This window comes from Pseudomonas sp. P42 (genome assembly GCF_017973755.1).
GTDB classification, from domain to species: domain Bacteria; phylum Pseudomonadota; class Gammaproteobacteria; order Pseudomonadales; family Pseudomonadaceae; genus Aquipseudomonas; species Aquipseudomonas iridis.
Window position 1 is genome coordinate 285,200 of sequence record NZ_JACOPU010000003.1, and the last position, 57,108, is coordinate 342,307.

Annotated in this window: 52 protein-coding genes (2 of these 52 only partly in view); 11 read left to right on the plus strand and 41 right to left on the minus strand. The window is 59.2% G+C overall.

Annotated elements, in window-relative coordinates; genetic code table 11:
* From H8B20_RS10680 to H8B20_RS10705, 6 genes are all read right to left on the minus strand, one after another.
* A protein-coding gene (locus H8B20_RS10680) for a TIGR03364 family FAD-dependent oxidoreductase (RefSeq protein WP_210623113.1) crosses the window boundary here: on the minus strand, nt 1-110 show its 5' portion. 1,024 nt of this gene lie to the left of the window's left edge; only the first 110 of its 1,134 coding nucleotides appear in the window; the start codon lies at nt 108-110; its stop codon lies beyond the left edge, outside the window.
* 214 nt (nt 111-324) lie between these two features.
* On the minus strand, nt 325-1,350 hold the full coding sequence (locus tag H8B20_RS10685) for a putative 2-aminoethylphosphonate ABC transporter substrate-binding protein (protein WP_042561586.1): 1,026 nt from the start codon (nt 1,348-1,350) through the stop codon (nt 325-327).
* A gap of 34 nt (nt 1,351-1,384) precedes the next feature.
* A complete protein-coding gene (locus H8B20_RS10690) occupies nt 1,385-3,109 on the minus strand; it encodes a putative 2-aminoethylphosphonate ABC transporter permease subunit (RefSeq protein ID WP_047304003.1) in 1,725 nt (574 codons plus the stop codon).
* The gene (locus H8B20_RS10695; protein ID WP_042561588.1) at nt 3,109-4,185 is read right to left on the minus strand and encodes a putative 2-aminoethylphosphonate ABC transporter ATP-binding protein; all 1,077 of its coding nucleotides are present in this window, start codon (nt 4,183-4,185) and stop codon (nt 3,109-3,111) included. The genes H8B20_RS10690 and H8B20_RS10695 overlap by 1 nt, the downstream gene beginning before the upstream one ends.
* A gap of 256 nt (nt 4,186-4,441) precedes the next feature.
* Nucleotides 4,442-5,305, minus strand: a complete 864-nt coding sequence (locus H8B20_RS10700; RefSeq protein WP_042562237.1) for a LysR family transcriptional regulator — start codon at nt 5,303-5,305, stop codon at nt 4,442-4,444.
* 16 nt (nt 5,306-5,321) lie between these two features.
* Complete coding sequence (locus H8B20_RS10705) at nt 5,322-7,577, minus strand: heavy metal translocating P-type ATPase (protein ID WP_210623114.1); 2,256 nt, start codon at nt 7,575-7,577, stop codon at nt 5,322-5,324.
* 85 nt (nt 7,578-7,662) lie between these two features.
* On the opposite strand from H8B20_RS10705, the gene cadR reads away from it, so the two are divergent.
* Nucleotides 7,663-8,112, plus strand: a complete 450-nt coding sequence (gene cadR / locus H8B20_RS10710; protein ID WP_016983204.1) for a Cd(II)/Pb(II)-responsive transcriptional regulator — start codon at nt 7,663-7,665, stop codon at nt 8,110-8,112.
* 122 nt (nt 8,113-8,234) lie between these two features.
* Here cadR and H8B20_RS10715 read toward each other — a convergent pair whose 3' ends face one another.
* From H8B20_RS10715 to H8B20_RS10725, 3 genes are all read right to left on the minus strand, one after another.
* A complete protein-coding gene (locus H8B20_RS10715; RefSeq protein ID WP_034153704.1) occupies nt 8,235-9,206 on the minus strand; it encodes a thymidylate synthase in 972 nt (323 codons plus the stop codon).
* Between the two features lie 50 nt (nt 9,207-9,256).
* Complete coding sequence (gene lgt / locus H8B20_RS10720; RefSeq protein WP_042561612.1) at nt 9,257-10,072, minus strand: prolipoprotein diacylglyceryl transferase; 816 nt, start codon at nt 10,070-10,072, stop codon at nt 9,257-9,259.
* A 79-nt stretch (nt 10,073-10,151) separates the two neighbouring features.
* Nucleotides 10,152-10,934, minus strand: a complete 783-nt coding sequence (locus tag H8B20_RS10725; RefSeq protein WP_047304010.1) for a sulfite exporter TauE/SafE family protein — start codon at nt 10,932-10,934, stop codon at nt 10,152-10,154.
* Between the two features lie 130 nt (nt 10,935-11,064).
* Between H8B20_RS10725 and H8B20_RS10730 the strand changes: the two genes are divergently transcribed.
* Nucleotides 11,065-11,811, plus strand: a complete 747-nt coding sequence (locus H8B20_RS10730) for an NRDE family protein (RefSeq protein WP_115147088.1) — start codon at nt 11,065-11,067, stop codon at nt 11,809-11,811.
* A gap of 126 nt (nt 11,812-11,937) precedes the next feature.
* Here H8B20_RS10730 and ptsP read toward each other — a convergent pair whose 3' ends face one another.
* Both ptsP and H8B20_RS10740 read right to left on the minus strand, forming a co-directional pair.
* The gene (gene ptsP, locus H8B20_RS10735) at nt 11,938-14,217 is read right to left on the minus strand and encodes a phosphoenolpyruvate--protein phosphotransferase (RefSeq protein WP_210623115.1); all 2,280 of its coding nucleotides are present in this window, start codon (nt 14,215-14,217) and stop codon (nt 11,938-11,940) included.
* Nucleotides 14,218-14,239: 22 nt separating this feature from the next.
* A complete protein-coding gene (locus H8B20_RS10740; RefSeq protein ID WP_003229203.1) occupies nt 14,240-14,719 on the minus strand; it encodes an RNA pyrophosphohydrolase in 480 nt (159 codons plus the stop codon).
* Nucleotides 14,720-14,862: 143 nt separating this feature from the next.
* On the opposite strand from H8B20_RS10740, the gene H8B20_RS10745 reads away from it, so the two are divergent.
* Nucleotides 14,863-15,519: a histidinol-phosphatase gene (locus tag H8B20_RS10745; RefSeq protein WP_210623116.1), complete on the plus strand. Its 657-nt coding sequence runs from the start codon at nt 14,863-14,865 to the stop codon at nt 15,517-15,519.
* Nucleotides 15,520-15,623: 104 nt separating this feature from the next.
* Here H8B20_RS10745 and H8B20_RS10750 read toward each other — a convergent pair whose 3' ends face one another.
* Nucleotides 15,624-16,037, minus strand: coding sequence for a DUF2269 family protein (locus H8B20_RS10750; protein ID WP_042561617.1), 414 nt, complete (start codon nt 16,035-16,037; stop codon nt 15,624-15,626).
* 40 nt (nt 16,038-16,077) lie between these two features.
* A complete protein-coding gene (gene ilvA, locus H8B20_RS10755; protein ID WP_210623117.1) occupies nt 16,078-17,592 on the minus strand; it encodes a threonine ammonia-lyase, biosynthetic in 1,515 nt (504 codons plus the stop codon).
* 147 nt (nt 17,593-17,739) lie between these two features.
* Here ilvA and rpiA point away from each other — a divergent pair, with 147 nt between their 5' ends.
* Nucleotides 17,740-18,414 (plus strand): ribose-5-phosphate isomerase RpiA, encoded by a 675-nt coding sequence (gene rpiA, locus H8B20_RS10760; RefSeq protein WP_210623118.1) that lies wholly within the window; start codon nt 17,740-17,742, stop codon nt 18,412-18,414.
* Between the two features lie 146 nt (nt 18,415-18,560).
* On the opposite strand, the gene H8B20_RS10765 is transcribed toward rpiA, so the two are convergent.
* From H8B20_RS10765 to H8B20_RS10780, 4 genes are all read right to left on the minus strand, one after another.
* Nucleotides 18,561-19,478: an SdiA-regulated domain-containing protein gene (locus tag H8B20_RS10765; RefSeq protein WP_210623119.1), complete on the minus strand. Its 918-nt coding sequence runs from the start codon at nt 19,476-19,478 to the stop codon at nt 18,561-18,563.
* Nucleotides 19,479-19,667: 189 nt separating this feature from the next.
* Nucleotides 19,668-20,591, minus strand: coding sequence for an SdiA-regulated domain-containing protein (locus H8B20_RS10770; protein ID WP_210623120.1), 924 nt, complete (start codon nt 20,589-20,591; stop codon nt 19,668-19,670).
* Nucleotides 20,592-20,849: 258 nt separating this feature from the next.
* The gene (locus H8B20_RS10775; protein ID WP_042561622.1) at nt 20,850-21,515 is read right to left on the minus strand and encodes a fumarylacetoacetate hydrolase family protein; all 666 of its coding nucleotides are present in this window, start codon (nt 21,513-21,515) and stop codon (nt 20,850-20,852) included.
* Between the two features lie 41 nt (nt 21,516-21,556).
* Entirely contained in the window at nt 21,557-22,951 is a 1,395-nt protein-coding gene (locus H8B20_RS10780) for an FAD-binding oxidoreductase (protein ID WP_210623121.1), read from the minus strand.
* Between the two features lie 204 nt (nt 22,952-23,155).
* Here H8B20_RS10780 and serA point away from each other — a divergent pair, with 204 nt between their 5' ends.
* Complete coding sequence (gene serA, locus H8B20_RS10785; RefSeq protein WP_042561624.1) at nt 23,156-24,385, plus strand: phosphoglycerate dehydrogenase; 1,230 nt, start codon at nt 23,156-23,158, stop codon at nt 24,383-24,385.
* A gap of 119 nt (nt 24,386-24,504) precedes the next feature.
* On the opposite strand, the gene H8B20_RS10790 is transcribed toward serA, so the two are convergent.
* Nucleotides 24,505-24,930, minus strand: a complete 426-nt coding sequence (locus tag H8B20_RS10790; RefSeq protein WP_210623122.1) for a DUF4399 domain-containing protein — start codon at nt 24,928-24,930, stop codon at nt 24,505-24,507.
* A gap of 135 nt (nt 24,931-25,065) precedes the next feature.
* Between H8B20_RS10790 and H8B20_RS10795 the strand changes: the two genes are divergently transcribed.
* Nucleotides 25,066-25,635, plus strand: coding sequence for a transporter substrate-binding domain-containing protein (locus H8B20_RS10795; protein ID WP_210623123.1), 570 nt, complete (start codon nt 25,066-25,068; stop codon nt 25,633-25,635).
* Nucleotides 25,636-25,667: 32 nt separating this feature from the next.
* On the opposite strand, the gene H8B20_RS10800 is transcribed toward H8B20_RS10795, so the two are convergent.
* Together H8B20_RS10800 and H8B20_RS10805 are read right to left on the minus strand one after the other, a co-directional pair.
* Entirely contained in the window at nt 25,668-26,153 is a 486-nt protein-coding gene (locus tag H8B20_RS10800; protein WP_210623124.1) for a 2-thiouracil desulfurase family protein, read from the minus strand.
* 1 nt (nt 26,154) lies between these two features.
* Nucleotides 26,155-26,787, minus strand: coding sequence for a 2OG-Fe(II) oxygenase (locus tag H8B20_RS10805; RefSeq protein ID WP_042561628.1), 633 nt, complete (start codon nt 26,785-26,787; stop codon nt 26,155-26,157).
* 108 nt (nt 26,788-26,895) lie between these two features.
* Here H8B20_RS10805 and H8B20_RS10810 point away from each other — a divergent pair, with 108 nt between their 5' ends.
* The gene (locus tag H8B20_RS10810) at nt 26,896-27,633 is read left to right on the plus strand and encodes a DUF2059 domain-containing protein (RefSeq protein WP_210623125.1); all 738 of its coding nucleotides are present in this window, start codon (nt 26,896-26,898) and stop codon (nt 27,631-27,633) included.
* 110 nt (nt 27,634-27,743) lie between these two features.
* Here the strand turns inward: H8B20_RS10810 and H8B20_RS10815 are convergent, their stop codons facing one another.
* Both H8B20_RS10815 and bipL read right to left on the minus strand, forming a co-directional pair.
* On the minus strand, nt 27,744-28,604 hold the full coding sequence (locus tag H8B20_RS10815; RefSeq protein WP_210623126.1) for a phosphatidylinositol-specific phospholipase C domain-containing protein: 861 nt from the start codon (nt 28,602-28,604) through the stop codon (nt 27,744-27,746).
* A 284-nt stretch (nt 28,605-28,888) separates the two neighbouring features.
* On the minus strand, nt 28,889-29,836 hold the full coding sequence (gene bipL / locus H8B20_RS10820) for a phospholipase BipL (RefSeq protein ID WP_210623127.1): 948 nt from the start codon (nt 29,834-29,836) through the stop codon (nt 28,889-28,891).
* A 99-nt stretch (nt 29,837-29,935) separates the two neighbouring features.
* Between bipL and H8B20_RS10825 the strand changes: the two genes are divergently transcribed.
* Together H8B20_RS10825 and H8B20_RS10830 are read left to right on the plus strand one after the other, a co-directional pair.
* Nucleotides 29,936-30,514, plus strand: coding sequence for a DUF6436 domain-containing protein (locus H8B20_RS10825; RefSeq protein ID WP_210623128.1), 579 nt, complete (start codon nt 29,936-29,938; stop codon nt 30,512-30,514).
* Nucleotides 30,515-30,616: 102 nt separating this feature from the next.
* Complete coding sequence (locus H8B20_RS10830) at nt 30,617-33,028, plus strand: penicillin acylase family protein (RefSeq protein ID WP_210623129.1); 2,412 nt, start codon at nt 30,617-30,619, stop codon at nt 33,026-33,028.
* 379 nt (nt 33,029-33,407) lie between these two features.
* On the opposite strand, the gene H8B20_RS10835 is transcribed toward H8B20_RS10830, so the two are convergent.
* The 8 genes from H8B20_RS10835 to H8B20_RS10870 form a co-directional block, all read right to left on the minus strand.
* Entirely contained in the window at nt 33,408-34,298 is an 891-nt protein-coding gene (locus H8B20_RS10835) for an ABC transporter permease subunit (RefSeq protein ID WP_210623130.1), read from the minus strand.
* A complete protein-coding gene (locus H8B20_RS10840; protein ID WP_181818471.1) occupies nt 34,295-35,176 on the minus strand; it encodes an ABC transporter permease subunit in 882 nt (293 codons plus the stop codon). The genes H8B20_RS10835 and H8B20_RS10840 overlap by 4 nt, the downstream gene beginning before the upstream one ends.
* 35 nt (nt 35,177-35,211) lie before the next feature.
* Nucleotides 35,212-36,354, minus strand: a complete 1,143-nt coding sequence (locus H8B20_RS10845) for an ABC transporter ATP-binding protein (protein ID WP_115146591.1) — start codon at nt 36,352-36,354, stop codon at nt 35,212-35,214.
* A gap of 67 nt (nt 36,355-36,421) precedes the next feature.
* Nucleotides 36,422-37,519: a polyamine ABC transporter substrate-binding protein gene (locus tag H8B20_RS10850; RefSeq protein ID WP_042561636.1), complete on the minus strand. Its 1,098-nt coding sequence runs from the start codon at nt 37,517-37,519 to the stop codon at nt 36,422-36,424.
* A gap of 188 nt (nt 37,520-37,707) precedes the next feature.
* Nucleotides 37,708-38,820 carry a polyamine ABC transporter substrate-binding protein gene (locus H8B20_RS10855; protein ID WP_042561637.1) on the minus strand — a complete coding sequence of 371 codons (1,113 nt, stop codon included), beginning with the start codon at nt 38,818-38,820 and terminating at the stop codon, nt 37,708-37,710.
* Nucleotides 38,821-38,991: 171 nt separating this feature from the next.
* Nucleotides 38,992-40,356 carry an aspartate aminotransferase family protein gene (locus tag H8B20_RS10860; protein WP_210623131.1) on the minus strand — a complete coding sequence of 455 codons (1,365 nt, stop codon included), beginning with the start codon at nt 40,354-40,356 and terminating at the stop codon, nt 38,992-38,994.
* Nucleotides 40,357-40,413: 57 nt separating this feature from the next.
* Nucleotides 40,414-41,772, minus strand: coding sequence for a glutamine synthetase family protein (locus tag H8B20_RS10865; protein ID WP_210623132.1), 1,359 nt, complete (start codon nt 41,770-41,772; stop codon nt 40,414-40,416).
* Between the two features lie 95 nt (nt 41,773-41,867).
* Nucleotides 41,868-42,227: a glutamine amidotransferase gene (locus H8B20_RS10870; RefSeq protein ID WP_210623133.1), complete on the minus strand. Its 360-nt coding sequence runs from the start codon at nt 42,225-42,227 to the stop codon at nt 41,868-41,870.
* A gap of 278 nt (nt 42,228-42,505) precedes the next feature.
* Here H8B20_RS10870 and H8B20_RS10875 point away from each other — a divergent pair, with 278 nt between their 5' ends.
* Together H8B20_RS10875 and H8B20_RS10880 are read left to right on the plus strand one after the other, a co-directional pair.
* Nucleotides 42,506-43,882, plus strand: a complete 1,377-nt coding sequence (locus H8B20_RS10875; protein WP_042561640.1) for a glutamine synthetase family protein — start codon at nt 42,506-42,508, stop codon at nt 43,880-43,882.
* A 258-nt stretch (nt 43,883-44,140) separates the two neighbouring features.
* A complete protein-coding gene (locus H8B20_RS10880; protein ID WP_210623134.1) occupies nt 44,141-44,767 on the plus strand; it encodes a TetR/AcrR family transcriptional regulator in 627 nt (208 codons plus the stop codon).
* 140 nt (nt 44,768-44,907) lie between these two features.
* On the opposite strand, the gene H8B20_RS10885 is transcribed toward H8B20_RS10880, so the two are convergent.
* The 11 genes from H8B20_RS10885 to argE form a co-directional block, all read right to left on the minus strand.
* Nucleotides 44,908-45,123 carry a TOBE domain-containing protein gene (locus tag H8B20_RS10885; protein WP_003229256.1) on the minus strand — a complete coding sequence of 72 codons (216 nt, stop codon included), beginning with the start codon at nt 45,121-45,123 and terminating at the stop codon, nt 44,908-44,910.
* A 162-nt stretch (nt 45,124-45,285) separates the two neighbouring features.
* Entirely contained in the window at nt 45,286-46,092 is an 807-nt protein-coding gene (ssuB, locus tag H8B20_RS10890) for an aliphatic sulfonates ABC transporter ATP-binding protein (protein ID WP_042561642.1), read from the minus strand.
* Complete coding sequence (gene ssuC, locus H8B20_RS10895; protein ID WP_003229260.1) at nt 46,089-46,871, minus strand: aliphatic sulfonate ABC transporter permease SsuC; 783 nt, start codon at nt 46,869-46,871, stop codon at nt 46,089-46,091. Before ssuC ends, ssuB begins: the two co-directional genes overlap by 4 nt.
* An 8-nt stretch (nt 46,872-46,879) precedes the next feature.
* Entirely contained in the window at nt 46,880-48,028 is a 1,149-nt protein-coding gene (gene ssuD, locus H8B20_RS10900; RefSeq protein WP_210623135.1) for an FMNH2-dependent alkanesulfonate monooxygenase, read from the minus strand.
* Between the two features lie 25 nt (nt 48,029-48,053).
* The gene (locus H8B20_RS10905) at nt 48,054-49,019 is read right to left on the minus strand and encodes a sulfonate ABC transporter substrate-binding protein (protein ID WP_210623136.1); all 966 of its coding nucleotides are present in this window, start codon (nt 49,017-49,019) and stop codon (nt 48,054-48,056) included.
* 89 nt (nt 49,020-49,108) lie between these two features.
* Complete coding sequence (ssuE, locus tag H8B20_RS10910; protein WP_042561645.1) at nt 49,109-49,702, minus strand: NADPH-dependent FMN reductase; 594 nt, start codon at nt 49,700-49,702, stop codon at nt 49,109-49,111.
* A 284-nt stretch (nt 49,703-49,986) separates the two neighbouring features.
* A complete protein-coding gene (locus tag H8B20_RS10915) occupies nt 49,987-50,625 on the minus strand; it encodes a peroxiredoxin (protein ID WP_042561646.1) in 639 nt (212 codons plus the stop codon).
* Nucleotides 50,626-50,921: 296 nt separating this feature from the next.
* On the minus strand, nt 50,922-52,265 hold the full coding sequence (locus H8B20_RS10920; RefSeq protein ID WP_200612520.1) for an OprD family porin: 1,344 nt from the start codon (nt 52,263-52,265) through the stop codon (nt 50,922-50,924).
* A gap of 432 nt (nt 52,266-52,697) precedes the next feature.
* Complete coding sequence (locus H8B20_RS10925) at nt 52,698-54,026, minus strand: OprD family porin (protein WP_210623137.1); 1,329 nt, start codon at nt 54,024-54,026, stop codon at nt 52,698-52,700.
* Nucleotides 54,027-54,596: 570 nt separating this feature from the next.
* Complete coding sequence (gene argA, locus H8B20_RS10930; RefSeq protein ID WP_042561649.1) at nt 54,597-55,898, minus strand: amino-acid N-acetyltransferase; 1,302 nt, start codon at nt 55,896-55,898, stop codon at nt 54,597-54,599.
* 267 nt (nt 55,899-56,165) lie between these two features.
* Nucleotides 56,166-57,108: the 3' portion of an acetylornithine deacetylase gene (gene argE, locus H8B20_RS10935; protein WP_210623138.1), read on the minus strand. It continues 212 nt past the right edge of the window; 943 of the gene's 1,155 nt are visible here — the last part of the coding sequence; its start codon lies beyond the right edge, outside the window — the gene reads right to left on this strand; it ends in the stop codon at nt 56,166-56,168.

Sequence of the window (57,108 nt, forward strand, 5' to 3'; positions counted from 1 at the left end):
GCGGTGCGTTCGAATACGGCGACCTTGAGACCGCGTTTGGCGGCGGCGTAAGCGTGTGAGAGACCGAGGATGCCGGCGCCGACGACCAGCAGGTCTTTGTGTTGTGTCATGGGGATGATGTCCTGAATGCAATACCGCTATCGCTGGCAAGCCAGCTCCCACAGGGAATTGGGGTGTTCACAAAAGTGTGTTCACTGGAGATCCAATGTGGGAATGAGCCTGCCAGCTCCCACAGGGATTTGTGGTGAACACCGATTACGAGAACACCTTGAAACCTGTGGGAGCTGGCTTGCCAGCGATGGGGCCCTGTCAGTTTACGAAGATTTACTTGGCGGCGACTTTCTCGGACTTGCCGTCGTAGCGCTTGCGCCACTCGGTCAGGATTTCGTCGCGATTTTTCGAGGCCCAGGCGAAGTCGTTCTTGATCAGACGCTGCTCGTAGTCGGCCGGCAATTCGGTCTGCGGCTTGGCGATGCCCGGCTGCGCGAGGACGGCGAAGTTCTCTTTGTACAAGTCCATCGCTTCGGCGCTGGCGGAGAAGTCGGCGAGTTTCCTGGCCGCGTCTTCATGCGGGGTGCCTTTGATCACGGCGGTCGCTTCGATCTCCCAGCCCAGACCTTCCTTCGGCAGGATGATGTCCAGTGGCGCACCCTGACGCTTCAACTGAACCGCCGGGTATTCAAAGGAAATGCCGATCGGGAATTCGCCGGCCGCTGCCAGTTTGCATGGCTTGGAACCGGAGTGAACGTACTGGCCGATGTTCTGGTGCAGTCCGTCCATGTAGGCCCAGCCCTGTTTCTCGCCGAAGGTTTGCAGCCAGGCGCTGACGTCGAGGAAACCCGTGCCGGACGAGGCCGGGTTAGGCATGACGATCTTGCCTTTGTACTCAGGCTTGGTCAGATCCTGCCAGCTCACTGGCTTGGTCAGACCCTGCTTTTCGGCCTCAATCGTGTTGAAGCAAATGGTCGCGGCCCAGACGTCCATACCGACCCAGGCTGGCGGGTTGGCGGCATCGCGATAGTTCGCGCCGATCTTGCCCAGATCCTTTGGCGCGTAGCTTTGCAGCATGCCTTGCTGATCAAGGATCGCCAGGCTCGACGCCGCCAGCCCCCACACGGCGTCAGCCTGCGGACGGGCCTTTTCGGCCAGCAGTTTGGCGGTGATGATCCCGGTGGAATCGCGCACCCACTTGATCTCCACGTCCGGGTTGGCTTTTTCGAAGGCTTCTTTGTAGGTCTTCAACTGTTCGGCTTCGAGGGCGGTGTACACCGTCAACTCGGTTTTTGCCGCGAAGGCATTCAGGCTGAAAGTAGCGAGCACAGCAGCGGCCAGGGCCATAGGCTTGAACATGATCGATTTCCTGTAGGTGAGTTGAACGTGTGAGTCAGTGACCGGGCGCGGTTTGCCGCCAGGCCTGGGAGCGGCGCAACAAGCCGCGCGAAGCCCACGCCAGCAGCAAGGACACGCCCGCCGAGGTGAACAGAATCAGGGTCGACATCGCCGCCGCACCGCCCACGTTGCCGGCGTCGTCCATGTTCAGCACCGCCACCGCCGCGAGGATGGTGTCGGGGCTGTAGAGGAAGATCGCTGCGGAAACCGTGGTCATCGCCGAGACGAACAGGTAGCGCACGATGTCCAGCAGCGCCGGCAGGCAGATCGGCACGGTCACGCGCAGGTAATGCCGGTACAGCGGCGCCTTGAGCGACAGCGCAGCGGCTTCGAACTCGGCGTCGAGTTGGCGCAGCGCGGTGGTCGCGGTCATTTGTGCAGTGGTCAGATAGTGCGCAATGGTGCAGACGATCAGCAGCGTCATCGTCCCGTACAGCACGTGCAGCGGATTGCCGGTGAGGTTGAAGAAAAAGACGTAACCCAGACCCAGCACCAGCCCCGGCACCGCCATCGGGATGAAACTCAGCATGCGCAACGCCAGGTTGAGGCCGCGCTGAGTGCGGGTCTTCTCCATCAGATAAGCGCCGGTGAAGATCAGCACGCTGCCGATCAGCGCCGTGCCCAACGCCATCTTCAAGCTGTTGCTGTAGGCCAGCCAGCCACCGCCGGCCGTCTCGTTGAACTGGTAGTGATTGAGCGACAGCGACAGGTTGTACGGCCAGAACTTCACCAAGGAGGAGAACACCGCCATGCCGAACACCAGGAGCAACGCGGCGCTGATCAACAGGACAATCGCCAGATAGCAGCTGTCGCGCAGTTTCGACGGTGCCGGTTTGAACACCTGAGCGCGACCACTCATGGAGTCGCCGTGACGGCGGCGCAGCCAGGCATCAACCCCGAAGCTGAACAGCGCCGGCACCAACAGCACCATGCCGATCAATGCGCCGCGACCGAATTGTTGCTGGCCGACCACCGCTTTGTAAGCTTCCAGCGCCAGCACCTGGTAGTCGCCACCCACCACCACCGGCACACCGAAATCGGTGATGGTCAGAGTGAACACCAGACAGAACGCGGCGAACACAGCCTGACGCGTCGCCGGCCAGGTGATGCTGCGAAAGGCCTTGGCGGGACTGGCACCCATGCTCGACGCAGCATCGAACAGACGCGCATCGGCCAGCGACAAAGCCGAGAGCAAAATCATCAGCGCATGGGGAAAGGTGTAAATCACCTCACCCAGCACAATCCCCCAGAACCCGTAAATGTTGTCCGAGAGCAGTCCGCGCAACATGCCCTGGTTGCCGAACAGATAGACCAGCGCAATGCCCGGCAGCATCGACGGCGCCATCAGCGGTAGCAGGGAAATCCCGCGCCAGATGCCCTTCGCCGGTATCAATGTGCGTTGCAGTGCGTAGGCAAACAGATAAGCCAGCGGTACGACGATGGCCGCAACACTGAGGGAAACTTTCAGGCTGTTGCCGAGCAGCCAGTGGAAATTCTCGCTGGTCACCAATTCCTTCGCCGCGACCCAGCCACCGCCCTGCCCGGCCTCGCTGCTGAAACCACGCCAGAAGATCGCCAGCAACGGCAGCAACACCGCAACGCCGAGCAATACCAGCAACAGCAGTTTGCCGCCGACGACAAAGATACGGTCGCCGATCTCGGCACGGGAGGTCTGCCGCACCTGCTTGTGCGGTAGCGGCAGCGCGAGATTGCTGTTCATCAGGCAAACACCTGCAGGCTGCGCGGCGGCAAGGCGACCATGATCTGCTGGGCGCCGAGGCGCGGCATGGCTTCCGGCGCCAGTTCGGCGAGCAGTGCGTGGCCTGGCAGTTGATCGAGTTCGAAGCTCATGCGGCAGCGGTTGCCGAGGAAGGTGATCTCACGGACTTTCGCCGGAAAGAGGTTCTCCTCATGCACCAGCGGATTGACGTTGATCGCTTCCGGGCGGCAGAACAAACGGCCCGACGCACGCTGGACGCTGCCATCACTCAGGCGCAGGTTCATCCCGCCGACCTGGGCGTGGCTTTCGCTGCTGCGCTGGAACGGCAGCCAGTTGCCCTGACCGACAAACTCGGCCACAAACGGCGTGGCTGGGCGGTTGTAGATTTCCTGCGGGGTGGCGTATTGCTCGACACGGCCGTTGTTCATCACCGCGATGCGATCCGCCATTAGCATGGCTTCGTCCTGATTGTGGGTCACCATCAGGGTGGTGATGCCGAGGTTGCGTTGCAGTTGGCGCAGTTCGGTGCACAGATGCTCGCGCACCCGGGCATCGAGGGCCGACATCGGTTCATCGAGCAGCAGCAACGACGGCGCCGGAGCCAAGGCGCGAGCGAGCGCGACGCGCTGTTGCTGACCGCCGGACAATTGGCCGGGGTACTTTTTCTCACTGCCGATGAGGCCGACCAGTTCCAGCATCTGAGCGACGCGACGGCGTACTTCCTCGCGACCACTGCCGGCGAGGCCGTAGGCAATGTTCGCCTCGACAGTCAGATTGGGGAACAGCGCGTAGGACTGGAACAGAATCCCGTAGTCGCGAGCTTGCGGGGCGAGGTGCGAGACGTCGCGGTCACCGAGATAGAGTTCGCCGCTGTCCTGCTTCTCCAGACCGGCGATGCAGCGCAGCAACGTGGTCTTGCCGCAGCCCGAGGGGCCGAGCAGACACACCAGTTCACCGGCGGCGACGTCGAGGGAGACGTTATCCAGTGCGGTGAAAGCGCCGAAGCGCTTCTGCACGCTGCGCACTTTCATCGGCGCACCGGGGTTGGTCAGGGCAGTTGCAATGGCAGGATTCATGGACAGACCTCATCAAGCAGATGAGGCCAATCCTAGGGTTGTAATGCGTCCGTCATGTGGCAGTGAGGCAAAAACGGCCGATAGTGGTATTCGGGGATTTTGGTTCAGCGTCTGGATCTGTGTTGTCTGACCTGGCGCCATCGCTGGCAAGCCAGCTCCCACAGGTGTTTCTGTGGTTCACAAAATCTGATTCCACTGAAAATCCCTGTGGGAGCTGGCTTGCCAGCGATGAGGCCGGCCCTGCCCACGCAAGGTTTCAGGCCGGGGACATCTCTTGCGCCAACCCGAGAAACGCCGCCGGCAACCGCGCGCCCTTCCTCTCCTTCAGGCAATACAGGTACTCAGGAATCTGCGGCGCGTTCTCGATGGTCAGCACGCGCAACTGCGGATCGTGAGGTACTTCCTGCCGGGCAATGATGCTGATGCCGATATTGCGCAGCACCGCCTCGCGAATCGACTCACGGCTGCCTATCTCTAGCAATGGCCCGAAACTCACCCCGGCACCGGCCAGCAGCTCTTCGGTCAGCCGCCGTGTGGTCGAGCCCGACTCACGCATCAACAGCGTATGCCCGGCCAGCGCACTCAACGCCACATGCTCTTGCGCCGCCAACGGATGATTGCGATGCACTGCCAAGACCAGCGGATCAGTGCCCAGCACCCGGCGAATCAGCCGCGCGTCATCGAGCAACTGCGAGGACGCCGCGATATCCACGCGGTAATCCTCCAGCGCTTCGAGCACTTGCTGTGAGTTGCCGATTTCCACCGACACTTCCACCTGCGGCAGGCGCTCGCGAAAAGTCTTCACCAGATCGAGGATGTAATACGGCGCGGTCGCCGCGATGCGCAGTGTGCCCTGCACCTGGCCGCTGTTGCGCAGGAAGAACTCGATGTCCGCCTCTTGCTGCAACAGCGTTTTGACCATCGGCAGCAACCGCGCGCCTTCGTCACTGACGCTCAAACGCCGACCGCCACGGTAGAACAGCTCCACCGAATACTGGCTTTCCAGATTGCGGATCTGCGTGGTCACGGTCGGCTGGCTGAGGCCGAGTTTTTTCGCCGCCAGCGTGATGCTGCCCAAGCGGGCCACCATGTAAAACGCCTTCAGCTCGGCACTCAGCACAACCATCCCTCATCGTTTATTTGCGCAGCAGGCGCAAACCATTGAACACCACCAACAGACTCACGCCCATGTCGGCAAACACTGCCATCCACATGGTGGCGAGCCCGGCGAAGGTTACCCCAAGAAAGATAGCCTTGATCACCAGGGCCAACGCAATGTTCTGTTTCAGGATGCTGGCGGTATCGCGCGACAGGCTGATGAAGGCCGGAATCTTGCGCAGATCATCGTCCATCAGGGCGACATCGGCCGTTTCGATCGCCGTGTCGGTGCCCGCAGCGGCCATGGCAAAACCGATCTCGGCGCGAGCCAGCGCCGGGGCGTCGTTGATACCGTCGCCAACCATGCCGACGCGATGACCCTGCTTGTACAGGTCTTCGATGGCTTGCAGTTTGTCGGTGGGCAGCAAATCACCGCGCGCTTCATCGATGCCAACCTGCGCCGCAATCGCCTGCGCGGTGTGGACGTTGTCGCCAGTCAGCATCAGGGTTTTCACGCCCAGTGCATGCAACTGACGGATCGCCTCACGGCTGGTCTCTTTAACGGTATCGGCCACGGCAAACAGCGCCAACGGGCCAGACGTGTCGAGCAGCAGCACCACGGACTTGCCCTGTTTCTCCAGCGCGAACAGCTTTTCTTCCAATTGCGGCGAGCACAGGCCCAGCTCTTCGACCAGACGATGGTTGCCCAAGTGATAGGTCTGGCCGTTGATATCGCCCTTTACGCCCCGCCCGCCGAGCGCTTCGAAGTTATCCACATTCAGCACGGCGAAATTTTTATCCACAGCGGCATTGGCGATGGCCAGCGACACCGGATGATCGGAACGCCCGGCCAATGCGGCGGCAATCGCCGGTGCCGTGGCATCGGCCGTCGGATCAAGGGACAGGTAATCCGTCTGCACCGGTTTACCGTGGGTGATCGTCCCGGTTTTATCCAGCGCCAGATAGTCGAGCTTGAAACCGCCCTCCAGGTACACGCCACCCTTGACCAGAATGCCTTTGCGCGCCGCTGCCGCGAGGCCGCTGACGATGGTCACCGGGGTGGAAATTACCAATGCACATGGGCACGCCACCACCAACAACACCAGCGCGCGGTAGATCCAGTCGAACCACACGGCGCCCATGAACAGCGGCGGAATGATCGCGACCGCCAGCGCAAAGACGAACACCACCGGGGTGTAGATTTTCGAGAATTGATCGACGAAGCGCTGAGTCGGTGCACGTGCACCTTGGGCTTGCTCGACGGCGTGAATGATCCGCGCCAGGGTCGAGTTGTTTGCCGCAGCGGTCACTGCGTATTCCAGCGATCCTGCCTGGTTGATGGTGCCGGCAAAGACTTTGTCGCCGACGGTTTTTTCTACCGGCAGACTTTCGCCAGTGATCGGCGCCTGATCGATGGTCGAATTGCCGCTGACGACTTCACCGTCCAGCGCAATACGCTCACCGGGTTTAACCCGCACGCGGGCGCCGAGTTCGACGCTTTTCACTTCCTGTTCGAGCCAGGTGCCGTCAGCCTGCTGCACGGTCGCCTGTTCCGGGGTCATCTGCATCAGGCCGCTGATCGCGTTACGCGCACGATCCAGCGAGCGGGCCTCAATCAACTCGGCCACGGTGAACAGGAACATCACCATCGCCGCTTCCGGCCACTGACCGATAAGAATCGCACCGGTGACGGCAATGCTCATCAGCGCATTGATGTTGAGGTTGAAGTTTTTCAGGGCGATCCAGCCCTTTTTGTAGGTGGTCAGGCCACCGCTGAGGATCGAAATCAACGCGATGATCGCCACCACCCAATTGGGTGCGGCGTTGGTGAAGTGGATAACTTCAGCCGCCAATGCGCCAACGCCCGAGAGAGCCAGCGGCCACCAGTGTTTTTTCACCGGAGCCGGCGCCGGCGCTTCGACGCCCGCCTCCAGCGGCTCGGCGTGCATGCCGATGGATTTGATCGCATCGATGATCGGCGCGGTGTCCGGCAGATTGTGGGTCACGCCGAGCACGCGGTTGATCAGGTTGAATTCCAGTTGCTCAACGCCAGCGAGTTTGCCGAGCTTGTTCTGGATCAGCGTCTGCTCGGTCGGGCAGTCCATCGCCTCGATGCGGAAACTGCTCAGCCGGGCATCGGCACTGGTCTTTTCGCTGAGCTGCACCAACGCAGGCGCAGCCGTTTTCGAGCCGCAGCAGGAATCGCCGCCATGGGCATGTTTATGCACAGGCTGCAGCTTGTGACTGTGATCGTGCCCGTCGCCGGGCTTGTGGGTGTGCTGGGAATCGCTCATCGGGTCGCGTCCATGAAGGTGCCTGTTGCCAAGTAAAGACCCTGTAGCCACTATAGGGTCAAGCACCCTTTTGGAGATTGCCGTCATGAAGATCGGAGAACTGGCCAAACTGACCGACTGCGCCGTGGAAACCATCCGCTACTACGAGCGTGAAAACTTGCTGCCGGAGCCGGCCCGCAGCGACGGCAACTACCGCGTCTACACCCAGGCCCACGCCGAACGCCTGACCTTCATCCGCAACTGCCGCACCCTCGACATGACCCTCGAAGAGATCCGCAGCCTGCTGGCCATGCGTGACAGCCCGCAGGATCAATGCGAAAGCGTCAATACGCTGATCGACGAGCACATCCAGCACGTGAAGGCGCGGATTGATGGATTGCTGGCATTACAGACGCAACTGCTCGACCTGCGCCAACGTTGTGGCGAAGGGCCGATGGCGGATCAGTGCGGGATTTTGCAGCGACTGGAAGTGAGTGGCGGGGTTGTGGCGACGGAAGTTGAGCACTCCCACGTGGGCCGTAGTCACGGCCATTGAAAACACCGAATATCCCTGTGGGAGCTGGCTTGCCAGCGATAGCGATCTGTCAGCCACATTAATGTTAAATGTGCCGCCGCAATCGCTGGCAAGCCAGCTCCCACAGGTTCAATGGCAGACCTTCAGACCGCCATCGGCGCAGTCATTGGCGCGTGGTGCTCGTAACCTTCCAGCGAGAAATCGCTCGGCTCCACCAGCTCCAGCCATTCCGGCTGGTACACGCCCGTCTTGGCAAACTCCGGCACGCGATCCGAGATCTTCAGTTTCGGCATGGCAAACGGCTCGCGCTTGAGCTGTTCGTTGAGCATGTCCAGGTGGTTTTCGTAGACGTGGGCGTCACCGATGAAATAGGTGAACCAGCGTGGCGTGTAACCGGTCAGGCGACCGATCAGGCTCAGCAGCGCGGCGCCTTCGGTGAGGTTGAACGGCGTGCCCAGGCCCAGGTCGTTGGAGCGGATGTAGAGGGTCAGAGAAATCTCTTTGGTCTCGACATTCGGGTGGAACTGGTACAGCAGATGGCACGGCGGCAAGGCCATTTCATCAAGCTGAGCAACGTTCCAGCCGTGGAACAGAATGCGGCGACTGCCCGGATCATTGATGATCGTGTCGACGCACTGGCGCACCTGATCGATGGCTTTGTACAGGACCACATAGGCCTGACCGTCTTCTTCGCCCTGAGCGATTTGCTTGTAGCCGTTGCTCAAGGTTTGCTCGATGGCGGCGGTGTTGCTCAGCGGAATCTGCTTGTACGCGGGCCATTTGCGCCATTGCACACCGTAGATTTCGCCGAGGTCGTCGTCGCCCTGACGGAACGGGTTGGCCAGCCACTGCGCGTTTTCGTTGGCGTTCTGATCCCAGACCTTGCAGCCCAGCGCACGGAATTCAGCGGCGTTGTTCACGCCACGCAGAAAGCCGCACATCTCGCCGATGGCCGATTTGAAGGCCATCTTGCGGGTGGTGATCGCCGGGAAACCTTCCTGCAGATCGAAACGCAGCATCGCCCCCGGAAAACTGATGGTGTTGATGCCGGTGCGGTTGGCCTGTTTGGTGCCGTTCTGGATGACGTGCGAGACCAGTTCGAGATATTGCTTCATGAGTTACCTGTGTCCTTTGAGCCCCGGCGTCGCGCGCCGGGGTTCGTAGTTTAAGCCGTCGGCGCGAGTGGTGCTGCCGGCGCGCGACGATAGGCCAGCCAGATCAGGAACAACCCGCCGACGATCATCGGTACGCACAGCACCTGGCCCATGGTCAGCCAGTTCCAGGCCAGATAGCCCAACTGGGCGTCCGGTACGCGGACGAACTCGACGATGAACCGGAAGATCCCGTAGAACAGCGCGAACATACCCGATACGGCCATGGTCGGACGCGGTTTACGCGAGAACAGCCACAGGATCAGGAACAGCGCCACGCCTTCGAGCGCAAACTGATACAGCTGCGACGGGTGACGCGGCAGCTGTGCCGGGTCGCTGAACGGCGGGAAGACCATGGCCCACGGCACGTCAGTCGCCTTGCCCCACAGTTCGGCGTTGATGAAGTTACCGATACGCCCGGCGCCAAGACCGATCGGCACCATCGGCGCGACGAAGTCCATCAGCTGGAAGAACGACTTGCCATTGCGCTTGCCGAACCACAAGGCCGCAAGCATTACGCCGATGAAACCGCCGTGGAACGACATGCCGCCCTTCCACACTTCGAAAATCAGCATCGGGTTGGCGAGGTACGCGCTCAGGTCGTAGAACAGCACATAGCCCAGACGTCCGCCAACAATGACGCCCATCGACAGCCAGAAGATCAGATCGGAAAGCTTCTCTTTGGACCAGGTCGGGTCGAAGCGGTTGAGCCGGCGCGACGCCAGCAGCCACGCACCGCCAATGCCGATCAGGTACATCAGACCGTACCAGTGGATTTTCAGCGGACCGATGGCCAGGGCCACCGGGTCGATCTGCGGGTAAGGCAGCATTGCGACTCCTCGTTAGAGTTGAAAGCAGAATTCCCGGGCGACGCTGCCACCTCAGGATTAAGCCAGGATTGCCACGCGGTCAAAGCAGAAAGCTTAATCCCACGCAGAACAGCAAAGCGGCGAACAGTCTTTTCAGCAACTTCGCCGACAACCGATGGGCCAGCCGCGCGCCAAAACGCGCGAAGACCATGCTGGTCAGGGCAATGCCCAGCAGCGCCGGCAAATAGATAAAACCGAGACTATGGGCCGGCAACCGCGCATCGTGCCACCCCAAAATCATGAAACTTAAAGCACTGACCAGCGCAATCGGCAGCCCGCAGGCCGACGACGTGGCGACCGCTTGTTGCATCGGTACGCTGCGCCAGGTCAAAAACGGCACGGTCAGCGAGCCACCACCGACGCCGAAAATCGCCGAGGCCCAACCTATCACGCTGCCGGCCGCCGCCAGCGCAGCCTTGCCAGGCACCGTGCGGCTGGCCTTGGGTTTGACGTCCAGCGCGAGTTGCAACGCAATCGCCAAGGCAAACACGCCAATGATTTTCTGCAGGTTCGGACCGGAAATGGCTTCGGCAGTCAGGGCGCCCAAACCAGCACCGATCAGGATCCCGACCGCCATCCAGACAAAAATCGGCCACTGCACCGCGCCTCGTCGATGATGCTCACGCACGGCATTGACCGAGGTGAAGATGATCGTCGCCAGCGAAGTACCGACCGCCAGATGCGTGAGGATCGACGGATCAAAGCCCTGCAAGGTGAAACTGAACACCAGCACCGGGACAATGATGATCCCGCCGCCAACCCCGAACAGCCCGGCCAACACGCCCGCACAGGCGCCCAGCGCCAGATAAAGCAGAAATTCCATGACCGTCTCCCTGACGCATCCGCAAAACCGGAGCGGCATGGTAACGGATGCACACCCTTCGGCTCCACTTGCGATGGATGCGCGGACGCCGGATGCGTAGAGTGAGCAAAAAACACACAAGGACCACCTTATGTGCCTGATCGTTTTCGCCTGGCGCCCGGACCATGCTCAACCGTTGATCGTCGCAGCCAACCGTGACGAGTTCTACGCCCGCCCGAGCCTGCCGCTGGCGCAATGGCCGGAGGCGCCGCACGTGCATGCCGGGCGTGATCTCGAGGCCGGGGGCTCCTGGCTGGGGATCGGTGCCAATGGGCGCTTCGCCGCATTGACCAATATTCGTGACCCGCATCAGCCACCGGCGCGTAAATCGCGGGGCGAGCTGGTGGCCGGGTTTCTCACGGGGGATCAGTCGCTGGAGGATTATCTGGCTGACGTGGTCGACCGCTCGCCGGACTATGCGGGTTTCAACCTGCTGCTCGGCAACCACCATGAGCTGTGGCACTTCAATGCGCGGATGTCCGAGCCGGTGATGCTGGAGTCCGGGGTCTACGGACTATCCAATGCCGGGCTGGATACACCGTGGCCGAAGTTGCTCAAGGCCAAGGCAGCGTTGAGCGCAGTGCTGGAGGATCCGACGCCAGCGCGGTTGCTGGAGTTGCTTGGCGATGCGCAGACGGCACCGTTTGCCGAGCTGCCGGATACCGGCGTGGGGCTTGCGACTGAATCACTGCTGTCGAGTGTGTTTATTGCCAGCCAGAGTTACGGGACGCGGGCGAGTACAGCGCTGATTGTGCAGGCGGATGGGACGCGGCGGATGGTGGAGCGCAGTTTTGGGCCGTATGGCGGGCATCTGGGCGAGGTGGAGATTTTGATTTAGGCGGCGTCTGGACTGACGCAATCGCTGGCAAGCCAGCTCCCACAGGTTTCTTGGGTGCTCACAGATGTCGTGCTCACTGAAGATCCCTGTGGGAGCTGGCTTGCCAGCGATGAAGCCATTGGCCTTTTAGAGGGCCTTGTTGACCGCTGGCGGATTCATCTTCGACAAACCGAGATTCTTCAGCGCCAATTGCAGTGAGCTGTGGATAACTTGCGGATTGTCGATAGTCATCAGCTCGGCCAGCAACTCCTTGGCCTTGCTCAGGTTCACCTGACGCAGCATCCACTTCACCTTCGGCAAGTTGGTGGCGTTCATCGACAGGCTGTCGAAACCCATCGCCATCAACAGCACCGCCGCTGCCGGATCACCGGCCATCTCGCCGCAGATACTGACCGGCTTGCCTTCGGCATGGGCGTCGCGCACCACGTTTTGCAAGGCTTGCAGCACGGCCGGGTGCAGGTAGTCGTAGAGGTCGGCGACACGCGGGTTGTTGCGGTCGACTGCCAGCAGGTACTGGGTCAGGTCGTTGGAGCCGACCGACAGGAAGTCCACTTGCCGCGCCAGTTCCTTGGTCTGATACACCGCTGCCGGAATCTCGATCATCACGCCAATCGGCGGCATCGGCACGTCGGTGCCTTCGTCGCGCACTTCGCCCCAGGCCCGGTGGATCAGGTGCAGGGCTTCTTCGAGTTCGTGGGTGCCGGAGATCATCGGCAGCAGAATGCGCAGGTTGTTCAAGCCCTCGCTGGCCTTGAGCATCGCGCGGGTCTGCACCAGGAAGATTTCCGGGTGGTCGAGGGTCACGCGGATCCCGCGCCAGCCGAGGAACGGGTTGTCTTCCTTGATCGGGAAGTACGACAGCGACTTGTCACCGCCGATGTCGAGGCTGCGCATGGTCACCGGTTGCGGGTGGAACGCGGCGAGCTGCTCGCGGTAGATCGCCAGTTGTTCTTTTTCGCTCGGGAAGCGCTGGTTGATCATGAACGGCACTTCGGTGCGGTACAGACCGACACCTTCGGCGCCGCGCTTCTGCGCCCGCGCCACGTCCGCCAGCAGGCCGGTGTTGACCCACAGCGGCATGCGGTGGCCATCGAGGGTCACGCAGGGCAGGTCGCGCAGGGTGTCGAGACCCAGCGCCAGTTGTTTCTCTTCTTCCACCACCTCGGCGAACTGCTTGCGCAGTACTTCGCTGGGGTTGGTGTAGACCTCGCCGCGTGTGCCGTCGACGATCAATTCGATACCGTCGACCTTGGCGTACGGCAGGTCGACCAGACCCATTACCGTCGGAATGCCCATGGCCCGGGCCAGGATCGCGACGTGGGAGTTGCCCGAACCGAGTACCGAAACCAGACCGACCAGCGTGCCTTCCGGCACTTCGCCGAGCATCGCCGGGGTCAGCTCTTCGCTGACCAGAATGGTTTTTCCCGGGTAGACCAGATTCTGCTGACGCTCTTCCTGCAGGTAGGCAAGCAGACGGCGACCGAGGTCTTTGACGTCCGATGCCCGCTCGCGCAGGTAGGCATCGTCCATCAGCTCAAAACGGTTGACGTGTTCGGTGACCACTTGGCGCAGTGCGCCCTGCGCCCACTGACCGGTCTTGATCACCGTGGTGATTTCGCTGCCCAGCGAGGCATCGTCGAGCATCATCAGGTAGACGTCGAACAGCGCGCGCTCTTCCGGGCGCAATTGGGTCGCCAGTTTGGCGGACAGGGCGCGCATGTCGGCGCGCACGCCTTCGATGGCGGTCTTGAACAAGCCAAGTTCGGCGTTGATGTCGGTAATGGTCTTGTCCGGCACCACGTCCAGGTCGGCAGGCGGCAGCATGACCACCGCGGTACCGACCGCCGCACCCGGCGAGCCCGGCACGCCGACGAACTTGGCCTCCTGAATACCCTTGCCCTGACGACCCAGACCACGAATCGACCCCGTAGCCTCGGCGTGGGCGATAACGCCTGCGAGCTGCGCGCTCATGGTCACGAGGAAGGCTTCTTCACCTTCGTCGAACTGGCGACGCTCTTTCTGCTGGATAACCAACACGCCGACGACGCGGCGGTGGTGAATGATCGGTGCACCGAGGAACGAGGCATAACGCTCCTCGCCGGTTTCGGCGAAGTAGCGATAGCGCGGGTGATCCGCGGCGTTTTCGAGGTTCAGGGGTTCTTCACGCGTGCCGACCAGACCGACCAGACCTTCGTTGGGTGCCATGCTGACCTTGCCGATCGAGCGCTTGTTCAAGCCCTCGGTGGCCATCAGGACGAAGCGGTTGGTCTCGGGATCAAGCAGGTAGACCGAGCAGACCTGGCTGCCCATGGCCTCTTTGACGCGCAACACAATAATCCCCAACGCCGCCTTGAGATCCTTGGCGGAGTTAACTTCCTGGACGATCTTGCGCAGCGTATTGAGCATGGCTCGGGGTCGAACTCCGTCGTCAGTCGCGCGCTAAAAGGCGCGGGGCAAGCTCTTTGAGGGCGCGGCGATACACCTCGCGCTTGAATGTCACCACCTGGCCCAACGGATACCAATAGCTGACCCAGCGCCAGCCATCGAACTCCGGTTTACCGGTCAAATCCATCCGCACCCGTTGCTCGTTGGAGATCAGGCGCAGGAGAAACCATTTCTGTTTCTGGCCGATGCACAGCGGTTGGCTGTGGGTACGCACCAGACGTTGCGGCAAACGATAGCGCAACCAGCCTCGAGTACAGGCCAGTATTTCAACATCTTCACGTTCCAGGCCAACTTCTTCGTTCAGCTCGCGGTACAAGGCGTCTTCCGGCGTCTCCTCAGGGTTGATTCCCCCTTGCGGAAACTGCCAGGCATCTTGATTGATACGGCGAGCCCATAGCACCTGGCCGGCGTCATTCGTCAGAATGATCCCGACATTGGGGCGGAAACCATCGGGGTCGATCACGGGCACAACCTCGCAAACGCATGTCGCCGCATTGTTCCACAAAGGTTCATAAGGCGGCAACGAAGCTTCCTACCTTATGTGCACTCTTGTGAAAAGACCGTATTCTTGTCGCCTTTTTACAGACTTATCAGCGGGTAACTGCAATGCGCCTGGCTTTATTCGATTTGGACAACACCCTTCTGGGCGGCGACAGCGATCACGCCTGGGGCGACTATCTGTGCGAGCGCGGCTTCCTCGACCCGATTGCGTACAAGACGCGCAACGACGAGTTCTATCAGGATTACCTGGCCGGCAAACTGGATAACGCCGCGTACCTGAACTTCTGCCTGGAGATCCTCGGCCGCACCGACATGGCCGTGCTCGATCAATGGCACCGCGACTACATGCGCGACTGCATCGAGCCGATCATGCTGCCCAAGGCGCTGGAACTGCTGAAAAAGCACCGTGACGCCGGCGACAAACTGGTGATCATCACCGCGACCAACCGCTTCGTCACCGCGCCGATCGCTGCTCGTTTGGGTGTTGAAACCCTGATCGCCACTGAATGCGAAATGATTGATGGCCGCTACACCGGGCGCAGCACCGACGTTCCGTGCTTCCGTGAAGGCAAGGTAACGCGCCTGAATCGTTGGCTGGAAGAGACCGGGTATTCGCTGGAAGACAGCTATTTCTACAGCGATTCGATGAATGACCTGCCGCTGCTGGAGCAGGTAGCGAATCCGGTAGCGGTTGATCCGGATCCGAATTTGCGCGCCGAAGCCCAGAAGCGTGGCTGGCCGGTAATGACTCTGCGCGACTGATACCGCTTTCGCGAGCAGGCTCGCTCCCACATTGGATCTGTGCCATTCACAAGTCCCCTGTGGGAGCTAGCCTGCTCGTGAAGGGGTCGACTCGGTCTCAAGCCTTAAACCGGCTTGGCCCCCATCAACGCCGCAATGGCGAGAAATCCGACACCGCTCACAATGGCCAGCGCCAGGTTGAATTTGCGGTTGCCCACCCCGGTTGTCCACAGCCGATTAAGCCGCACAAGCAACCAGACCGCACTGAACGTGGCCACGGCATAGATCACGCTGGACCCCAGAATCCAGAACTGCCCCAGCGGCCAGCCGATCAGGTGCACCAGCCACCAGCCGGTGAAAGGCATGCTCAGCATACCGATCAGCATCAAACACCAGATAAACAGCCACGGACGCTGCATCGTGCTGGCCGGCCCTTCGCTGCGATTACGCCAGGTCAGAGCGGCAAGTCCCAGCCCGCTCGCGAGTATGACCACGGTCGCCGCGACGTGAAGGACTTTCAGGGTTGTCAGGGTTTCCATGTATTTCTCTTCCTTGGGTCATGCCCATCAGCGTAGCCGCTCAGCCAAGAAACAGCTTATAGGCCGGGTTATCGCTTTCGTCCCAGTAGGGGTAACCGATTTCCGCCAGCGCCGCCGGCACCAGATGACGTTCATCGTGGGGTACTTGCAGGCCGGCGACCACACGCCCGTCCGCCGCGCCGTGGTTGCGGTAGTGGAACATCGAGATATTCCAGCGCCCGCCGAGCTTGTTGAGAAAGTTGAACAGCGCGCCCGGTCGTTCCGGGAATTCGAAGCGCAGCACCACTTCATCAACCACGTGCGCCGCGCGTCCACCGACCATATGGCGGATGTGCAACTTGGCCAGTTCGTTGTCAGTCAGGTCCAGCACCGGGAAACCCTGCTCGGTCAGGCTCGCCAGCAATGCACTGCGCGGGTCGTTCTCCGGGTGGGTCTGCACGCCAACGAAGATGTGCGCTTCGCTGCCGGTGTTGTAGCGGTAGTTGAATTCGGTGATCTGGCGCTTGCCGATGGCCTCGCAAAACGCCTTGAAGCTGCCGGCCTGCTCGGGGATGGTCACGGCGATGATCGCTTCGCGGCCCTCGCCCAGTTCGGCACGCTCGGCGACGTGGCGCAGGCGGTCGAAGTTGACGTTGGCACCCGAGTCGATGGCGACGAAGGTCTTGCCGCTGACGCCGCGCTGTTCGACGTACTTCTTGATCCCGGCCACACCCAAGGCGCCGGCAGGTTCGGTGATCGAGCGGGTATCGTCGTAGATATCCTTGATCGCCGCGCAGATTTCGTCGATGCTCACGGTGATCACTTCATCGACATGGTCTTTGCAGATGTCGAAGGTGTGCTGACCAATCTGGGCCACCGCCACGCCGTCGGCGAAGATGCCCACGGTCGGCAGCACGACGCGCTCACCGGCAGCCATCGCCGCTTGCAGGCAGTTGGAATCGTCCGGCTCGACGCCGATGACTTTGATGTCCGGACGCAGGTATTTCACGTAAGCCGCGATGCCGGCAATCAACCCGCCGCCGCCGACCGGGACGAAAATCGCGTCCAGCGGTTGCGGGTGCTGGCGCAGAATCTCCATCGCCACGGTGCCCTGCCCGGCAATGGTATGCGGATCGTCGTACGGGTGGATGTAGACGTAGCCTTTTTCGTCGACCAGTTTCAGCGAGTAGGCCAGGGCTTCCGGGAACGAATCACCGTGCAGCACCACTTTGCCGCCACGCGAACGCACGCCCTCGACCTTGATTTCCGGGGTGGTCTTGGGCATGACGATGGTGGCTTTCACGCCCAGCACTTTCGCCGCCAGGGCCAGACCTTGCGCATGGTTGCCCGCCGACGCGGTGACCACGCCACGGGCGCGCTCTTCGTCGGTCAACTGGGTCAACTTGTTGTAGGCGCCGCGAATCTTGAAGGAGAACACGGGCTGCAAGTCTTCGCGCTTGAGCCAAATGTCATTACCCAGCCGCTCGGAGAGCTGGCGAGCATTCTGCAGCGGGGTTTCTACGGCAACGTCATAAACGCGCGAGGTGAGGATCTTTTTGACGTACTGTTCGAGCATCGGAAGCATCACTGAGCGGGTTGGGCGGGACCACGGAGTCTAACCCGGCTTTTGGGCACACGACCACACGAATCCAGAGGTTTTAGACAGTCTTGAGGCTATAATGCCGGCCTTTCCGTTCTCCCCTTGCCCGCTTCCGGAGCCCGCATGACCCAGGATCAACTCAAACAGGCAGTGGCGCAGGCCGCCGTCGACTTCATCCTTCCGAAACTCGACGACAAAAGCATCGTCGGTGTCGGCACCGGCTCCACCGCCAACTGCTTCATCGATGCGCTGGCAAAGTACAAGGGCGCGTTCGATGGCGCAGTCGCCAGCTCCGAAGCCACTGCCGCACGCCTGAAGGGCCACGGAATTCCGGTGTATGAGCTGAACACGGTCAGCGACCTGGAGTTCTACGTCGACGGCGCCGACGAAAGCGACGCACACCTGAACCTGATCAAGGGCGGCGGCGCAGCCCTGACCCGCGAGAAAATTGTAGCGGCCGTGGCCAAGACCTTCATCTGCATCGCCGACGCCAGCAAACTGGTGCCGGTGCTGGGCGAGTTTCCGCTGCCGGTCGAAGTGATCCCGATGGCCCGCAGCCACGTCGCTCGTCAACTGGTGAAGCTGGGCGGCGACCCGGTGTACCGCGAAGGCGTGTTGACCGACAACGGCAACATCATCCTCGACGTATTCAACCTGCAGATCACCAACCCGGTGGAGCTGGAAGCGCAGATCAACGCGATTGTCGGCGTGGTCACCAACGGCTTGTTCGCGGCGCGTCCGGCGGATTTGCTGTTGCTGGGTACGAGTGAAGGCGTGAAGACGCTGAAGGCTGAGTAAGCCCAGACTGCCCGAAATTAATGGGCAGACGAATAAACCTGTGGGAGCGAGCCTGCTCGCGAAAGCGCCAGTTCAGCCAACATTTTCATTGGCTGACACGACGCCTTCGCGAGCAGGCTCGCTCCCACAGTGTTTTATGGCGCTAGTCAGGGTTGTGCTGGTTTTTTAAAGACATAGAACAAGTTCGGCTCACTCACCAGATACAACGTCCCGTCATCATCCATCGCAATGCCTTCCGCCTGCGGAACGGTTTTCTGCAAGCCTTGCCGGCCCTTGCTCAGCGACATGGTGCTGAGCGGGCGCCCGTTGACATCCAGCTCCAGAATCAGCCGCGACTCATCCGACAGCGCCAGTAAATGGCCGCTGCGCTCGTCGTATTGCAGGCTCGACAGATCGCGCACGAACATCCCGGCATCGCGTTTGGGGTTGTTGATCACGTGCACCGCGTAGGACTTTTCCGAATTGAAGTGAGGAAAGCCGTGCACTTCGTAGATCAGCATCGGGTCGCGCTCCTTGGCGACGAACAAGCGCTTGCCCACCGAGTCGTACGCCAGACCTTCAAACCCCTTGTTGCCGGCCATGTGCACACCGAGGGTCATCTGCTCGGCGTCCGCCGCGTCGAGAAAAGTGGTGTCTTCTTCCAGATGTATCTTGATCAGTCGCTGCTGACGCTCATCGGTGATCACGTAGGTATCGGCGCTGATGAACTCGACTGCCTCTGCGTCGCCGAAGCCAATCAGCGGGATGCGCCGCAGGATCTTGCCCTCCAGCGACAGTTCAACCAGTTCGGAATTCTTGTTGGTCACGGTGAACAGGCTGTCGCGCACCGGATCGTAGGTCAGCGCCGACACATCGTCGTCCAGCCCGTCGATGACGCGCGCTTCGATGTCCACGCGATACTGGTCCAGGCCAATGGCCTCGCTGCTCAGCGGCTGCCATAAGGTGTGCAGGTTGAACCAGGCGCGTTCGAACAGGCGCATGTATTGGCCGATCGCGAGCAGCGCGATCAGGGCAATCACCGAAAAGATGAGCAACAGCGGTTTGGGGCGGGCAAGTCGACGCATTCGGGCGGGCTCGGAATCAAGGCAGGCGGATGAAATATCACGCCTGACTGAACTGAAGCTTAATGGCCACTTGCCTTGAACCACAAGACAACCTGTGGAGGAGCTGCCGAAGGCTGCGATCCTTTGATCTTGATCTTTAACAACAAGATCAAAAGATCGCAGTCTTCGGCAGCTCCTACAGGGAGTGAGTTATTTGTGCTTTTCGAAGCGATAAAACAGGTTCGGCTCGCTGACCATGTACAGCGTGCCCGCCTCATCCATGGTCACGCCTTCGGCGCGGGGAATGGTGTTCTTCAAGCCGTTGAAACCGCCGAGCAGGGTCATGAAGCTGACTTGCTCGCCCTTCTCGTCCAGTTCCAGCAACAGGTGAGAATCGGCGGACAGCACCAGCAGGTGGCCAGTGCGCGGATCGGTTGCCAACGCGGAGAGATTGCGGATATCCAGCTCATCGCTGGACAGCTTCTGCTTGTCGCCTTTCAGGGTCTGACCGCCATCGCTTTTCCAGGTGAACAGCGCCGCTGGCCGTTCTTCACCTAGCAGCAATTGTTGGTTGCGCGGGTCCCAGGTGATCGCTTCGAAGGCTTTGTTCTGGTCTTTCGACGGGCCGAGGTCGTACTTGGGAAAATTGGCGATGTTCAGTTCGCGGGTGTCGGCATCGACCTTGACGATCGACAGCATGTGCTGGCGCTCATCGACGATCGCCATCAGGCCGTTTTCCATGGCGGTCAGGCCTTCTGGATTGCTCCAGCCCACCAGCGGCATCTTGCGCAGCACCTCGCCTTGCAGGCTCAGTTCGACGAGGAACGGATTCTTGCCCATCACCGAAAACAGGGTTTTGGTCTGCGGGTTGTAGGCGAGGTCCGATGCTTCGTCCTTCTCCATGCCCGGCAATGACTTGGCATCAATCACCACCCGATAGTCCGGCAGCCAGATGCTTTCCTTTTGCTCGGCCTTGCTTTCAAAGCGTTCCAGCACCCACAGCAAACCCCGGTCATCCCAATGCATGGCAAACGCCAAGCCGTACGCGGCGGCAATCGCCAGCAGCAACCAGGAATACCAGCGCATGGCGAAACGCGACCGGCGTGGGGGTTTGAGCTGAGTTTGAGATGACATCAAGGGACGCTTTCCGAAAATTCAGGCTATGGGTAATAGCATAAAGAGGCCGGCTAGGACGCCAGAATTGCGGGAATTATCCAGACAGGATGTGAAAAAAACGGCAAATGGCGGGATTGACGTTTGCTGCCACCAATCTTCAGGGCAGCAAAAACCATGTGGGAGCGAGCCTGCTCGCGAAGACGGAATGTCAGTCAGCAATGATGTCGACTGACCTGACGCCTTCGCGAGCAGGCTCGCTCTCACAGGGTGTGGCGGTTAGCGCACGCTGCTGTTGAAGCTGTTGGCGCCAACCAGTTCGAGGACGATCTCATCGCCGACATTCAGCGGGCCGACGCCAGCCGGTGTGCCAGTCAGGATCACGTCACCGGCCTGTAGCGAGAAGCAGCCGGCCATGTACTGGATCATCGGCACGATCGGGTTGAGCATCGCGCTGCTGTTGCCGTCCTGACGCACCTCACCGTTGATGGTCAGGCGGATACCGATGTCGGTCAGGTCCGCGAAGGTGCTGCCAACCACGAACGGCGCAAGCACGGCCGCGCCGTCGAACGACTTGGCGATTTCCCACGGCAGGCCCTTGGCTTTCAGCTCGGCCTGCTTGTCGCGCAGGGTCAGGTCCAGCGCCGGGGCGAAACCGGAGATCGCATCCAGCACTTCTTCACGGCTGGGTTTGGTCGACAGCGGCTTGCCGATCAACACGGCGATTTCCGCTTCGTAGTGCACCGAGCCGCGCTCGGTCGGAATGCTGAAACCACCGTCCAGCGGCACCACACAACTGCCGGGTTTGATGAACAGCAGCGGCTCGGTAGGCACCGGGTTGTCCAGTTCCTTGGCGTGTTCGGCGTAATTACGGCCAATGCACACGACTTTCCCGATCGGGAAGTGAATGCGCGTGCCGTCGACGTACTGGTGCTGATAGCTCATTTACCGACTCCTGCCTTCATTTATTCATCAAGAATTACAGATCAAACCGCGAAGATCTTGCCCGGGTTCATGATGCCGTTCGGATCGAACACCGCTTTGACCGCTTTCATGTACTCGATCTCGACCGGCGATCGGCTGTAGGTCAAGTAGTCGCGCTTGGTCATGCCCACACCGTGCTCAGCGGAAATCGAACCGTTGTACTTCTCGACGGTTTCGAACACCCATTTGTTGACGGTGGCGCACTTGGCGAAAAACTCGTCCTTGCTCAGGTTGTCCGGCTTGAGGATGTTCAGGTGCAGGTTGCCATCGCCGATGTGGCCGAACCAGACGATTTCGAAATCGGGATAGTGTTTGCCGACGATCGCGTCGATTTCCTTGAGAAATGCCGGGACTTTCGAGACGGTGACCGAGATGTCGTTCTTGTACGGCGTCCAGTGCGAGATGGTCTCGGAGATGTACTCGCGCAGTTTCCACAGGTTCTGCAACTGGGTTTCGCTCTGGCTCATCACGCCATCGAGGACCCAGCCCTGTTCAACGCAATGCTCGAAGGTTTCCAGCGCGCTGTTGGCCACTTTTTCAGTAGTCGCTTCAAATTCCAGCAGGGCGTAGAACGGGCAATCGGTTTCGAACGGCGCCGGAACGTCGCCACGGCCCATGACTTTGGCCAGGGCCTTGTCGGAGAAGAACTCGAAAGCGGTGAGGTCGAGCTTGCCCTGAAAGGCGTGCAGCACCGGCATGATCGAGTCGAAATCCGCGGTACCCAGCACCATCGCCGTGAGATTTTTCGGCGCGCGATCCAGGCGCATGGTCGCTTCAACCACAAAACCAAGGGTGCCTTCCGCGCCGATAAACAGCTGACGCAAGTCATAACCGGTGGCGTTCTTGATCAGGTCCTTGTTCAGTTCCAGCACGTCGCCCTTGCCGGTAACGACTTTCATGCCCGCGACCCAATTGCGCGTCATGCCGTAACGAATGACTTTGATCCCGCCGGCATTGGTGCCGATGTTGCCGCCAATCTGGCTGGAACCGGCCGAAGCGAAGTCCACCGGGTAGTACAGGCCTTTTTCTTCGGCGACGTTCTGCAAATGCTCGGTGACCACGCCCGGCTGACAAACGGCGGTACGGTCAGTGAGGTTCACGTCGAGAATCTGGTTCATGTAATCGAACGACACGACCACTTCGCCATTGGCCGCCACCGCAGCGGCAGACAGCCCGGTCCGCCCGCCCGAAGGCACCAGCGCGACCTTGTGTTCGTTGGCCCAACGGACAACGGCCTGCACTTGCTCGACGGTCTTGGGAAACACGATGGCGCTGGGCGCCGGGGCGAAGTGCTTGGTCCAATCCTTGCCATACGTGTTCAGGGAGTCGGCATCGGTCAAGACCTTGCCAGGCTCGACCAGGGTCTTCAGTTCATCAATCAGGGCAGGATTGGTCATCGACAGAACTCTCGAACAATTCATGGTCATCCTGAGAACGCTTCACGTCGCAGGAATGAGTGTTTAGCGGGGCGGCTATGCTAGCATACCGACCCCGCAGGCCAGTGCCCAACGGCCTTTCTGCGGTGACGGCTTTCCTGCCGTCGCGGTCAGCCTCTGTTGACCATTTCCTGCCATTTTTCTCCGGGATACAGGTTTACGCAGATGAGCAAGACTTCTCTCGATAAGAGCAAGATCAAGTTCCTTCTTCTCGAAGGCGTCCACCAATCGGCTGTCGACGTCCTCAAGGCGGCGGGCTACACCAGCATCGAATACCTGACAGGTTCCTTGCCGGAAGCCCAGCTCAAGGAAAAGATCGCTGACGCTCACTTCATCGGCATTCGTTCTCGCACCCAACTGACCGAAGAGATCTTCGATCACGCGAAGAAGCTGGTAGCCGTCGGCTGTTTCTGCATCGGCACCAATCAGGTTGACCTGAGTGCTGCCCGCGAGCGCGGTATCGCCGTGTTCAACGCGCCATACTCCAACACGCGTTCCGTTGCCGAGCTGGTGCTGGCCGAAGCCATCCTGCTGCTGCGCGGCATCCCTGAGAAAAATGCTTCCTGCCACCGTGGCGGCTGGATCAAGAGCGCAGCCAACTCCTTCGAAATCCGCGGCAAAAAGCTGGGCATCGTCGGCTACGGCTCGATCGGTACTCAACTGTCGGTTCTGGCTGAAGGCCTGGGCATGCAGGTGTACTTCTATGACACCGTGACCAAGCTGCCGCTGGGCAACGCGACGCAGGTCAACAACCTGCACGAACTGCTGGGCATGTCCGACATCGTCACCCTGCACGTTCCGGAAACCGCTGCGACCCAGTGGATGATCGGCGAGAAGGAAATCCGCGCCATCAAGAAGGGCGGCATCCTGATCAACGCTGCACGCGGTACCGTGGTCGAGCTTGATCACCTGGCCGCAGCAATCAAGGACAAGCACCTGATCGGCGCCGCCATCGACGTATTCCCGGTGGAGCCACGCTCCAACGACGAAGAGTTCGAAAGCCCGCTGCGCGGCCTCGACAACGTGATTCTGACCCCGCACATCGGTGGCTCGACCGCCGAAGCGCAAGCCAACATCGGTCTGGAAGTGGCGGAAAAACTGGTCAAGTACAGCGACAACGGTACGTCCGTTTCGTCGGTCAACTTCCCGGAAGTGGCCCTGCCGGCTCACCCTGGCAAGCACCGCCTGCTGCACATCCACGAGAACATTCCGGGTGTGATGATGGAGATCAACAAGGTCTTCGCCGAAAACGGCATCAACATCTCCGGTCAGTTCCTGCAGACCAACGAAAAGGTCGGCTACGTGGTGATCGACGTCGACGCCGAGTACTCGGAGCTGGCGCAAGAGAAGCTGCAACACGTCACCGGCACCATCCGTAGCCGGGTTCTTTTTTAAGAACAGCTACAAGCCTCAAGCTACAAGCGGCAAGTGATGTTCGCTTCTGCTTTTGCTTGAAGCTCGCAGTTTGTAGCTCGCAGCTGATAAAAGAAGGGAGCCCCGAAGGGCTCCCTTTTTTATTTGACGTTGACGGTGATTTTTTCGGAAACGATCGTTGGGTCAAACGGCATATGGCCGCTGTCGCCAAGAATCAGCTGCAAGGTGTGCTTGCCGGGGGCCAGTTTGATCGTGGCTTCGGTCTGCGCCTTGCCGAAATGCATGTGGTGGGCATCAGTCGGGATAGGTGCGCCTTCAGCCGGCAGGTCGTCGACGTCAATCAGCAGATGATGGTGGCCGGTGTTCTTGGTGACGTCACCCGCGGGCGCCAGCGCGATGTTCTTGACGCCGAACTTGACTTTGAATTCCTGGGAAACCGTCGCACCGTCCTCGGGAGAAACGATGAACACTTCAGCATCTTTCGGCGCCGGCGTCGCCGCACTGGCCAACACCGAAACACCCATCAGCACACCCGCCAGCGCAGCACGTGACATAAAGCTTTTCATTTTCTTCTCCAGTTTTTCCGTAAAATCCGCACGGTCATGACAACTTCATGACCATTCGTTGTCGAAGGCACTCGACAACCATAGCAAAGCGAGCCTGAATCAGAGCATCGCGATAATGATTTCAAAGGAGTGACCATGCGCCTTTTGCCTGGCCTGATCTGCCTGATACCCCTTCTAAGCCCGCTGGCTCATGCCGAACTGATTGATGACGTCAACGACCGTGGTGAGTTGCGCATAGCCCTGGAGGCTAATACACCGCCCTTCAATTTCAAGGAAGGTGACACGCTCACGGGGTTCGAGGTCGAGCTTGGGCAATTGCTGGCCAGTGAACTGGATGTGCGCGCCGACTTCATCGTCACCGACGCCGGCGATCTGCTCCAGGGCGTTGAAAGCGGCAAGTACGACGTCGCGCTCAACCACATAGCACTGACACCCGAACTTAAGGATCGTTTCGACTTCAGCGAGCCGTACAGCCAGGTCGATTCACAATTACTGGCGAAGAAGGATGAGCAGCCACGCCCCATGGTGCTGGTGCAGGCGCTGACCGAAACGAAGCCGGCAGTGAGTGCGCCGGTGGAGTTGGCGATACCGTTTCAGAAGGGTAATCCGGCATTTCGCGCCAGCCTTGAGAGTGCGTTGCAGCGGATCAAGGCGGATGGGCGATTGGCGGCGTTGTCCGAGAAGTGGTTCACCGAAGCCAAGTGAACACAAAACCTGTGGGGGTTTGCGCTGGAATTTTAATCGAGCAGGGTCAGAGCCAGCGCTGCTTGCGACAGTTCAAGCTCGCTGAAAACCTGCACACCATGACGTTTCAGCAGTGCAGCAGTAACCCCCTCACCACTGACCTTAACCCCACTGAACGTCCCGTCATACGTCAGCAGATTCCCGCACGACGGACTGTTGGCCTTGAGCACCACCACCCGTATATCGTGCTTTTGCACCAGTTCCAGCGCCTGCCGCGCACCCTCCAGGAATTGCGCACTGACATCCTCGCCTTCAGTGGTCATCACCGCAGCAACACCATCGAGCACCTCCCCCCCCTGCCCGCCCGGAATCTCCGCCGCCGCCCGCGGCGTCGGCAAGCCACCGGCCACTTCAGGGCACAACGGCACCACCCGTCCTTCGGCTATCCACTGCTCCAACACATCAAACGGCCCGCTGGCCCCGCCGTCGTAACGCACGCGGTGGCCTAACAGGCAGCGGCTGACCAGAATCTTTTGCATGTCAGAAAGGCTCGTTGCCACGACGACGGAACCAGCCCGTCAGCGACAGGCGCTCGCGGTGGGCCGGCAGTACCTCATGCGGTACTTCGCCGGAGAGGAAAACCACCAGACAACCACCGGTAGGTTGGACATCATGAACGCGATCATCGCTCAGATACATGCGCAGCTGACCGCCATCCTCCGGCAGCCAGGCATCATTGAGGTAGACCACCACCGAGACCATGCGCCGGTCATCGTCGCGAAAACGGTCGACGTGCCTGCGATAAAACGCGCCCGGCGGATACAGGGCGAAATGGCATTCGAAATCTTCAAGCCCGAGGAACAAGCCACGGTTGAGGGCCTCGCGCAGGCTGTCCATCAGGTTCAGATAACGGTCACTGGCCTCAGCCTGCCCCGGATCGATCCATTGGATATGGTCGCCGCGAATACCCTCGCGAATCTCTGAAAACGGCCCACGACCGACCGCCGCCGGCGCCAGCTCACCCTCGGCTTCACGTTTACGGCATTCGGCCGCCAGCTCGCCGGTCAAACCGGCGGGCAGGAAAATGTTCTGCTGCGACCAGCCGTGTTCGGCCAGGTCGTCGACAATGCGCAACAGCAGCGGGTGTTCAGAGGATATTTGCATGGCGCGCATAGTATGTCGGCGGCAAGAAATCCGACAGAGCCACGCGGCGGCTTGTTACGAATTCTCGACAAGTCACGGCACCGCACGGAGAATAGTCCGCTGCTGACAGGAGTCCCTATGCGCCGTTTGCTTTTTTCACTGTTGATGTTCTGTGTTTTGCCCGCTTGGGCGGACGGCCACGATCAGCTGTACAAGGTCGCCGGTTGGCCAGAACAACGTGCGCATTTCAATGACGCCCTGAGTGCCGCGCAACAGCGCTATCAAAACAGCCTGCCGCCCGCCGTGTTTCAAGCGCTGGTGAACAACAGCAACCAGCGCTTCGCCCCGCAGGCCATGGATCAACGCGCCGAGGCACAGCTACGGCAGAACCTCGCCGATCCGAAACCTGCGCTGTCTTTTTTCCAGTCGCCGCTGGGCAAGAAAATCGTTGCCGCTGAATTGCTCGCGACCCGCCGGGATCAACTGGCCAAGAACGCCAAGGGCCTACCGAAAATGCCGGCCAGCGACAGCCGCCTGCTGATCATCGGCCACCTCGCCCAGGCACTGCCTGCGCGGGAGGCTGGCGCCGAGGTGAGCCTGGCGATTGCCGGGGTCGCAGCGGACAGTTTGAGTTCGATGATTCCGGGCCTGCTCGGTGGCGGACAGGCGCAAGGCATGTTGAACGGTCAACGTCAGCGCTTGATGGATCAGATCGGCGCGGACATGAACAACACGCTGCTCTACGTTTATCGCGACCTGTCGGATAACGAACTGGAAGAGTTTGCGACGTTCGCCGAATCGACCGAGGGCAAGGCGTATTACCAGGCCGCGCTGGCGGCGATTCGAGCGGGGTTGGCGGTGGGGCAGAACCCGTGATTATCAATCGATAACCGCGACGTTTGCCGTCCTGCGCCTTCGAATTTTTGCGAAATGTGGCGGGTGACACGGGGACTTCCCCGCCACATTGGGCGACTTGACGCGCCGCCTCACTTGCGCAGATTGCTCTCAATACAATTTCGAACTATCTCGGAATCATTGAAAAAATCGACGTTGATGATGTTGCTTTTGCGTTGCCATTCGCTGCCGATTGAATACCAGCCATTCAATTCGGACTTGATATTCTGCACCCCCCAAATCGAATAACAGGTTGCCGACATCGACCATAAAGCCCCTGCTGCTGGTGGATTGCGCATAACACTCTCAATGTGGCTGTAAAGTCGGGAAGTACTTACCAAACCGCCACCCGCCCAACGATGATTTATCTGAGGCCAGATCAATGTTGGATTCAACCTGGACAAACCATTCGGCGCAGCAAGGATAATCCCGCCTCTTGGATAATTGGCCTTGATTTCATTCATTGTCATATTCACCGCTACTCGCGGGATCAGAGCCCAGCCAAAATCACCCACTAGATAATCATGCAATTCTTGAAAGGGTACCGGCGAATTATTCCAGGTCATCAAGTCGTGAATATCCAGGATAACTATTTCGGAAGGATTCGCTTGAAGGAACCAATAAACCTCGTGCATCGTATCCCAGAGGGATCTACCGGACTGCAGGTCATGCGTGTGCACAAACCGAAGACTCGTTCCCGAATGACCGGCGAAGTATTTCAAGCGAATATCAAGGACCCTTATACCGTTGTCCAACTGATACCTGAAAGATTCCCCCTGACAAGTAATGTAAGAGTTACTATAACTCGCCTTGCGATCCATCCCAGCATTGTGTGCCCCCGGCAGGCTTAGCTGCCAGAGCTTCTTATTGCCAATGGAAGATCGCAGATCTCCCATCCAGGATTTTTTGCTATACGAACCACTGCGAGCATTGATTACATTTAAATTTTCCATAAGATAACCCTCGAGCGCACACACTACTTGAGTAGTCTATTGCCCATATAATTAATGTTGATCAGGCTTTATCGGCACAAGCAGACAATTGAAATTTATTTCACTGGCTGCCACACCGCAAAATCAACATATCGCAGAAAAGAGAAAATGACGAAACACCAACCATTGCATAAGTTTTCGAAAATCAATAACAACCCTGACTAACAACTAAAACCTAAAGAGCGCATTAAGAAACTTAGCACTTGCTAGTTAGTTGCTTGGTAAATTGTTACATGGGCAATGCGCTATGCACTTCGCCCCTTAATCCGCTTGCTCAAAAACTCGAAATATTCCTCACGCATATCAGCCGTCTCATTCGCCAGATGATGCCGCGCTTCGGGTAGCAGCAAGATCTGCGGTCGATCGAACTTCAACTTCAACACCTGCAGATTGTGCTGCCAGTCCACGGTCATGTCCGCCTGCCCCTGAATGATCAGCGGTCGTCGCGGACTTTTTTTGGCGAATTCCACCCGGTGGATCCAGCGTGACAAAGCCCCGACCCATGCCGTCGGCAAGCGCTTGGGCTGCAACGGATCGGCCAGCAGAAACGGCAGGAAATCCGGGTCGTTGGAGTTCTCGCTGAAGCGCCGCGCGATGCCCCGTACGAAAGGCCGCAGCAGGTAATAACTCAGCTGCGACCAGCCCCACGCCCGCGGTCTCACCAGTGGCGACAGCAAAATCACCTGACCCTGCGCCGGACTGTTTTCGCCATGATTGAGCACATGATCGACGACGATGGCGCCGCCAGTGCTTTGTCCGCACAAGTGCCAGGGTTGCGGCAGGGCAATCGAATTGGCTTCGACGAATAAGGCTTGCAGCGCGTCCTGATATTCAGAGAAGTCGCGGATGCTCGCCCGCGTGCCGCTCGACAGACCATGCCCGGGCAAGTCGCAGGCGATGACCGCAAAATCCTGATCCAGCGCCCACTCGATCACATGCCGATACAGCCCGGTGTGGTCGTAGAAACCGTGCAATAGAAACAGCGTGCCCTTGACCTTCTCCGGCCACCAGCAATGGCTCACCAGTTCGTAGCCATCAACGGCGAAACGGCCCATGCCGCGCCAGACATCACGCTCGGGAAAATCGGTTTTGTAGAAGCATTGATAGGCCTTGGCTTCGTCCGACAACGGCTGCCACTCAGCCAAAGGCTTGAGGCTGGCGCGTAATTGATCGGGGTCGAAAGTAGCGGGCATGAGGCAAATTCCAGAGCGGTGAACAGACTTTATCGGCTTGCGATATTCATCTGTCGCGGCAAGCATGGCAAGCTAGCCGCCCCTCAAGGATCGAAATACATGCGTTCGTCCTACCGCACCGCACTGTTTGCCAGCCTGCTCGCGCTTGTGTGTGCCGGCGTGTTGTGGACGGCGTACGACTGGTTTCAGGGCCGATATTTGCGCGCGTTCAGCGAGCACACCGCGGTTTTTTCCGGCGACCCGCTGCGCCTGCCGGATGATCTCGCCGGACCTGGCAAGATTCGCCTGGTGCATTTCTGGGACCCGGCCTGCCCCTGCAACGTCGGCAATCAGCAGCACCTGACCGAGATGGTCAAGCATTTCAGCCCCAGAGGCGTCGAGTTTTTCGCGGTGCAGCGACCCGGCAGCCACGGCCAGTTGCCCGTCACTTTGAGCAGCCTCAAAACCATCGCTGTATTGCCCGGTGCCGAGCAGATTCCCGCCAGTCCCGCTGTGGCGATCTGGGACCGAAGCGGCAAACTCGCGTACTTCGGCCCCTACAGCGAAGGCCTGACCTGCAACTCCAGCAACAGCTTTATCGAACCGATCCTGAACGCGTTGACGGATGATCGCCCGGTGAATGCCACGCACACGCTGGCGGTCGGCTGCTATTGCCCGTGGCCGGTGCAGGCGCAATAAGGCATTCCGGACTTTTCAAGGACAGCGATGCACGGCACAGAAGGTCTGTGCTAATTGTTTGCAGCCCGGCGGGCGGCAATTCCGCATGCACAAGGAGTCACCATGAAACGCGTGTTCACCGTTCTTGCCTTGCTCATCGTTGTCCTGCTCACTGGCGCAGGCGGGTACATCTACAGCAAACAGCCGACACGCCAGGGCCAGATTGAACTGCGCAACCTGCAAGGTTCGGTGACCGTGCGCTACGACGAGCGTGGCGTGCCGCACATCCGCGCCGAGAACGAAACCGACCTCTACCGTGCCCTCGGCTATGTGCATGCCCAGGATCGTCTGTTCCAGATGGAAACCATGCGTCGCCTCGCCCGGGGCGAACTGGCCGAAGTGCTCGGGCCGAAGCTGCTCGACACCGACAAACTGTTCCGCAGTTTGCGCATTCGTGAACGCGCGGCCAGTTATGTGGCCAGCCTCGACAAGCAGTCGCCGGCGTGGAAGGGCCTGCAAGCTTATCTGGATGGCATCAACCAATATCAGGACACGCACGCCGCGCCTGTCGAGTTCGACGTGCTGGGCATCCCCAAGCGGCCGTTCACCGCCGAAGACAGCATCAGCGTCGCCGGTTACATGGCCTATAGCTTTGCCGCTGCGTTTCGCACAGAACCGTTGCTGACCTACGTGCGCGATCAGCTTGGCGCTGATTACCTCAACGTCTTCGACCTCGACTGGCAGCCCAAAGGCGTACTTGCCAAGGGCCACAGTACGTCGGCGCCGGCACTCGCCACCAATGACTGGAAAGACCTCAACGCCCTCGCCCGCCTCAGTGAGCAGGCGCTGATCGACAACGGTCTGCCGCAATTCGAAGGCAGCAATGCCTGGGTCATCTCGGGCAGTCGAAGCCAGAGCGGCAAGCCGCTGCTGGCCGGCGATCCGCACATTCGTTTCTCGGTGCCATCGGTGTGGTACGAAGCGCAGTTGTCGGCACCGGGGTTTGAACTCTATGGCCATCATCAGGCGCTGGTGCCTTTCGCGTTCCTGGGGCACAACCTGGATTTCGGCTGGAGCCTGACCATGTTCCAGAACGACGATCTGGACCTGATCGCCGAGAAGATCAACCCGGACAACCCGAATCAGGTCTGGTATCGCGGCCAGTGGACCGACATGGTCAGCAGCGAGCAGCAGATCGCCGTGAAGGGCCAGGCGCCGGTGACCATCACCCTGCGCCAGTCGCCGCACGGCCCGATCGTCAACGACGCGCTGGGCGCCGCCGCCGGCAAGACACCGATCGCGATGTGGTGGGCCTTCCTCGAAACACCGAACCCGATCCTGGAGGGTTTCTACCAGCTCAACCGCGCCGACACCCTGGCCAAGGCCCGCGCCGCTGCGGCCAAGGTACAGGCGCCGGGGCTCAACCTCGTTTACGCCAATGCCAAGGGCGATATCGCCTGGTGGGCTTCGGCGTTGTTACCCAAGCGCCCCGCCGGGGTCAAGCCGGGCTTCATCCTTGATGGCAGCACTGATCAGGCGAACAAGGACGGTTTCTACCCGTTCAGCACCAACCCGCAGGAAGAAAACCCGGCACGCGGCTATATCGTCTCGGCCAACTTCCAGCCCGTGTCGCCAAGCGGCATGGAGATTCCCGGTTACTACAACCTCGCCGACCGTGGCCAGCAGCTCAATCGCCAGCTCAGCGACAAGAGCGTGAAGTGGACCAACGAAGCCAACCAGAAACTGCAACTGGGCACAGCCACCGGTTACGGCCCGCGTTTGCTGGCGCCTCTGCTGCCCGTGCTGCGCGAGGTGGTGAGCGATCCGGCGCAGTTGAAACTGGTCTCGCAACTGGCGCAGTGGCCAGGCGACTATCCACTGGATTCGGTAAGCGCGACGGTGTTCAACCAGTTCCTCTACGACCTCGCCGATGCCGCGATGCGCGATGAGTTGGGCAATGACTTTTTCGACACGCTGTTGTCGACGCGGGTGATTGATTCGGCATTGCCACGCTTGGCGGCGAACGCTGATTCAGTCTGGTGGGATAACCGCAACACGCCAACCAAAGAGACTCGCGCCGATACCGTGCGCGCGGCATGGCAGGCGAGCATGAAGCACCTGAAGCTGACCCTCGGTGACGATACGTCCGCATGGAAATGGGGCACGGCGCACACGCTGACCCACGGGCATCCGCTGGGGCAGCAGAAGCCGCTGGATCGCATCTTCAACGTCGGGCCGTTCGCCGCACCGGGCAGTCATGAAGTGCCGAACAACCTTTCGGCGAAGATCGGCCCGGCGCCGTGGCCGGTGACTTACGGGCCTTCTACGCGGCGTCTGGTCGACTTCGCTGATCCTGCTCACAGCTTGACGATCAACCCGGTCGGGCAGAGCGGCGTGCCGTTTGATCGTCACTATGACGATCAGGCTGAAGCGTACGTCGACGGGATTTACGTGCAGGCGCATTTCAGCGACGAAGAGGTGACGGCGAATACGCGGAGCACGTTGAAGCTGCTGCCGGCGCGTGGAAACCCTTAAAAGCCCCTCACCCTAGCCCTCTCCCATAGGGAGGGGGAACCGATTGGGGGATATCGACGAGCTACGCCGACTTGACCGATCACTACTGAATCCATAATCGACAGAGCCATTTCAGGTCGATGTATGGCGCAAGACACCTCGCTCGGCCCCCTCTCCCTCTGGGAGAGGGCTGGGGGGCAAGCCGATGAACTGTGTTGAGATCATCCGCAAATCCCTCTGGACCTGAGGATCACCACAAAAACAACTGTGGGAGCGAGCCTGCTCGCGAAGACTAAATGTCAGCCAACATTTGAGTCGACTGACACTCCGTATTCGCGAGCATGCTAGCTCCCACATTGGATTTGGATTGGCCTGAATATTAAGGCCAATCCAGATTGGCTTACACCACTCCCGGTGCCGGTGCGCGACGTACGTCCGGTTGCTTCCACGAATCGGCAGCGCTTTCTTCGATGGCTTGCTGGATGGCTTTCTTGCGGGCTTCTTCGGCGCGGCGGCTGAAGAACCAGACCATGAAAGTCACGATCGACACCGCCAGCAGAATCAGGCTGGCCACGGCGTTGATCTCAGGCTTGACGCCCAGACGTACCGCCGAGAACACTTCCATCGGCAGCGTCGTCGAACCCGGGCCCGACACGAAGCTTGCCAGTACCAAATCGTCCAGCGACAGCGCGAACGACATCATGCCGCCCGCTGCCAACGATGGCGCGATCATCGGGATGGTGATCAGGAAGAACACCTTCCACGGCCGCGCCCCCAGGTCCATCGCCGCTTCTTCAATCGACAGATCCAGCTCACGCAGGCGCGCCGACACCACCACTGCCACATAGGCCGCACAGAACGTCGTGTGCGCGATCCAGATGGTGACGATGCCACGTTCCTGTGGCCAGCCGATCATCTGCGCCATGGCCACGAACAGCAGCAACAGCGACAGACCGGTGATCACTTCGGGCATTACCAACGGCGCCGTCACCAGGCCGCCGAACAACGTACGGCCCTTGAAGTGGGTGATACGCGTCAGCACGAATGCGGCCAAAGTACCCAGTGCTACCGCAGCCACCGCCGTGTAGCAGGCGATTTCCAGCGAGCGCAGTACCGAGCCCATCAGTTGCGAGTTGTCGAGCAGGCCGACGTACCACTTGATCGACCAGCCGCCCCACACCGTTACCAGTTTCGAGGCGTTGAACGAGTAGATCACCAGGATCAGCATCGGCAAGTAGATGAACAACAAACCCACGACCAGCATCAGGCTGGAGAAACGGACGCGCTTCATTCTTTACCCTCCATTTCCTTGGCCTGACTGCGGTTGAACAGGATGATCGGCACGATCAGGATCGCCAGCATCACCACCGCCAGCGCGGACGCTACCGGCCAGTCACGGTTGTTGAAGAACTCTTGCCAGAGCACCTTACCGATCATCAGGGTTTCCGGGCCGCCGAGCAGTTCCGGGATGACAAACTCGCCCACGACCGGAATGAACACCAGCATGCAGCCGGCAATGATCCCGTTCTTGGACAGCGGAATAGTGATTTTCCAGAAGCTGTTGAAGGTGCTCGAACCGAGGTCAGAAGCCGCTTCCAGCAGACTGTTGTCGTGCTTCACCAGGTTGGCGTACAGCGGCAGGATCATGAACGGCAGGTACGAGTAAACGATGCCGATATACACCGCGAGGTTGGTGTTGAGGATCTGCAGCGGCTCATCGATCAGGCCGATGCTCATCAGGAATCCGTTGAGCAGGCCATTGTTGCTGAGGATGCCCATCCACGCGTAAACGCGGATCAGGATTGCCGTCCAGGTCGGCATCATGATCAGCAGCACCAGCACCGTTTGCATTTCTTTACGGGCCGTGGCGATCGCGTAGGCCATCGGGTAGCCGATCGCCAGGCACAGAACGGTGCTGATCAACGCCATCTTCAGCGAGCCGAGGTACGCGGCGATATACAACTCGTCGTCGCCAAGCATCGCGTAGTTGCCCAGGTTCAGCAGCAGTTGCAGCTTCTGCTCGGCAAACGTGTAGATCTCGGTGTACGGCGGAATGGCCACGTCGGCTTCGGCGAAGCTGATCTTCAGGACGATGAAGAACGGCAACATGAAGAACAGAAACAGCCAGATGAACGGAACCCCGATGACCAGCTGGCGGCCATTGGGAATTATTCGGTTGATGCGCCGTTTGAATTTGCGCATGTTCATGAGCGAAGTACCACACCGCTATCGTCTTCCCACCACACGAAAACCTGATCGCCCCAGGTCGGACGGGCGCCACGGCGTTCGGCGTTAGCGACGAAGGACTGCACCAGTTTGCCGCTCGGCAGTTCGACGTAGAACACCGAGTGCCCGCCAAGATAGGCGATGTCGTGCACCTTGCCGCTCGACCAGTTGTATTCGCAGGTCGGTTGTTCGGCGGTGACCAGCAGTTTCTCCGGACGAATCGCGTAGGTGACCGACTTGTCCTGCACCGAAGTGCTGATGCCGTGACCCACATAGATCTGCCGGTCGAGGTCCTTGCAAGTAATGGTCGCGTGACCCTCGGCGTCGTCGATCACTTCACCTTCGAAGATGTTGACGTTGCCGATGAATTCGCAGACCAGACGGCTGGTCGGGGTTTCGTAAATGTCGATCGGGCTGCCGATCTGGGCGATCCAGCCCAGGTGCATGATCGCGATGCGCTCGGCCATGGTCATGGCCTCTTCCTGGTCGTGGGTCACCATCACGCAGGTCACGCCGACGCGCTCGATGATTTCCACCAGCTCGAGTTGCATCTGCGAACGCAGTTTTTTATCCAGTGCGCCCATCGGTTCGTCGAGCAGCAACAGCTTCGGCCGCTTGGCCAGCGAACGCGCCAAAGCAACACGCTGACGCTGACCGCCAGACAGTTGATGTGGCTTGCGCTTGGCGTATTGGCTCATCTGCACCAGTTTGAGCATCTCGGCCACGCGGGCTTCGACTTCAGCCTTGGGAATCTTGTCCTGCTGCAAACCGAACGCGATGTTCTGCGCCACGGTCATGTGCGGAAACAAGGCGTAGGACTGGAACATCATGTTGATCGGACGTTCGTACGGCGGCATGTCGGTAATGTCGACGCCGTCGAGAAAAATGCGCCCCTCCGTGGGCCGTTCGAACCCTGCCAGCATCCGCAGCAGAGTGGATTTGCCCGATCCCGAACCGCCGAGCAGGGCGAAGATCTCACCCTTTTTGATTTCCAGGGACACATCGTCCACGGCAATCGTCTCGTCGAACTTCTTCGTGACCCGGTCGATTTTGACCAACACCTGTTTGGGTGTCTGGTCGCCCTCGAGGGCTTTCTTATAGGCGCCGGAGGCAACTGCCATTTACGAAACTCCCAGAAAAAAAGAGTGCAGTTCGCCCAATGCGGACGAACCCAGGATAGTTTGTGCCTTACATCCCCGACTTGACCTTGGTCCAGCTGCGGGTCATCAGGCGCTGAATGTTCGGTGGCAACTCGGTCGACACGTAGGCCTTGTCAATCACGGCCTGTGGCGGATAGACCGATTCATCGGTACGGATGGATTGATCCATCAGCTTGTCCGAGCCCGGGTTGGGGTTGGCGTAACCGACAGAGTCACTGACCTGAGCGATCACCTCAGGTTTCAACAGATAATTGATGAAGGCGTGGGCCTGCTTCACGTTCGACGAATCCTTGGGAATCGCCAACATGTCGAACCACAACGCGCCGCCCTCTTTCGGCACCGTGTAGGCGATGTTCACGCCCTTCTTGGCTTCTGCCGCGCGGTTCTTCGCCTGGAAGATATCGCCGGAGAAACCGATGGCCACGCAGATGTCGCCGTTGGCCAGGTCGCCGATGTATTTCGAAGAATGGAAGTAGGTTACGTAGGGGCGCACGGCGAGCAATTTGTCGGTGGCTTTCTTGTAATCCTTGGGATTGGTGCTGTTGGCATCCAGACCCATGTAGTTGAGCACGGTCGGCATCATTTCATCGGCCGAATCGAGGAATGCCACGCCGCAGCTTTGCAGCTTCTTGATGTTTTCCGGCTCGAACAGCACACCCCAGGAGTCAATCTTGTCGACGCCCAGCACAGCCTTCACTTTATCGACGTTGTAGCCGATGCCGTTGGTGCCCCACAGGTACGGTACGGCGTACAGGTTGCCAGGATCGTTCTGCTCCAGACGCTTGAGTAGCGCCGGGTCGAGATTCGAGTAATTTGACAGCTGCGCCCGGTCGAGTTTCTGGAACGCGCCCGCCTTGATCTGCTTGCCGAGGAAGTGGTTCGACGGCACGACCACGTCGTAGCCGGTACGCCCGGCGAGCAACTTGCCTTCCAGGGTTTCGTTGGAGTCGAACACGTCGTAGACCGGTTTGATCCCGGTCTCTTTCTGAAAGTCGGCCAGCGTCGATTCGCCGATGTAATCCGACCAGTTATAAATATGCACCGTGCCGGCGGCTTGGGCACCGACGGCGATCGTCAGGCCGGCAGCGGCCAGCAGCGCATTGCGCAAAGAAGAAAAAATAGGCACGTGAAGGTCCTCTAAAATTAGTTGGGCCCAAGTTGCCCAGCGCTGCATGACAGCCATGGCTGCCCGGCAACAAAACCGGCGCGCAACTTACCCTCGAAAAACCGTTCCAGCAAAACTTTCTGTCATTTAATTATTCCGCTGGCCGCCGTCGCGCAGACGACGGCCAACGGTTGCGGCTTCAAACCGGTTTATTTACCGGATTTGATTTTGGTCCAGCTGCGGGTGATCAGACGCAGTGTGGCGGCATCCAGATCACTGATCGCATAGAGCTGCTTCTTCACTTCAGCCGAAGGATAGATGCTCGCATCGCTGGTGATGTCTTTGTCCACCAGCGGTGTGGCCGCCTTGTTGCCGTTCGGGAAACGCACGGCGTTGGTGATCTCGGCCATCACTTCCGGCTGCAGCAGGTAGTTCATGAACTTGTAGGCGGCGTCGACGTTGGTGGCATCCTTTGGAATGGCAACCATGTCGTAGAAAGTGCCGGCGCCTTCTTTCGGAATCGTGTAGGCCAGTTTGACCTTGTCACCGGCTTCCTTGGCGCGCGACTTCGACTGCTCCAGGTCACCCGAGTAACCCACGGCCACGCAAATGTTGCCGTTGGCCAGGTCGGAGATGTACTTGGAGGAATGGAAGTAGGCGACCGAAGGACGAATCTTGAGGAACAGATCTTCGGCGGCTTTCAGGTCAGCCTTGTCTTTGCTGTTGGTCGGTTTGCCCAGATAGTGCAGCGCCGCCGGAATCATTTCGGTCGGTGCGTCGAGGAAGCTCACGCCGCAGCTTTTCAGCTTCTCGATGTTCTCAGGCTTGAACACGATGTCCCAGGAATCGATCTTGTCGATACCCAGTGCAGCCTTGACCTTCTCCGGGTTGTAGCCGATGCCGATCGAGCCCCACATGTACGGGAACGCGTGTTTGTTGCCCTGGTCGCTGGCATCGCCAACGGCTTTGAGCAGGTCTTCGTCGAGGTTCTTCCAGTTCGGCAGCTTGGACTTGTCCAGCTCCTGATACACGCCCGCCTTGATCTGCTTGGCGAGGAAGTTGTTGGAAGGCACCACGATGTCGTAACCGGATTTACCGGCCAGCAATTTGGCTTCCAGGGTTTCGTTGCTGTCGAACACGTCGTAGACGACTTTGATGCCGGACTCTTTTTCAAACTTGGCAACGGTGTCCGGTGCGATGTAGTCGGACCAGTTGTAGACGTGCAACACCTTGTCGTCCGCCTGAACCGCACCCGCCATCATGCCCGCGATGGACAGAGCGAGAAGTGTCTTGCCAGCAAGCTTTTTGCCTAATGCCTTCATGCGTAATGCTCCAAATTTTTCTTTTTTGAACCACTTTGTTCAGCGGCCGAACCCGGACAACTGGAACCGCGGCTAGTCTGGCAAGATCCGAGGCGGTCTTTCAAGGAAAGACCAGCCTTTCTGACAGCTTTGCGCGAGAGCGCCGAGGCTTTCCCGCACAAAGCCTAGCACTTAGCCCTGCAACGCACTGAGGGTCAGGTCCAGACACTTGCGTGCCTTTGTAACCAGCTCGTCGATTTCCGCTTTGCTGATCACCAGCGGCGGCGCGATGATCATGGTGTCGCCCACGGCGCGCATGATCAGACCGTTGTCGAAGCAGAACTGGCGGCAGATCATGCCCACGCCCTTGCCCTCGTAACGTTTGCGAGTGACTTTGTCCTGCACCAGCTCAATCGCCCCCAGCAGACCGACCCCGCGAACTTCACCCACCAACGGGTGATCGTTCAGTTCCCGCAGACGTTTCTGCAAATACGGTGCCGTTTCGCTGTGCACGTTCTCGATAATCTTTTCGTCGCGCAAAATGCGGATGTTTTCCAGGCCCACTGCCGCCGCCACAGGGTGACCGGAGTAGGTGAAACCGTGGTTGAAATCGCCGCCTTCGTTGAGCACCGCGACCACTTCGTCACGCACGATCAGGCCACCCATCGGGATGTAGCCGGAGGTCAGGCCTTTGGCGATGGTCATCATGTCGGGCTTGAGGTCGTAGAAATCGCTACCGAACCACTCACCGGTGCGGCCGAAACCACAGATCACCTCGTCCGCGACGAAGAGGATGTCGTACTTGGCGAGGATTTCCTTCACGCGCGGCCAGTAGCTGTCGGGCGGAATGATCACGCCGCCGGCGCCCTGGATCGGCTCGGCAATAAAGGCACCGACGTTGTCGACGCCGACTTCGAGAATTTTCTCTTCCAGCTGATTGGCTGCCCAGATCCCGAACTCTTGCGGGGACATGTCACCGCCTTCGGCGAACCAGTACGGCTGGGCGATGTGGACGATGCCCGGGATCGGCAAGTCGCCCTGCTCATGCATATAGGTCATGCCGCCCAGGCTCGCGCCGGCCACGGTGGAACCGTGATAACCGTTCTTGCGGCTGATGATGACTTTCTTGTTCGGCTGGCCCTTGATCGCCCAGTAGTGGCGAACCATGCGCAACATGGTGTCGTTGCCTTCAGAGCCGGAACCGGTGAAGAACACGTGGTTCATGCCTTCCGGCGCGATTTCGGAGATGGCCTTGGCCAGTTCCAGTGCCGGCGGGTGAGCAGTCTGGAAAAACAGGTTGTAGTACGGCAGTTCGCGCATCTGTTTGCTGGCGGCATCGGCCAGTTCATCGCGACCGTAACCGATGGCCACGCACCACAGACCGGCCATGCCGTCGAGGATCTTGTTGCCTTCGCTGTCCCACAGGTAAACGCCCTTGGCGTTGGTGATGATCCGCGGGCCCTTCTCTTTCAGTTGCTTGAAATCGCTGAACGGGGCCAGGTGGTGATCGCTGCTCAGCGCTTGCCACTCACGGGTTTGCGGGTTGTTGCTGGTCATGCCAATTCTCCTTGTTATCGGTGAAGGCGCGGCGGCTGACCACCGCGCCCCGGCGTATCAGACGGCGAAGAGCAGGTACTCACGCTCCCACGAACTGATCACGCGCTTGAAGTTTTCATGCTCGGCCCGCTTGACCGCGACGTAGCCCGTGATGAAAGTTTTGCCCAGGTATTTCTCGACAGTCGCACTGTTTTCCATGCGTTCCAGCGCGTCCTCGATGGTCAGCGGCAGGCGCAGGTTGCGGCGTTCATAGCCACGACCGACGACCGGCGCGCTCGGGTTGAGGCCCTCGACCATGCCGATGTAACCGCAGAGCAGGCTCGCGGCAATCGCCAGGTACGGGTTGGCGTCGGCGCCCGGCAGACGGTTTTCCACGCGGCGGTTTTGCGGGCCGGCATCCGGTACGCGCAGGCCCACGGTGCGGTTTTCTTCGCCCCACTCGACGTTCACCGGCGCCGAGGTATCCGGCAGAAAGCGGCGGAACGAGTTGACGTTGGGGGCGAACAGCGGCAGCAATTCCGGGATCAGCTTCTGCAGGCCACCGATGTGGTGCAGGAACAGCTGGCTCATGGTCCCGTCTTCATTAGAGAAGACGTTTTTGCCGGTCTCGATGTCGATGATGCTCTGGTGCAAGTGCATCGCGCTGCCCGGCTCACCGGTCATCGGCTTGGCCATGAAAGTGGCAGCTACGTCGTGCTTGAGCGCGGCTTCGCGCATGGTGCGTTTGAACACCAGAATCTGGTCGGCCAGCGAAAGAGCGTCACCGTGACGGAAGTTGATTTCCATCTGCGCGGTGCCGTCTTCGTGGATCAGCGTGTCGAGATCCAGTTCCTGCAACTCGCACCAGTCGTAGACGTCTTCGAACAGCGGGTCGAATTCGTTAGCTGCTTCAATAGAGAACGACTGACGACCGATTTCCGGACGCCCGGAGCGGCCGATCGGCGGCTGCAACGGATAGTCAGGGTCGTCACTGCGCTTGGTCAGGTAAAACTCCATCTCTGGCGCCACGATCGGCTGCCAGCCCTTGTCGGCGTAGAGTTTGAGTACTTTCTTGAGGACGTTGCGCGGCGACAGTTCGATCGGGTTGCCTTGCTTGTCGTAGGTGTCGTGAATCACCTGGGCGGTTGGCTCGATGGCCCACGGCACCATGTACACGGCGTTCTGGTCGGGGCGGCAGATCATGTCGATGTCGGCCGGGTCGAGCAGTTCGTAATAGATGTCGTCTTCGACGTAGTCGCCGGTTACGGTCTGCAACAGAACGCTTTCTGGCAGACGCATGCCTTTTTCGGCGATGAACTTGTTGGTCGGCGAGATCTTGCCCCGGGTGATACCGGTCAAGTCGGCGATCATGCATTCGACTTCTGTGATCTTGTGGTCTTTCAACCAATCGGTGAGCTGGTCGAGGTTGTTACTCATAAATGCCTCTGGGCTGAGTCTCCTGACGCTATGTCAGGCAAGGTTTGACGCTTGTGCGTCGCGTTAAAGGGGGTTTGCTTGCGCGCAGTGCCGGCTTACGCCTGGCACCGCGCATAGACAATGAAAGAGAAGCTTACCTGCCCTTTACGCTGGCGTTGCATTTCCTGTGCACAACCGGCACGTGCAGAATCATGAGCACGGCTTGAAAAGCGGCACAGGCTTTGTGGGAGAAAGAGATCTATATTGGAAGGAGACGCCATAAAGAGGATGGCTTCCCGTGCGTCCAGAATATCGGACGTTGCCGTTTTGACGGCTGCTGCGCGCGAGACCATCGTCGGCAGGCTGCGAGCCTGATGGACTGCGCTCTGCACGGACGATTCGCCACTGATGTGATAAGCATGCAGACCGGACTGTTGCGAGCAGTCGGTGACGCCGTTTATCGACAGGCGAGACATGAAGCACCCCGGTATTATTGCTGTTATGGGTTTGATCGGAGCTTAGCCTTGTTCATTTTTTTACACAACACCCCCGTAAAAAATACAACACGGCCTGCTCAAGCCTGCGGGTGCCAAGCGTTCCAAGGGCAAAAAACCGCCCGAAAATGCCCCATAAACGCCCTCGCAGCGCTTTTTTAGGGCAAAAAAGGCCTTGCTTGACTTCGGCAGGCCGTTCGGGTTGACTGAAACCAGAAAAGATCAATGATTGATATTTTTAACAACAAAGGTGTTGCATCATGTCGGTACCCCCGCGTGCCGTTCAGCTCAACGAAGCGAACGCGTTCCTTAAGGAACATCCTGAGGTTCTGTACGTTGACCTTCTGATTGCGGATATGAATGGTGTGGTGCGCGGCAAGCGCATTGAACGCACCAGCCTCCACAAGGTTTACGAGAAAGGCATCAACCTGCCGGCCTCTCTATTTGCTCTGGATATCAATGGTTCAACGGTGGAAAGCACCGGTCTGGGCCTGGACATCGGCGACGCCGATCGTATCTGCTATCCGATCCCCGATACCCTGTGCAACGAGCCATGGCAGAAGCGCCCTACCGCGCAACTGTTGATGACCATGCACGAACTCGAAGGCCAGCCGTTCTTCGCTGACCCGCGTGAAGTGCTGGCTAATGTGGTGCGCAAGTTCGACGAACTGGGCCTGACCATCTGCGCCGCGTTCGAGCTCGAGTTCTACCTGATCGACCAGGAGAACGTGAACGGTCGTCCGCAACCACCACGCTCGCCGGTTTCCGGCAAACGTCCGCACTCGACTCAGGTTTACCTGATCGACGACCTCGACGAATATGTCGATTGCCTCCAGGACATTCTGGAAGGCGCCAAAGAGCAAGGCATTCCAGCCGACGCCATCGTCAAGGAAAGTGCCCCGGCGCAGTTCGAAGTGAACCTGCACCACGTTGCCGACCCGATCAAGGCGTGCGACTACGCGGTACTGCTCAAGCGGCTGATCAAGAACATCGCCTACGACCATGAAATGGACACCACTTTCATGGCCAAGCCTTACCCTGGCCAGGCGGGCAATGGTCTGCACGTGCATATTTCGATTCTGGATAAAGAAGGCAAAAACATTTTTGCCAGCGAGGATCCCGAGCAGAACGCCGCGCTGCGTCACGCGATCGGCGGTGTGCTCGAGACCCTGCCCGCGCAGATGGCTTTCCTCTGCCCTAACGTCAACTCGTACCGTCGTTTCGGCGCACAGTTCTACGTGCCGAACTCGCCGTGCTGGGGCCTGGACAATCGCACCGTGGCGATTCGCGTACCGACCGGTGCGGCCGATGCCGTGCGGATCGAACACCGCGTTGCCGGTGCCGACGCCAACCCGTACCTGCTGATGGCTTCGGTGCTGGCGGGCGTGCATCACGGCCTGACCAACAAGATCGAGCCGGGCGCGCCCGTCGAAGGCAACAGCTACGAGCAGAACGAACAAAGCCTGCCGAACAACTTGCGCGATGCCCTGCGTGAGCTGGACGACAGCGAGGTGATGGCCAAGTACATCGATCCGAAATACATCGATATCTTCGTCGCCTGTAAAGAGAGCGAGCTGGAGGAGTTCGAACACTCCATCTCCGACCTTGAGTACAACTGGTATCTGCATACCGTTTAAGCGGTTGTAGCTGCATAAAAACGCCGTTGGCTGATTCAGCCAGCGGCGTTTTTTTATGGCACACACGAAAGCCCCGCTTGGGATCAATGGCCGCCTGCGGCGGATCGCTGGCAAGCCAGCTCCCACAAGATTATCTGCAAATACAAAACTTGCGTTCGGCCTCAATCCCTGTGGGAGCCGGCTTGCCAGCGATGGCGTCCGGGCAGACAAACACAACAGCCGGCTCGTACAATGCCCGCTGCCCCGCAGGAGACTTTCATGACGCGTCCCGCCCCCGTCCGTAAACCCCGCGCCCGCAGTCAGGCGCGGATCGACTCGATACTCGACGCCGCGCGCACGCTGCTGGCCGCCGAGGGTGTGGCCAGCCTGTCGATCTACAGCGTGGCCGAGCGCGCGCAGATTCCGCCCTCTTCGGTTTACCACTTCTTCGCCAGCGTCCCGGCGCTGCTCGAAGCCCTGACAGCGGATGTGCACGCGGCATTCCGCGCCTGCCTGCAAGCGCCGATCGATCATCAAGCCTTGCGCGACTGGCGCGACCTGTCGCGGCTGGTCGAACAGCGGATGCTGGAGATTTACGACGAAGACGCCGCCGCCCGCCAGTTGATCCTCGCCCAGCACGGCCTCACCGAAGTCACCCAGGCCGACCGTCAGCACGACATCGAACTGGGCGACCTGATGCACAAGCTGTTCGATCATCACTTCGAACTGCCGAGGCTGCCGGAGGATGTGGATGTGTTTGCCCTGGCGATGGAATTGGGCGACCGCGTTTACGCGCGTTCAGTGCAGCAGCACGGGCAGATCACGCCGCGCATGGCAGAGGAAGGGATGCGCGTGTTTGATGCTTATATCGGGTTGTATTTGCCGCCCTATCTGCCTAAACGCTAAAAGATCGCAGCCTTCGGCAGCTCCTACACCTGGAATGCCTTCACCTGTAGGAGCTGCCGAAGGCTGCGATCTTTTGATCTTCAAACAAATAAAAAACCCCGAAGGGCTCACACCCTCCGGGGTTGTTTTTTATCACCGGTTTACAACTTGGCGATCGAGACCTCGGTGGATTTCACAAAGGCGATCACTTCGCTGCCGACCACCAGTTCCAGCTCTTTTACCGAGCGCGTGGTGATGACCGAAGTGACGATGCCGGAAGCGGTCTGCACGTCGATTTCCGACAGCACGTCGCCGAGGACGATTTCCTTGATCGAGCCTTTGAACTGGTTGCGTACGTTGATGGCTTTGATAGTCATGATATTTCTCCTGAGGTCGAAATAAGCGGCAAGTGGCAAGCTTCAAGCGGCAAGCAAAAGCGCAGCGCTTCTACTTGTAGCTTGTAGCTTGTAGCTTGTAGCTTGTAGCTTGTAGCTTGTAGCTTGTAGCTTGTAGCTTGTAGCTTGAGGCTCGCAGCTGCTTCATTGCGCCCAACGCAACTGCGTAGGCAAGGGTGAAACGGGTTCCGGCGCCGGCGGTTCGCCGGGCAGGGACAGAACACGGTTGAGCACTTCGGTCTCCAGCGCCGCCAGTCGATGCGAACCACGCACTCGCGGCCGCGGCAACTCGACATGCAGGTCTAGACCGACTTCACCGTCCTCGATCAGAATCACCCGGTCGGCAATCGCGACCGCTTCGCTGACGTCGTGGGTGACCAGCAACACCGTGAAACCGTGCTGCTGCCAAAGGCGTTCGATCAGTTGCTGCATCTCGATGCGGGTCAGCGCGTCCAGCGCGCCGAGCGGTTCGTCGAGCAACAGCAGACGCGGCTTGTGAATCAAGGCTCGGGCCAGAGCAACACGCTGCTTCTGACCACCGGACAAAGCCGCCGGCCATTCATTGGCACGGTCCGCCAGGCCGACCGCTTCCAGTGCAGCCAACGCTTGCGGACGCCAGTTGCCTTTGAGCCCGAGACCGACGTTGTCGATGATCTTTTTCCACGGCAACAAACGGGATTCCTGAAACATCAAACGCGTGTCTTCCCGCGCATCACTCAGTGGCGCGGCGCCAGCCAGCAAGTCACCGCCAGTTGGCTGATCGAGGCCGGCGAGCAAGCGCAGCAAGGTGCTCTTGCCACAACCGCTACGCCCGACCACGGCGACGAATTGCCCCGCCGGAATGTGCAGGTCGATGTCGCGCAGTACTTGCCGTGCGCCGAAGGTTTTTTGCAGGTTGCGCACTGCCAGCGGAATCCCGCGCAGCAGGCGTGGAGGTTGTTGAGCGGTCATGCTGCACCTCCTTTGGCAACCTGATAGGCCGGATGCCAGCGCAGCCACACACGTTCAAGTCCACGCGCCGCAAGGTCGGCGAGTTTGCCGAGCACCGCGTAAAGCAGGATGGCCAGCACCACCACGTCGGTCTGCAAAAACTCCCGGGCATTCATCGCCAGATAGCCGATGCCGGAGCTGGCAGAAATGGTTTCGGCGACGATCAGCGTCAGCCACATAAAGCCCAGGGCGAAGCGCACACCGACCAGAATCGAAGGCAACGCTCCCGGCAGAATCACCTGCCAGAACAGGCTGAAACCGCTCAATCCATAACTGCGCGCCATCTCGACCAGCGCGGGATCGACGTTGCGGATGCCGTGATAGGTGTTGAGGTAGATCGGGAACAGCGTGCCCAACGCCACCAGAAAAATCTTCGCCGACTCGTCGATACCAAACCACAGAATCACCAGCGGAATCAGTGCCAGATGCGGCACGTTGCGAATCATCTGCACCGAACTGTCGAGCAAGCGTTCGCCCCACTTCGACAGACCGGTGATGAAGCCCAACACCAGACCGATGCTGCCGCCGATGGTGAAGCCCAGCGCGGCGCGCCAGCCGCTGATTGCCAGGTGCGTCCAGATTTCACCACTGCGCACCAGACTCACGCCGGCCTCGATCACCGCCACCGGTGCCGGCAGAATCCGTGTCGACAACCAGCCCGCCGACACCGACAACTGCCACACCGCCAGCAGCAACACCGGCAACGCCCAAGGCGCGAGGCTGTGGATGATTTTCTTCATGGCGCGCCTCAGCTCTGCGACGCGGCTTTGGGAAGGATGTCGTTGGCGACCATCTCGCCGAACGGGCTGACATAACCGGCGTTTTTCGGCAGTTCCGGGCGCTCGATGTCGAGGTGCGGGAACAGCAATTCGGCGACGCGGTACGACTCTTCGAGGTGTGGATAACCGGAGAAGATGAAGGTGTCGATGCCCAGATCCGCGTATTCCTTCACCCGAGCGGCCACGGTCGGACCGTCGCCAACCAACGCCGTCCCGGCACCGCCGCGCACCAGCCCGACGCCAGCCCACAGGTTGGGACTGACTTCCAGGTTGTCGCGACTGCCGCCGTGCAATGCGGCCATGCGTTGCTGGCCGACCGAATCGAAACGCGCCAGCGAAGCTTGAGCACGGGCGATGGTGTCATCGTCAAGATGCGAGATCAGACGATCCGCCGCCTGCCAGGCTTCATCATTGGTTTCACGGACGATCACATGCAGACGAATGCCGAAGCGCACGGTGCGTCCGAGCTTGGCGGCTTTGGCGCGCACCTGTTCGATTTTCTCCGCCACCGCTGCGGGCGGCTCGCCCCAGGTCAGAACCATTTCGACCTGTTCGGCAGCCAAATCCTGCGCCGCTTCCGAGGAACCACCAAAGTACAGCGGCGGACGCGGCTGCTGGATCGGCGGATAGAGCAACTTGGCGCCCTTCACGCTGATGTGCTGACCATCGTAATCAACGGTTTCGCCTTCCAGCACACGGCGCCAGATGCGGGTGAATTCCACCGAGGCTTGATAGCGCTCCTCGTGACTGAGGAACAGACCGTCACCGGCCAATTCTTCCGGATCACCACCGGTCACCAGATTGAACAGCGCCCGCCCGCCAGACAGGCGATCCAGCGTTGCGGCCTGACGCGCCGCCACCGTCGGGGAGATGATCCCCGGGCGCAGGGCGACCAAAAACTTCAGACGCTGGGTCACCGGGATCAGCGACGCCGCCACCAGCCAGGAGTCTTCGCAAGAGCGGCCGGTAGGAATCAGCACACCGCCAAAACCCAGACGATCCGCTGCTTGCGCGACCTGTTGCAGATACCCGTGATCGACAGCGCGGGCGCCTTCGGAGGTGCCAAGGTAATGGCCGTCGCCGTGGGTAGGCAGGAACCAGAAGATATTGAGGCTCATGGAGTCGTCTCCTTGGGAATTCGAATTACTGTGCTTTGGCCACAGCGGACGGTGGTGTCCAGATCACATCCTTGATGCTCAAAGGCTTGGGAATCAGTTTGAGCTGGAAGAACGTGTCAGCGATTTTCTGTTGTGCGGCGATCACTTCCGGGGTCAGGAACAGCGCACCGTAGCCCTGGCGTTTGACCGAGGTCAGGGTGATGTCCGCCGGCAGGCCGAGCAGCGGCGCGACCTGTTGGGTCACGTCTTCAGGATTGGCTTTGGACCACTCGCCGACCGCGCGCACTTCTTCGACGAGAGTCTTGATCACCTCGGGATTTTTCTGTGCGTAAGGTTTGGTTGCGAGGTAGAACTGGTGGTTGTCGACGATGCCTTTGCCGTCGCGCAGGGTGTGCGCTTGCAGCTGTTTCTCGGCGGCCGCCTGATACGGATCCCAGATGACCCAGGCATCAACGCTGCCACGCTCGAACGCGGCACGAGCATCGGCCGGCGGCAGGAATACGGTTTGGATATCGGTGTATTTGAGTCCGGCGTCTTCCAGTGCGCGCACCAGCAGGTAGTGGACGTTGGAACCTTTGTTCAGCGCGACTTTCTTGCCCTTGAGATCGGCCACCGATTTGATCGGCGAGTCTTTCGGCACGAGGATCGCTTCGCTGTTCGGCGCTGGCGGCTCGTAAGCGACATAGAGCAGATCGGCACCTGCGGCTTGAGCGAACACCGGCGGCGTTTCTCCCGTCACGCCGAAATCGATCGAACCGACGTTCAGGCCTTCAAGCAGTTGCGGGCCGCCAGGGAATTCAGTCCATTGCACGTCGACGCCTTGGGCGGCGAGACGTTTTTCCAGCGTGCCCTTGGCTTTGAGCAGCACCAGGGTGCCGTACTTCTGATAACCGATTCTTAACGTCTCGGCCTGAGCTTGAGTGATGGCGCCGAAGGACACAGCCGCAGCAAACAGAGCGACCAGACCGCGACGCAAAAATACAGTGCGCATAGCGCTCTCCTTTTTGCAGTTGGGTTTTGGCTGCACCTGCTTGCCCGTTGGCGGGCGAGTAAGGCGAGTACTTCAAATTCTTGTGAGGCTTAAATGCTCCAGCGAGCACTCAACAAACGTTCGTTCAACAAGCCCGGCTCCAGCGGTTTCGGCCGGCGGGCCATGGCACTGACAAACTGATCCAGCGCTTCATGCAGTCGCTGTTCCAGCGCCGGTGCCAACTGCGCCTGGGCACTGCCTTCGCCATAAGCGATCTGGCTGTCCTCGGCGAAAATCCCCTGAAGCATTTCCTGGGCTTTTAATGCCGACAGCACTGGCTTGAGGGCGTAATCGACCACCAACATGTGGGCGATGCTGCCGCCGGTGGCCATCGGTAAAACAATCTTGTGGTTCAAGGCACGTTCGGGCAGCAGATCGAGCACAGTCTTCAGGGCGCCAGAAAACGAGGCCTTGTAAACCGGTGTAGCGATCAGCAAGCCGTCGGCATTTTCAATCTGTTGTAAAAGATCGAGCACCTTGGGGCTATCAAAACGAGCGTGGAGCAGATCTTCGGCCGGGAAATCCCGTACCTGATAACTCACCACTTCCACCCCTTGCTGCTGCAACCAGCGCTGCGAACGATCCAGCAGAACTCCAGAACGGGAGCGCAGGCTGGGACTGCCACCGAGTGAGACGACCAGCATTGAGATGATTCCTTAAGTGTTACAGGCGATTCGCAGGTTGCGATCTCGCTTCAATGTGAGAGACCTTACCAGTTGATTTATATATCCATAAATCATATTTATTCATTTAGTTATGCATTTTGGAGATATACGTTTTACCTTTCTCAGGACGAAAAAAAGGCCGTCGAAACGGCCTGAAATCCCCTGCTTTGTGGATGCCTCAAAACGATCGCAGCCTTCGGCAGCGCCGGCATTGGACTGCGTTTCTCCCTGCAGGCGCTGCCGCAGGCTGCGATCTTTTTATCTTAACGATTGGGTTGTGGCGTCAGACGCAGGTACGGCTTCACGGCGCGATAGCCTTTCGGGAAGCGCTGTTTGATCTCTTCTTCATCCTTGAGCGACGGCACGATCACCACTTCGTCACCGTCCTGCCAGTTGGCCGGGGTGGCCACTTTGTAGTTGTCGGTGAGTTGCAGCGAATCGATCACCCGCAGAATCTCGTGGAAATTTCGCCCGGTGCTCGCCGGATAGGTGATGGTCAGGCGAATCTTCTTGTTCGGATCGATCACGAACAGCGAACGCACGGTCAGGGTGTCATTGGCGTTCGGGTGGATCAGGTCATACAGATCCGAGACTTTGCGATCCGCGTCGGCCAGGATCGGAAAGTTGACGACAGTGTTCTGGGTTTCGTTGATGTCTTCGATCCACTTGTGATGCGAGTCCACCGGGTCTACCGACAGCGCGATGGCCTTGACGCCGCGCTGGCTGAATTCATCCTTGAGCTTGGCGGTGAAGCCCAGCTCGGTGGTGCACACCGGGGTGAAGTCCGCCGGATGGGAAAACAGCACGCCCCAACTATCGCCCAGCCATTCGTGAAAACGAATCTTGCCGACGCTGGAGTCTTGCTCGAAATCGGGGGCGATGTCGCCGAGTCTGAGGCTCATGGTGCTGCTCCTGATGAGAGGGTGGAGACCTCAACTGTAGCTTGGCTTTTATGCTCATGAAAAAGAATATATAACTAGATATGTATGCTTTTTAGGAATATTAAACTTCTGTTCACTGGACGCCCGGCCGCATCGCGACGAACATCGTTCGCAAGGTTCGAGAAGGCCTTGAGTTGCTGTAAAGAGGGAAATGTCGGGGAAGGCTTACGGGGGTGAGCCTGACTCGGAAACGCAAAAGCCCCGTCCGGCGCGATGCCGGACGGGGCTTTTTTACAGCCGCGATTCGAAGCGCGTTATTACATCAGCGGGATCGAGTAGCTGACGATCAGGCGGTTTTCATCCTGGTCACGCTGACCTGGGATGTCGTTGCGCCACATAGCGTTTTTCCACATTACGCCAACGTTTTTCAGCGGGCCTTGCGGTACTACGTAACCAACGGTCAGGTCGCGCTCCCACTCTGTTTTGTCACCGGTAGCGGAATCGATATTGTCACCACGCAGGTAAACCACACCAGCGGTAAGGCCAGGTACACCTACTTTGGCGAAGTCATACGAGTAGCGACCTTGCCAAGTGCGCTCGCCAGCACGGCCGAACTTCTGGATTTGCATATCGGTAATGGTGTAGTTGGACGAACCGTCGCCTTGGTTCAGCCAAGGGAAGTCGCTGTCGCCATTGCTGACTTGATAGCCGCCGCCAAAGGTGTGGCCAGCAACGGTGTACAAGAACAAGCCGCTATACAGGTTGTTGTCAACTTTACCTTTGGTGATCGCGCCACCGTAGTAACCGTTGGTGAAGTAAGCGCTGTCGTGTCCGTTGGCACCATCGTCACGGCTATTGAAATAACGGAAGTCAGACTTCAATACGCCCGGACCGATTGCCCAGTTGTGTACCAGCCCCAGGAAGTGTTGCTTATAGAAGTCTTCCAGATTGCCGTAGTAGTACTGGGCAGTCAGGTCCTTGGTGATCTTGTAGTCACCACCGGCATAGATGAACTTGTTGCTGTTGGCGATACGCGGGCTCGCGCCACCGACGGACAGGTTCTCGTTGCTGCTGGAGTTACGTCCTTTCACAGCTTCGATCTGACCACCGACCAGAGTCAGGTCCTTGATGTCGTTCGAAGTGATCTGACCACCTTGCCATGTTTGCGGCAGCAGACGACCATCGTTAGTCACGATCACTGGCAGTTTTGGCTGCAGGGTGCCCAATTTCAGTTCGGTCTGGGAGATCTTGGCTTTGGCAGTCAGGCCCAGGCTGGAGTAGTTATCAACCGCTTCGCCGTTGGACTTGCTTGGAAAAACAGTACCACCGTAAGCAGCACCGTTGGCGGCACCGTTAGTGCCACCGCCGGAATCCAGACGTACGCCCAGCAGGCCGATAGCGTCGATACCGAAACCTACGGTGCCTTGGGTATATCCGGAAATGAAGCGAAGATCGAAGCCTTGACCCCATTCTTCGTTCTTGCTCTGAACACCCCTGGCTTTGCTGGCAGGCGTGCCAGCTGCGCTGTCACGGTTATCAGTGTTGATGTAGAAGTTACGCAGCCCCAAAGTTGCCTTGCTATCTTCGATGAAACCGGCGGCGCCTGCCTGCTGCGCCATAACCCCTACGGCCACAGCCAGGGCCAAGGTGGACTTGTTCATGTAAAGCTCCTCTCGTATCTAATTCTTCTGTTTTTCTTCTGTCGGCTTCGGATCGATTGCCCGAAATCCTGAACGCTTGATCGCTTAATCGCTTGATCGCAGTGGACCTTTCCCCCCCAGTCAAAACCGCGAAAGAATACCCCGGCATAGTCCCAAAAAGAATTGTTTCACTATTTTTCATAGCACCGAGATATATAAAGGCACTGCAGATTGGGGGTATCGGCTTCAGCACCGATTCCTGAACCCTTGAGATTGTCGAGGGACGAAAATGCCAAAACACCGCAGTGAATCTTGAGCGTTGGACGGGGCCTAATTTAGCTTTTCGCCAAAAAAACAAAAGGAATAAAAAATTTCTATAACCTATCAGTATGGAATATAGAAAAATGCACGAAAAAAAACCTTGCCGAGCGGCAAGGCTTTTCTCTGGATTTGTTAAAGGAAGCTGTAGGTGTAGTTGAAGATCAGGCGAGTCTGATCCTGATCGGCGATATTGATTTCGCTGCCGCGATAAACACCATTGCGCAGTGTTACACCAAAACCTTTGAGAGCACCCTGTTGGACGGTGTAATCGATACGCATGTCTCGTTCCCACTCGGACATGTCGCTACCGGAACCGTTCGTTGCCTTGATGTTATCGCCACGCAGGTAAGCGACCGAAGCTTTGAGGCCCGGTACACCCAGCCCTGCGAAGTCATAGGAGTACTGGCCGAAGGTCGTGTTCTCACCGGCACGGACGAAACCGTTAATCATGGAGTCGGTGAACAGGTAGAAGCTTGCGCCACCGGCACCCTCTGGGCGACCGTTGCCATCGACCACGTTGCCTTGGTTCAGGTAGACGAAGCCACCGTCATCGTTGACGCGTTGATGGCCGAGCAAGAAGGCGTTGCCACCCAAGGTGTAAGTGAACATGGCGCTCCAGGTCTTGTTATCGACCTCGCCCGGAGTCTTGGCATAACCACCGTTGTTATTGAAGCGGTAGCCTGCGTCGCCGTTCTTGCCATCAGAGCTGCTGTCGAAATAGCGGATGTCGGTCTTGAACGATTGGTTGGTGCTGATCGGAAGGACGTGCACCAGGCCGAAGAAGTTCTGCTTGTAATAATCCTGCAGGTTCGAGTGATAGTACTGCAGGGTCAGATCCTTGGTGACCTTCCAGTCAGCACCGGCATAGCGGAACTGATTGCTGTCCTGCGTACCACCAGCCACTGCGAGGCCGGTGCTGTTTGTCGAGGCACGACCCACTGCATGCTCGAGTTGACCAGCATTGAAGGTGACGTTGTCGATTTCCTTGGAAGTGATCGTGCCACCCTCGAAGGTTTGAGGCAGCAGACGGCTATCGTTCGCAACCAGAATCGGCAAGCTAGGTTGCAGCGCGCCCCCCAGGTGAGCTTCGGTCTTGGACAGACGTGCCTTGACGTTACCCGCTACGCGGCTCCAGGACTGCGTTGCCGAACCGTCGGAATCACTTGGGCTGAACGAGTTATTGTCTGGGTGGTGCCCACGGCCACCATCAAGGTGAATACCGCTAAGCGCCTGCACATCAAGACCAAAACCGACCGTACCTTGAGTGAAACCGGACAGGTAATCAAACTTGAAGCCCTGCGCGGCTTCTCTCTGATCTGCGCCGCCATCACGGTTGTCGTTGTTGAAATACATGGTGCGGGAACTCAGGGAAGCCTTGCTGTCTTCGATGAAACCCGCGGCACCTGCCTGCTGCGCCAATACCCCAAAAGCCACAGCCACGGCCAAGGTGGACTTATTCATTGTCAAGCTCCTCTCATTTCTAATTATTGTTTGCCTGGCCCGGATCGACGCCCGGGTTCCAAAGGTCAGCGATTAGCGCCAGAGCGTGACCCACAAGTCAATCGTAACTTTGTGTGTCTACGACCATGGTCTAAGCTCCGGTTTTTTGGTCCATGCAGGTTCATGAGTTCGTCATGAATCTGAAAAGAATGAACACCTTCTTTTCTAATACCCTTTAGGAATTTATCCCCGTATTTGCGCGCTCCGGTGCCGCCCACAACAACGCGCCGGTCAATTCCTGAAAGGTATTAAGCTGGCCTGTTTAGGCCCATTTGCCCTGAAGCAATCCTGTAACAGTTCCATCACCCCAGCAGCCAGCCCGGGGCACTATCCAGATCAATTGTTACAGTTTGTGTGTCGGTAGGTTTTTTGCACGCACGGCGAAGCGGCCGTTCTTGCCGGAATTAAACAAGTCATTCCAGTCGTGGTTTTCAGCGAGGAGGAATCAGAAGGAGAGGTTCAGATTGGAATGCACAGGTGTCGCGCTGTGGGGACCTTGCAGCCTGCCCCCACTCGCCACGCCCTGATGAATCAAAGGGTCTTTTCGAAGATCTTCGAATTACGTTGATAGTTGTACAGCGACGCCCGAGCCGCTGGCAGACGCTCAACACTGCTCGGTTCGAAACCACGCTCGCGGAACCAGTGCGCGGTCCGTGTGGTAAGCACGAACAGCGTCTTCAAACCCTGCGCACGGGCACGGGTCTCGATGCGCTCCAGCAATTCGTCGCCGCGCCGGCCATGGCGATACTCCGGGTTCACTGCCAGACACGCCAGTTCACCCGCATCCGAATCGGCAATCTGATACAGCGCCGCACAGGCTATGATCATGCCTTCGCGCTCGACCACGCTGAACTGCTCGATCTCACGCTCCAGCACTTCACGCGAACGACGTACCAGAATCCCCTGCTCTTCCAGCGGGCTGATCAGGTCAAGCAAACCGCCGACGTCTTCAATCGCGGCCTCGCGCACCAGTTCGAATTGCTCCTGGGCAACCAGCGTGCCGCCACCGTCTCGGGTGAACAGCTCGGTCAGCAGTGCGCCATCCTCGACGTAACTGACGATGTGGCTGCGCGCCACACCGCCTCGGCAGGCTTCGGCGGCGGCATCCAGCAGTTCCGCTTGATAATTGCTGCTGCCCAGACGCTGCAAGTGCGCCGGCACTTGTTGTGGACGCAGCTCACGCACCAGTTTGCCGTTCTCGTCGATCAGGCCGAGGTCAGCGCCGAACAGCAGCAATTTGTCTGCACCCAGATCGATGGCGGCGCGGGTGGCGACGTCTTCGCAGGCGAGGTTGAAGATTTCCCCGGTCGGCGAATAGCCCAGCGGCGACAGCAGCACGATCGAACGCTCATCGAGCAAACGATTGATACCCTTGCGGTCGACCCGGCGCACTTCACCGGTGTGGTGATAGTCGATACCTTCCAGTACACCGATTGGTCGCGCGGTAACGAGGTTGCCGCTGGCCACGCGCAGGCGCGAGCCCTGCATCGGCGACGAGGCCATGTCCATCGACAACCGCGCTTCGATAGCGATGCGCAACTGGCCGACCGCATCGATCACACACTCAAGGGTCGCGGCATCGGTGATGCGCATGCCGTGGTGGTAATGCGGAGTCAGGCCGCGGGCGGCGAGGCGGGTTTCAATTTGTGGGCGCGAACCATGCACCAGCACCAACCGCACGCCGAGGCTGTGCAGCAGCACCAGGTCGTGGACGATGTTGCCGAAATTCGGATGATCCACGCCGTCGCCGGGCAGCATGACGACGAAGGTGCAATCGCGGTGGGCATTGATGTAGGGAGAAGCGTGACGAAGCCAATTAACGTATTCGGGCATGAACCTGGGCCTGTAATAAATAGCAGCCGGAAAAAAGGGCGAAACGGAAAACGCACAGCGGGCTGATGGTTATCGTCGGAACAGGCTTGGCGACACGCGCGCTCTCCTCATGAATACGGGTTGGGTTGCAGGCAATTTACAGCGTTCGGTCAGGTAAAACATGGATCCCTTGTGGGAGCGAGCCTGCTCGCGAACGCGGTGTGTCAGATACATCAATGTTGATTGACACGACTGCTTTGCGAGCAGGCTCGCTCCCACAGGGGTACATCATGGTTTGTCCGGGGTCAGGCAGTAATGTTCAATCAACTGTCGCAATAGATGCACGGTAGGCTGCAAACGTGACATTTCAAGGTATTCGCCCGGTTGATGCGCACAGGCAATATCACCGGGGCCAAGTACGATGGTTTCGCAACCAAGACGCTGAAGATAAGGCGCTTCGGTGCCGAACGCTACTGCTTCGGCAGTGTGGCCGGTGAGCTTTTCGGCAATACGCACCAATTCGGCGTCCGCGTCCTGCTCAAATGGCGGCACTTCCGGGAACAATGGCTTGTAGTCGATCTTCACCTGATGCCTCTCGGCAACCGGGTTGAGCTTGCGCAGAATCTCTGCCCGCAGGACTTTCGGGTCCATACCCGGCAACGGCCGCAGGTCGAACTCCAGCGAACACTGGCCGCAGATACGGTTGGGGTTGTCGCCACCATGGATGCAGCCGAAATTCATGGTCGGTTGCGGCACGCTGAATTGCGGATTGTTGTATTCGCGCTGCCACAGCAGGCGCAGGCCGCGCAGTTCGCCGATGGCATCATGCATGGCCTCAAGGGCGCTGTGCCCCAGGCGCGGGTCCGACGAGTGCCCGCTCTGCCCAAGGATGTCGATGCGTTCCATCATGATGCCTTTGTGCATGCGAATCGGCTTGAGCCCGGTCGGCTCGCCGATCACTGCCGCGCGGCCCAGCGGTCGTCCAGCCTCGGCCAGCGCGCGGGCACCGGACATCGAGCTTTCTTCGTCACAGGTGGCGAGGATCAGCAGCGGTTGCTTGAACGGCTGGTCGAGCAGCGGCAGCACGGCTTCGATGATCAGGGCGAAGAAGCCCTTCATGTCGCAACTGCCCAAACCGACCCAGCGGCCGTCGACTTCTGTGAGTTTCAGCGGATCGGTCTGCCATAAGGCGTCGTCGTACGGCACCGTGTCGCTATGCCCGGCCAGCACC

What these genes read in the sequence shown, in the direction of transcription:
- H8B20_RS10685 (WP_042561586.1), bottom strand. Translation starts at nt 1,350, where the DNA reads ATGTTCAAGCCTATGGCCCTGGCCGCTGCTGTGCTCGCTACTTTCAGC.
- H8B20_RS10690 (WP_047304003.1), bottom strand. Translation starts at nt 3,109, where the DNA reads ATGAACAGCAATCTCGCGCTGCCGCTACCGCACAAGCAGGTGCGGCAG.
- H8B20_RS10695 (WP_042561588.1), bottom strand. Translation starts at nt 4,185, where the DNA reads ATGAATCCTGCCATTGCAACTGCCCTGACCAACCCCGGTGCGCCGATG.
- H8B20_RS10705 (WP_210623114.1), bottom strand. Translation starts at nt 7,577, where the DNA reads ATGAGCGATTCCCAGCACACCCACAAGCCCGGCGACGGGCACGATCAC.
- cadR (WP_016983204.1), top strand. Translation starts at nt 7,663, where the DNA reads ATGAAGATCGGAGAACTGGCCAAACTGACCGACTGCGCCGTGGAAACC.
- H8B20_RS10715 (WP_034153704.1), bottom strand. Translation starts at nt 9,206, where the DNA reads ATGAAGCAATATCTCGAACTGGTCTCGCACGTCATCCAGAACGGCACC.
- lgt (WP_042561612.1), bottom strand. Translation starts at nt 10,072, where the DNA reads ATGCTGCCTTACCCGCAGATCGACCCGGTGGCCCTGGCCATCGGTCCG.
- H8B20_RS10725 (WP_047304010.1), bottom strand. Translation starts at nt 10,934, where the DNA reads ATGGAATTTCTGCTTTATCTGGCGCTGGGCGCCTGTGCGGGCGTGTTG.
- H8B20_RS10730 (WP_115147088.1), top strand. Translation starts at nt 11,065, where the DNA reads ATGTGCCTGATCGTTTTCGCCTGGCGCCCGGACCATGCTCAACCGTTG.
- ptsP (WP_210623115.1), bottom strand. Translation starts at nt 14,217, where the DNA reads ATGCTCAATACGCTGCGCAAGATCGTCCAGGAAGTTAACTCCGCCAAG.
- H8B20_RS10745 (WP_210623116.1), top strand. Translation starts at nt 14,863, where the DNA reads ATGCGCCTGGCTTTATTCGATTTGGACAACACCCTTCTGGGCGGCGAC.
- H8B20_RS10750 (WP_042561617.1), bottom strand. Translation starts at nt 16,037, where the DNA reads ATGGAAACCCTGACAACCCTGAAAGTCCTTCACGTCGCGGCGACCGTG.
- ilvA (WP_210623117.1), bottom strand. Translation starts at nt 17,592, where the DNA reads ATGCTCGAACAGTACGTCAAAAAGATCCTCACCTCGCGCGTTTATGAC.
- rpiA (WP_210623118.1), top strand. Translation starts at nt 17,740, where the DNA reads ATGACCCAGGATCAACTCAAACAGGCAGTGGCGCAGGCCGCCGTCGAC.
- H8B20_RS10765 (WP_210623119.1), bottom strand. Translation starts at nt 19,478, where the DNA reads ATGCGTCGACTTGCCCGCCCCAAACCGCTGTTGCTCATCTTTTCGGTG.
- H8B20_RS10770 (WP_210623120.1), bottom strand. Translation starts at nt 20,591, where the DNA reads ATGTCATCTCAAACTCAGCTCAAACCCCCACGCCGGTCGCGTTTCGCC.
- H8B20_RS10775 (WP_042561622.1), bottom strand. Translation starts at nt 21,515, where the DNA reads ATGAGCTATCAGCACCAGTACGTCGACGGCACGCGCATTCACTTCCCG.
- H8B20_RS10780 (WP_210623121.1), bottom strand. Translation starts at nt 22,951, where the DNA reads ATGACCAATCCTGCCCTGATTGATGAACTGAAGACCCTGGTCGAGCCT.
- serA (WP_042561624.1), top strand. Translation starts at nt 23,156, where the DNA reads ATGAGCAAGACTTCTCTCGATAAGAGCAAGATCAAGTTCCTTCTTCTC.
- H8B20_RS10790 (WP_210623122.1), bottom strand. Translation starts at nt 24,930, where the DNA reads ATGAAAAGCTTTATGTCACGTGCTGCGCTGGCGGGTGTGCTGATGGGT.
- H8B20_RS10795 (WP_210623123.1), top strand. Translation starts at nt 25,066, where the DNA reads ATGCGCCTTTTGCCTGGCCTGATCTGCCTGATACCCCTTCTAAGCCCG.
- H8B20_RS10800 (WP_210623124.1), bottom strand. Translation starts at nt 26,153, where the DNA reads ATGCAAAAGATTCTGGTCAGCCGCTGCCTGTTAGGCCACCGCGTGCGT.
- H8B20_RS10805 (WP_042561628.1), bottom strand. Translation starts at nt 26,787, where the DNA reads ATGCGCGCCATGCAAATATCCTCTGAACACCCGCTGCTGTTGCGCATT.
- H8B20_RS10810 (WP_210623125.1), top strand. Translation starts at nt 26,896, where the DNA reads ATGCGCCGTTTGCTTTTTTCACTGTTGATGTTCTGTGTTTTGCCCGCT.
- H8B20_RS10815 (WP_210623126.1), bottom strand. Translation starts at nt 28,604, where the DNA reads ATGGAAAATTTAAATGTAATCAATGCTCGCAGTGGTTCGTATAGCAAA.
- bipL (WP_210623127.1), bottom strand. Translation starts at nt 29,836, where the DNA reads ATGCCCGCTACTTTCGACCCCGATCAATTACGCGCCAGCCTCAAGCCT.
- H8B20_RS10825 (WP_210623128.1), top strand. Translation starts at nt 29,936, where the DNA reads ATGCGTTCGTCCTACCGCACCGCACTGTTTGCCAGCCTGCTCGCGCTT.
- H8B20_RS10830 (WP_210623129.1), top strand. Translation starts at nt 30,617, where the DNA reads ATGAAACGCGTGTTCACCGTTCTTGCCTTGCTCATCGTTGTCCTGCTC.
- H8B20_RS10835 (WP_210623130.1), bottom strand. Translation starts at nt 34,298, where the DNA reads ATGAAGCGCGTCCGTTTCTCCAGCCTGATGCTGGTCGTGGGTTTGTTG.
- H8B20_RS10845 (WP_115146591.1), bottom strand. Translation starts at nt 36,354, where the DNA reads ATGGCAGTTGCCTCCGGCGCCTATAAGAAAGCCCTCGAGGGCGACCAG.
- H8B20_RS10855 (WP_042561637.1), bottom strand. Translation starts at nt 38,820, where the DNA reads ATGAAGGCATTAGGCAAAAAGCTTGCTGGCAAGACACTTCTCGCTCTG.
- H8B20_RS10860 (WP_210623131.1), bottom strand. Translation starts at nt 40,356, where the DNA reads ATGACCAGCAACAACCCGCAAACCCGTGAGTGGCAAGCGCTGAGCAGC.
- H8B20_RS10865 (WP_210623132.1), bottom strand. Translation starts at nt 41,772, where the DNA reads ATGAGTAACAACCTCGACCAGCTCACCGATTGGTTGAAAGACCACAAG.
- H8B20_RS10870 (WP_210623133.1), bottom strand. Translation starts at nt 42,227, where the DNA reads ATGTCTCGCCTGTCGATAAACGGCGTCACCGACTGCTCGCAACAGTCC.
- H8B20_RS10875 (WP_042561640.1), top strand. Translation starts at nt 42,506, where the DNA reads ATGTCGGTACCCCCGCGTGCCGTTCAGCTCAACGAAGCGAACGCGTTC.
- H8B20_RS10880 (WP_210623134.1), top strand. Translation starts at nt 44,141, where the DNA reads ATGACGCGTCCCGCCCCCGTCCGTAAACCCCGCGCCCGCAGTCAGGCG.
- H8B20_RS10885 (WP_003229256.1), bottom strand. Translation starts at nt 45,123, where the DNA reads ATGACTATCAAAGCCATCAACGTACGCAACCAGTTCAAAGGCTCGATC.
- ssuB (WP_042561642.1), bottom strand. Translation starts at nt 46,092, where the DNA reads ATGACCGCTCAACAACCTCCACGCCTGCTGCGCGGGATTCCGCTGGCA.
- ssuC (WP_003229260.1), bottom strand. Translation starts at nt 46,871, where the DNA reads ATGAAGAAAATCATCCACAGCCTCGCGCCTTGGGCGTTGCCGGTGTTG.
- ssuD (WP_210623135.1), bottom strand. Translation starts at nt 48,028, where the DNA reads ATGAGCCTCAATATCTTCTGGTTCCTGCCTACCCACGGCGACGGCCAT.
- H8B20_RS10905 (WP_210623136.1), bottom strand. Translation starts at nt 49,019, where the DNA reads ATGCGCACTGTATTTTTGCGTCGCGGTCTGGTCGCTCTGTTTGCTGCG.
- ssuE (WP_042561645.1), bottom strand. Translation starts at nt 49,702, where the DNA reads ATGCTGGTCGTCTCACTCGGTGGCAGTCCCAGCCTGCGCTCCCGTTCT.
- H8B20_RS10915 (WP_042561646.1), bottom strand. Translation starts at nt 50,625, where the DNA reads ATGAGCCTCAGACTCGGCGACATCGCCCCCGATTTCGAGCAAGACTCC.
- H8B20_RS10920 (WP_200612520.1), bottom strand. Translation starts at nt 52,265, where the DNA reads ATGAACAAGTCCACCTTGGCCCTGGCTGTGGCCGTAGGGGTTATGGCG.
- H8B20_RS10925 (WP_210623137.1), bottom strand. Translation starts at nt 54,026, where the DNA reads ATGAATAAGTCCACCTTGGCCGTGGCTGTGGCTTTTGGGGTATTGGCG.
- argA (WP_042561649.1), bottom strand. Translation starts at nt 55,898, where the DNA reads ATGCCCGAATACGTTAATTGGCTTCGTCACGCTTCTCCCTACATCAAT.